General features: G+C 73.7%; 54 protein-coding genes (2 of these 54 running past the window's edge). 25 read left to right on the plus strand and 29 right to left on the minus strand.

Annotated features, from left to right (window positions below; genetic code table 11):
• On the minus strand, positions 1-828 hold the 5' portion of the coding sequence (groL, locus tag O7619_RS29390) for a chaperonin GroEL (protein ID WP_282284746.1). It extends 819 nt beyond the left edge of the window; only the first 828 of its 1,647 coding nucleotides appear in the window; its start codon is at positions 826-828; its stop codon lies off the left edge, out of view.
• A gap of 70 nt (positions 829-898) precedes the next feature.
• Positions 899-1,213, minus strand: a complete 315-nt coding sequence (gene groES, locus O7619_RS29395) for a co-chaperone GroES (protein ID WP_088998427.1) — start codon at positions 1,211-1,213, stop codon at positions 899-901.
• Positions 1,214-1,470: 257 nt separating this feature from the next.
• Between groES and O7619_RS29400 the strand changes: the two genes are divergently transcribed.
• The 7 genes from O7619_RS29400 to O7619_RS29430 all read left to right on the plus strand — a co-directional run bounded on the left by O7619_RS29400 (position 1,471) and on the right by O7619_RS29430 (position 8,757).
• A complete protein-coding gene (locus O7619_RS29400; protein ID WP_282284747.1) occupies positions 1,471-2,703 on the plus strand; it encodes a methyltransferase domain-containing protein in 1,233 nt (410 codons plus the stop codon).
• A gap of 62 nt (positions 2,704-2,765) precedes the next feature.
• The gene (gene ybaK, locus O7619_RS29405) at positions 2,766-3,245 is read left to right on the plus strand and encodes a Cys-tRNA(Pro) deacylase (protein ID WP_282284748.1); all 480 of its coding nucleotides are present in this window, start codon (positions 2,766-2,768) and stop codon (positions 3,243-3,245) included.
• A gap of 178 nt (positions 3,246-3,423) precedes the next feature.
• On the plus strand, positions 3,424-4,521 hold the full coding sequence (locus O7619_RS29410; protein WP_282284749.1) for a substrate-binding domain-containing protein: 1,098 nt from the start codon (positions 3,424-3,426) through the stop codon (positions 4,519-4,521).
• Between the two features lie 114 nt (positions 4,522-4,635).
• A complete protein-coding gene (locus O7619_RS29415) occupies positions 4,636-5,454 on the plus strand; it encodes an ATP-binding cassette domain-containing protein (RefSeq protein WP_282284750.1) in 819 nt (272 codons plus the stop codon).
• On the plus strand, positions 5,451-6,710 hold the full coding sequence (locus O7619_RS29420; protein WP_282284751.1) for an ABC transporter permease: 1,260 nt from the start codon (positions 5,451-5,453) through the stop codon (positions 6,708-6,710). Before O7619_RS29415 ends, O7619_RS29420 begins: the two co-directional genes overlap by 4 nt.
• 31 nt (positions 6,711-6,741) lie before the next feature.
• Entirely contained in the window at positions 6,742-7,917 is a 1,176-nt protein-coding gene (locus O7619_RS29425) for an ROK family protein (protein ID WP_282288990.1), read from the plus strand.
• Between the two features lie 102 nt (positions 7,918-8,019).
• The gene (locus O7619_RS29430) at positions 8,020-8,757 is read left to right on the plus strand and encodes a DUF4142 domain-containing protein (RefSeq protein WP_282284752.1); all 738 of its coding nucleotides are present in this window, start codon (positions 8,020-8,022) and stop codon (positions 8,755-8,757) included.
• 64 nt (positions 8,758-8,821) lie between these two features.
• Here O7619_RS29430 and O7619_RS29435 read toward each other — a convergent pair whose 3' ends face one another.
• The 7 genes from O7619_RS29435 to O7619_RS29465 form a co-directional block, all read right to left on the minus strand.
• A complete protein-coding gene (locus O7619_RS29435) occupies positions 8,822-9,076 on the minus strand; it encodes a hypothetical protein (RefSeq protein ID WP_282284753.1) in 255 nt (84 codons plus the stop codon).
• Complete coding sequence (tsaD, locus tag O7619_RS29440; protein WP_282284754.1) at positions 9,073-10,140, minus strand: tRNA (adenosine(37)-N6)-threonylcarbamoyltransferase complex transferase subunit TsaD; 1,068 nt, start codon at positions 10,138-10,140, stop codon at positions 9,073-9,075. Before tsaD ends, O7619_RS29435 begins: the two co-directional genes overlap by 4 nt.
• 5 nt (positions 10,141-10,145) lie before the next feature.
• Positions 10,146-10,592 (minus strand): ribosomal protein S18-alanine N-acetyltransferase, encoded by a 447-nt coding sequence (rimI, locus tag O7619_RS29445; RefSeq protein WP_282284755.1) that lies wholly within the window; start codon positions 10,590-10,592, stop codon positions 10,146-10,148.
• Complete coding sequence (gene tsaB, locus O7619_RS29450) at positions 10,589-11,284, minus strand: tRNA (adenosine(37)-N6)-threonylcarbamoyltransferase complex dimerization subunit type 1 TsaB (RefSeq protein ID WP_282284757.1); 696 nt, start codon at positions 11,282-11,284, stop codon at positions 10,589-10,591. The genes rimI and tsaB overlap by 4 nt, the downstream gene beginning before the upstream one ends.
• An 86-nt stretch (positions 11,285-11,370) precedes the next feature.
• Positions 11,371-11,856: a nitroreductase/quinone reductase family protein gene (locus O7619_RS29455; RefSeq protein WP_282284758.1), complete on the minus strand. Its 486-nt coding sequence runs from the start codon at positions 11,854-11,856 to the stop codon at positions 11,371-11,373.
• 28 nt (positions 11,857-11,884) lie between these two features.
• Positions 11,885-12,778 carry an AAA family ATPase gene (locus O7619_RS29460; RefSeq protein ID WP_348774342.1) on the minus strand — a complete coding sequence of 298 codons (894 nt, stop codon included), beginning with the start codon at positions 12,776-12,778 and terminating at the stop codon, positions 11,885-11,887.
• On the minus strand, positions 12,682-13,860 hold the full coding sequence (locus tag O7619_RS29465; RefSeq protein ID WP_282284760.1) for an AvrD family protein: 1,179 nt from the start codon (positions 13,858-13,860) through the stop codon (positions 12,682-12,684). The genes O7619_RS29460 and O7619_RS29465 overlap by 97 nt, the downstream gene beginning before the upstream one ends.
• Before the next feature lie 78 nt (positions 13,861-13,938).
• Here O7619_RS29465 and O7619_RS29470 point away from each other — a divergent pair, with 78 nt between their 5' ends.
• The 3 genes from O7619_RS29470 (at position 13,939) to O7619_RS29480 (ending at position 16,973) form a co-directional block, all read left to right on the plus strand.
• Positions 13,939-14,781, plus strand: a complete 843-nt coding sequence (locus O7619_RS29470; RefSeq protein ID WP_282284761.1) for an AfsR/SARP family transcriptional regulator — start codon at positions 13,939-13,941, stop codon at positions 14,779-14,781.
• Between the two features lie 117 nt (positions 14,782-14,898).
• The gene (locus tag O7619_RS29475) at positions 14,899-16,437 is read left to right on the plus strand and encodes an MFS transporter (RefSeq protein WP_282284762.1); all 1,539 of its coding nucleotides are present in this window, start codon (positions 14,899-14,901) and stop codon (positions 16,435-16,437) included.
• Between the two features lie 74 nt (positions 16,438-16,511).
• Complete coding sequence (locus O7619_RS29480; RefSeq protein WP_282284763.1) at positions 16,512-16,973, plus strand: MarR family transcriptional regulator; 462 nt, start codon at positions 16,512-16,514, stop codon at positions 16,971-16,973.
• 11 nt (positions 16,974-16,984) lie between these two features.
• Here O7619_RS29480 and ung read toward each other — a convergent pair whose 3' ends face one another.
• From ung to O7619_RS29505, 5 genes are all read right to left on the minus strand, one after another.
• Entirely contained in the window at positions 16,985-17,686 is a 702-nt protein-coding gene (gene ung / locus O7619_RS29485; protein ID WP_282284764.1) for a uracil-DNA glycosylase, read from the minus strand.
• Positions 17,687-17,739: 53 nt separating this feature from the next.
• On the minus strand, positions 17,740-18,225 hold the full coding sequence (gene tsaE, locus O7619_RS29490) for a tRNA (adenosine(37)-N6)-threonylcarbamoyltransferase complex ATPase subunit type 1 TsaE (RefSeq protein ID WP_282284766.1): 486 nt from the start codon (positions 18,223-18,225) through the stop codon (positions 17,740-17,742).
• Positions 18,222-19,316 (minus strand): alpha/beta hydrolase, encoded by a 1,095-nt coding sequence (locus O7619_RS29495; RefSeq protein ID WP_282284767.1) that lies wholly within the window; start codon positions 19,314-19,316, stop codon positions 18,222-18,224. The genes tsaE and O7619_RS29495 overlap by 4 nt, the downstream gene beginning before the upstream one ends.
• The gene (gene alr / locus O7619_RS29500; RefSeq protein ID WP_282284769.1) at positions 19,313-20,431 is read right to left on the minus strand and encodes an alanine racemase; all 1,119 of its coding nucleotides are present in this window, start codon (positions 20,429-20,431) and stop codon (positions 19,313-19,315) included. Before alr ends, O7619_RS29495 begins: the two co-directional genes overlap by 4 nt.
• Positions 20,432-20,515: 84 nt before the next feature.
• The gene (locus O7619_RS29505; RefSeq protein ID WP_282284770.1) at positions 20,516-21,985 is read right to left on the minus strand and encodes an NAD(P)H-hydrate dehydratase; all 1,470 of its coding nucleotides are present in this window, start codon (positions 21,983-21,985) and stop codon (positions 20,516-20,518) included.
• Between the two features lie 203 nt (positions 21,986-22,188).
• Between O7619_RS29505 and O7619_RS29510 the strand changes: the two genes are divergently transcribed.
• Both O7619_RS29510 and O7619_RS29515 read left to right on the plus strand, forming a co-directional pair.
• Positions 22,189-22,494, plus strand: coding sequence for a hypothetical protein (locus O7619_RS29510; RefSeq protein ID WP_282284771.1), 306 nt, complete (start codon positions 22,189-22,191; stop codon positions 22,492-22,494).
• Positions 22,491-24,254, plus strand: coding sequence for an alpha/beta hydrolase (locus tag O7619_RS29515; RefSeq protein WP_282284772.1), 1,764 nt, complete (start codon positions 22,491-22,493; stop codon positions 24,252-24,254). The genes O7619_RS29510 and O7619_RS29515 overlap by 4 nt, the downstream gene beginning before the upstream one ends.
• 54 nt (positions 24,255-24,308) lie before the next feature.
• On the opposite strand, the gene glmS is transcribed toward O7619_RS29515, so the two are convergent.
• Positions 24,309-26,222 (minus strand): glutamine--fructose-6-phosphate transaminase (isomerizing), encoded by a 1,914-nt coding sequence (glmS, locus tag O7619_RS29520; RefSeq protein WP_282284773.1) that lies wholly within the window; start codon positions 26,220-26,222, stop codon positions 24,309-24,311.
• A 785-nt stretch (positions 26,223-27,007) separates the two neighbouring features.
• Here glmS and O7619_RS29525 point away from each other — a divergent pair.
• The 3 genes from O7619_RS29525 to O7619_RS29535 all read left to right on the plus strand — a co-directional run bounded on the left by O7619_RS29525 (position 27,008) and on the right by O7619_RS29535 (position 29,857).
• Positions 27,008-27,502, plus strand: coding sequence for an MmpS family transport accessory protein (locus tag O7619_RS29525; protein WP_282284774.1), 495 nt, complete (start codon positions 27,008-27,010; stop codon positions 27,500-27,502).
• Positions 27,503-27,566: 64 nt separating this feature from the next.
• A complete protein-coding gene (locus O7619_RS29530; protein WP_282284775.1) occupies positions 27,567-28,754 on the plus strand; it encodes a pyridoxal phosphate-dependent aminotransferase in 1,188 nt (395 codons plus the stop codon).
• Positions 28,751-29,857: a beta-eliminating lyase-related protein gene (locus O7619_RS29535; RefSeq protein WP_282284776.1), complete on the plus strand. Its 1,107-nt coding sequence runs from the start codon at positions 28,751-28,753 to the stop codon at positions 29,855-29,857. Before O7619_RS29530 ends, O7619_RS29535 begins: the two co-directional genes overlap by 4 nt.
• A 62-nt stretch (positions 29,858-29,919) precedes the next feature.
• Here the strand turns inward: O7619_RS29535 and glmM are convergent, their stop codons facing one another.
• The 7 genes from glmM to O7619_RS29570 form a co-directional block, all read right to left on the minus strand.
• Positions 29,920-31,275, minus strand: coding sequence for a phosphoglucosamine mutase (gene glmM / locus O7619_RS29540; protein WP_282284777.1), 1,356 nt, complete (start codon positions 31,273-31,275; stop codon positions 29,920-29,922).
• 116 nt (positions 31,276-31,391) lie between these two features.
• Positions 31,392-31,856 carry a 30S ribosomal protein S9 gene (rpsI, locus tag O7619_RS29545; RefSeq protein WP_088998399.1) on the minus strand — a complete coding sequence of 155 codons (465 nt, stop codon included), beginning with the start codon at positions 31,854-31,856 and terminating at the stop codon, positions 31,392-31,394.
• A 20-nt stretch (positions 31,857-31,876) separates the two neighbouring features.
• Positions 31,877-32,320 (minus strand): 50S ribosomal protein L13, encoded by a 444-nt coding sequence (gene rplM, locus O7619_RS29550; protein ID WP_282284778.1) that lies wholly within the window; start codon positions 32,318-32,320, stop codon positions 31,877-31,879.
• 197 nt (positions 32,321-32,517) lie between these two features.
• Complete coding sequence (locus tag O7619_RS29555; RefSeq protein WP_282284779.1) at positions 32,518-33,900, minus strand: nitrate/nitrite transporter; 1,383 nt, start codon at positions 33,898-33,900, stop codon at positions 32,518-32,520.
• 122 nt (positions 33,901-34,022) lie between these two features.
• On the minus strand, positions 34,023-34,316 hold the full coding sequence (locus O7619_RS29560; protein ID WP_282284780.1) for a hypothetical protein: 294 nt from the start codon (positions 34,314-34,316) through the stop codon (positions 34,023-34,025).
• A complete protein-coding gene (locus tag O7619_RS29565; RefSeq protein WP_281590081.1) occupies positions 34,306-34,566 on the minus strand; it encodes a DUF6364 family protein in 261 nt (86 codons plus the stop codon). Before O7619_RS29565 ends, O7619_RS29560 begins: the two co-directional genes overlap by 11 nt.
• Positions 34,567-34,626: 60 nt before the next feature.
• Complete coding sequence (locus tag O7619_RS29570; RefSeq protein WP_282284783.1) at positions 34,627-35,328, minus strand: class I SAM-dependent methyltransferase; 702 nt, start codon at positions 35,326-35,328, stop codon at positions 34,627-34,629.
• A 146-nt stretch (positions 35,329-35,474) separates the two neighbouring features.
• Between O7619_RS29570 and O7619_RS29575 the strand changes: the two genes are divergently transcribed.
• From O7619_RS29575 to O7619_RS29595, 5 genes are read left to right on the plus strand one after another with little or no spacing between them, the layout of a single operon-like run.
• Positions 35,475-37,583, plus strand: a complete 2,109-nt coding sequence (locus O7619_RS29575; protein ID WP_282284784.1) for a molybdopterin oxidoreductase family protein — start codon at positions 35,475-35,477, stop codon at positions 37,581-37,583.
• Positions 37,580-39,088 carry an FAD-dependent oxidoreductase gene (locus O7619_RS29580; RefSeq protein ID WP_282284785.1) on the plus strand — a complete coding sequence of 503 codons (1,509 nt, stop codon included), beginning with the start codon at positions 37,580-37,582 and terminating at the stop codon, positions 39,086-39,088. Before O7619_RS29575 ends, O7619_RS29580 begins: the two co-directional genes overlap by 4 nt.
• Positions 39,085-41,616: a nitrite reductase large subunit NirB gene (nirB, locus tag O7619_RS29585; protein ID WP_282284786.1), complete on the plus strand. Its 2,532-nt coding sequence runs from the start codon at positions 39,085-39,087 to the stop codon at positions 41,614-41,616. The genes O7619_RS29580 and nirB overlap by 4 nt, the downstream gene beginning before the upstream one ends.
• Complete coding sequence (gene nirD / locus O7619_RS29590; RefSeq protein ID WP_282284787.1) at positions 41,613-41,960, plus strand: nitrite reductase small subunit NirD; 348 nt, start codon at positions 41,613-41,615, stop codon at positions 41,958-41,960. Before nirB ends, nirD begins: the two co-directional genes overlap by 4 nt.
• Positions 41,961-43,049 carry a uroporphyrinogen-III synthase gene (locus O7619_RS29595; protein WP_282284789.1) on the plus strand — a complete coding sequence of 363 codons (1,089 nt, stop codon included), beginning with the start codon at positions 41,961-41,963 and terminating at the stop codon, positions 43,047-43,049.
• Between the two features lie 9 nt (positions 43,050-43,058).
• Here the strand turns inward: O7619_RS29595 and O7619_RS29600 are convergent, their stop codons facing one another.
• From O7619_RS29600 to O7619_RS29615, 4 genes are all read right to left on the minus strand, one after another.
• Positions 43,059-43,676: an ATP/GTP-binding protein gene (locus O7619_RS29600; RefSeq protein WP_282284791.1), complete on the minus strand. Its 618-nt coding sequence runs from the start codon at positions 43,674-43,676 to the stop codon at positions 43,059-43,061.
• Positions 43,657-44,019 (minus strand): DUF742 domain-containing protein, encoded by a 363-nt coding sequence (locus O7619_RS29605; RefSeq protein WP_091065900.1) that lies wholly within the window; start codon positions 44,017-44,019, stop codon positions 43,657-43,659. Before O7619_RS29605 ends, O7619_RS29600 begins: the two co-directional genes overlap by 20 nt.
• 62 nt (positions 44,020-44,081) lie before the next feature.
• Positions 44,082-44,489, minus strand: a complete 408-nt coding sequence (locus O7619_RS29610; RefSeq protein WP_089155226.1) for a roadblock/LC7 domain-containing protein — start codon at positions 44,487-44,489, stop codon at positions 44,082-44,084.
• A complete protein-coding gene (locus tag O7619_RS29615; protein ID WP_282284792.1) occupies positions 44,486-47,542 on the minus strand; it encodes a sensor histidine kinase in 3,057 nt (1,018 codons plus the stop codon). Before O7619_RS29615 ends, O7619_RS29610 begins: the two co-directional genes overlap by 4 nt.
• Before the next feature lie 449 nt (positions 47,543-47,991).
• Between O7619_RS29615 and O7619_RS29620 the strand changes: the two genes are divergently transcribed.
• Entirely contained in the window at positions 47,992-49,173 is a 1,182-nt protein-coding gene (locus O7619_RS29620) for an ABC transporter substrate-binding protein (RefSeq protein ID WP_282284793.1), read from the plus strand.
• A 51-nt stretch (positions 49,174-49,224) separates the two neighbouring features.
• Here the strand turns inward: O7619_RS29620 and O7619_RS29625 are convergent, their stop codons facing one another.
• Together O7619_RS29625 and O7619_RS29630 are read right to left on the minus strand one after the other, a co-directional pair.
• Positions 49,225-50,013: an ABC transporter permease gene (locus O7619_RS29625; protein ID WP_282288991.1), complete on the minus strand. Its 789-nt coding sequence runs from the start codon at positions 50,011-50,013 to the stop codon at positions 49,225-49,227.
• Between the two features lie 153 nt (positions 50,014-50,166).
• On the minus strand, positions 50,167-51,195 hold the full coding sequence (locus O7619_RS29630; protein WP_282284794.1) for an ABC transporter substrate-binding protein: 1,029 nt from the start codon (positions 51,193-51,195) through the stop codon (positions 50,167-50,169).
• A gap of 287 nt (positions 51,196-51,482) precedes the next feature.
• Here O7619_RS29630 and O7619_RS29635 point away from each other — a divergent pair, with 287 nt between their 5' ends.
• From O7619_RS29635 to O7619_RS29650, 4 genes are all read left to right on the plus strand, one after another.
• Entirely contained in the window at positions 51,483-52,298 is an 816-nt protein-coding gene (locus O7619_RS29635) for an ABC transporter ATP-binding protein (protein WP_282284795.1), read from the plus strand.
• Between the two features lie 2 nt (positions 52,299-52,300).
• Positions 52,301-53,251, plus strand: a complete 951-nt coding sequence (locus O7619_RS29640; protein WP_282284797.1) for an LLM class F420-dependent oxidoreductase — start codon at positions 52,301-52,303, stop codon at positions 53,249-53,251.
• Positions 53,248-53,556 (plus strand): cupin, encoded by a 309-nt coding sequence (locus O7619_RS29645; protein WP_282284799.1) that lies wholly within the window; start codon positions 53,248-53,250, stop codon positions 53,554-53,556. The genes O7619_RS29640 and O7619_RS29645 overlap by 4 nt, the downstream gene beginning before the upstream one ends.
• 75 nt (positions 53,557-53,631) lie before the next feature.
• Entirely contained in the window at positions 53,632-56,229 is a 2,598-nt protein-coding gene (locus O7619_RS29650) for a hypothetical protein (RefSeq protein ID WP_282284801.1), read from the plus strand.
• Positions 56,230-56,355: 126 nt separating this feature from the next.
• Here O7619_RS29650 and thiC read toward each other — a convergent pair whose 3' ends face one another.
• A protein-coding gene (gene thiC / locus O7619_RS29655; RefSeq protein WP_282284802.1) for a phosphomethylpyrimidine synthase ThiC crosses the window boundary here: on the minus strand, positions 56,356-56,423 show its end. 1,516 nt of this gene lie beyond the right edge of the window; only the last 68 of its 1,584 coding nucleotides appear in the window; its start codon lies beyond the right edge, outside the window — the gene reads right to left on this strand; its stop codon occupies positions 56,356-56,358.

A 56,423-nucleotide genomic window follows, 5' to 3' on the forward strand; every position in this document is an offset into this window, starting at 1 on the left:
GGCCTTCACCGCGCAGACCTTGACGGTCTTGCGGATGGCGTTGACCACGAGCGTGGACAGGGCCTGGCCCTCGACGTCCTCGGCGATGATGAGCAGCGGCTTGCTGTTCTGGAGGACCTTCTCCAGCAGCGGCAGCAGCTCCTCGATCGCCGAGATCTTCTGCGTGGTGATCAGGATGTACGGGTCCTCCAGGACCGATTCCTGTCCCTCCGCGTCGGTGACGAAGTTCGGCGAGATGAAGCCCTTGTCGAACTGGAGACCTTCGGTGACCTCCAGCTCGGTGGTGAGCGCGGAGCCCTCCTCGACGGTGATCACACCGTCGCGGCCGACCCGCTCCATCGCCTCGGCGATCAGCTCGCCGATGGTGGCGTCCTGCGCGGAGACGGTCGCCACGTGGGCGATCGACTCCTTGCTGGCGACCTCGACGGCCTTGTCGAGCAGCGCCTCGGAGACCTTCGTGGCCGCCGCGTCGATGCCCCGCTTCAGGCCGGTCGGGTTGGTGCCGGCGGCCACGTTGCGCAGGCCCTCGCGGACCATGGCCTGGGCCAGCACGGTCGCGGTGGTGGTCCCGTCGCCGGCGACGTCGTTGGTCTTCGTCGCCACCTCCTTGACCAACTGCGCGCCGAGGTTCTCGTACGGGTTGGTGAGCTCGATCTCCTTGGCGATGGTCACGCCGTCGTTGGTGATCGTAGGCACACCGAACTTCTTGTCCAGGACGACGTTGCGCCCGCGGGGGCCGAGGGTGACCTTGACCGCGTCCGCGAGGGCGTTGACACCGTGTTCGAGCAGGTGCCGGGCGTCATCCGAGAAGCTCAGGATCTTTGCCATCAGTATCCCTTCGAAGCGACGTTGCCCCGGCCCGGCGAGCCGGACCGGGGCAACGACACTGATCGGTTGCTTACTTCTCGATGACCGCGAGGACGTCGCGGGCGGAGAGCACCAGGTACTCCTCGCCGGCGTACTTGACCTCGGTGCCGCCGTACTTGGAGTAGAGAACGGTGTCGCCGACCTTCACGTCGACCGGCACGCGGTTGCCCTTGTCGTCGATCCGGCCCGGGCCGACAGCGAGGACGGTGCCCTCCTGCGGCTTCTCCTTGGCGGTGTCGGGGATCACGATGCCCGAGGCGGTGGTGGTCTCGGCCTCGTTCGCCTGCACCACGATGCGGTCCTCGAGCGGCTTGATCGCAACCTTGGTCGCGGTAGTCACGGGCATACCCTCCTGGGGTACTTGGTGTCGTTACCGGTCGGCACGCCGACCAGCGTCAATCTGCCACATGCCACCGGGCGGGGCCGTCGTCGCGGGTGCCGGTCCGCCTGGCGTTCAACCCCCGGACACCAGGGCCCGGAGGTTGGCACCCTCAGGGTGAGAGTGCTAATCGCAGGTTATTCCTCGGCTAGCACTCCGTCAAGGAGAGTGCCAGCGCGTCGTCCGCCGTGTCGCCCCGCGAGGCGGGTCGGGACAATGGGCGGGTGGATCTCGACCAGCTCGCCGCCCTGCGTACCCCCGAGGGGTCGGCCGCGCTCGCCGCGGCGGCGGAGGTGGCCGGCGGCGACCCCCTGGTCGCGGCGGGCGCGCTGCGCTCGGCCGGAATCCCGGGTGGGCTCGCGGCGGCGGCGCTGACCCAGGCGGAGCTGCGCCGCCGGGCGGCCGGCAAGTTCGGCGCGGCGGCGGCCGGGATGTTCCTCACCCGGCCCGGGCTGGAACAGGCCACCCGCCGGGTGGTCGCCGACCGGCGGGCCGCCCGGTTGCGCGCCGCGGGCGTGACCACGCTCGCCGACCTCGGGTGCGGGCTGGGCGCCGACGCGCTCGCCGCGGCCCGCGCCGGCATCCGGGTGTACGCGGTGGAGGCCGACCCGGTGACCGCCGCGATGGCCGCCGCGAACGCCGAGGCGGCCGGGCTGGCCGAGCTGGTGACGGTCGAGTGCGGCGACGCCACGGCGTTCGACGTGCGCCGGGTCGACGGCGCGTTCTGCGACCCGGCGCGGCGGCGCACCGGCACCGGTCGGCGCGTCTTCGACCCGAACGCCTACTCGCCGCCGTGGGGCTTCGTCACCGACCTGGCCGCGCGGGTGCCGCACACCGTGGTCAAGGTGGCGCCCGGCCTGGACCACGCGCTGATCCCGACCGGCGCCGAGGCGGAGTGGGTGAGCGTCGACGGCGACCTGGTCGAGGCCACCCTCTGGTGCGGCGCCCTGGCCACCGTCCCCCGCCGCGCCACCCTCCTGCGGTGCAAGGAGGGGCCCCCGCTTAACGCCTCCGGTAGAGGAGGGGGCCCTTCTTATCACCTCACCGGCACCGGTGGACAGGAGGCGACGGTGGGGCCCGTGCGGCGTTTCCTGTACGACCCGGACCCGGCCGTGGTGCGGGCGCACCTGGTCGCGGAGCTGGCCGCCGACCTCGACGCCACCCTCGCCGACCCGTCGATCGCCTACCTCTACGCGGACGCGGCGCGTCCCACCCCGTTCGCCCGCTGCCTGGAGATCACCGACGTGCTGCCGTTCTCGCTGAAGCGGCTGCGCGCCCTGCTGCGGGAGCGCCGGGTCGGCCGGGTGGAGATCCGCAAGCGGGGATCGGCGCTGGAGCCGGAGAAGCTGCGCCGCGACCTGCGGCTGGCCGGCGACGAGGCGGCCAGCCTGGTGCTGACCCGCGTGGCCGACGCGCCCACCGTGCTGATCTGCCGCCCGGCGCCGGCCGCCGCCTGATCGCCGTCCCCGCCGCCGCTTCCCGCTCGCGGGGAAGCGGCGGCGGGGTTAGCTTGGCGGTCATGGCGGGACAGGGCACTCCGGCGACCGCGCTGCTGACCAGGCGCAGGATCGCGCACCGCACGCATGCGTACGACGTCTCGCCGGACGCGCCGAACTACGGCGCGCTCGTCGCCGCCGCGCTCGGGGTGCCGCCGGAGCGGGTGTTCAAGACGCTCGTCACGGACGTCGACGGCGGGCTGACCGTGGCGGTGGTGCCGGTGACCGGCGAACTGGACCTGAAGGCGCTGGCCGCGGCCGTCGGCGGCAAGCGGGCCACGCTGGCCGACCGGATCGCGGCCGAGCGGGCGACCGGGTACGTGCGGGGCGGGATCAGTCCGCTCGGGCCACGCCGGGCGCTGCCGACAGTGGTCGACGCCTCCGCGCTGGCGCACCCGACGGTGTACGTCTCGGCCGGCCGCCGGGGTCTGCAGGTGCAGCTCGCCCCGGCCGACCTGGTCGCGCTGACCGGGGCCGTGACCGCGCCCGTCGCCGGGCGCTGAGCGGGCGGTTCCTCCCGCCGGTGTCGACCGGGTGACAACCGCGTTGCTGAATTGTTACCGCCGCCAACAAACTTCTGACCTCGGCACTCTTGCGGAGGGCGGGAAGCGCGGAATACGTTGCCGGACACAACAAAACAACCGAATGCAATTTCCCCCACCCCCGAAAGGACCCGTGCACATGCGCAAGGGCTTCCTCACCTTCGCGGCCGTCGGCCTCCTCGCGACCGGCGGCCTGACCGCCTGCGGTGACGACGGCGGTTCCGACCAGGCCGGTTCGAACGACAAGAAGCCGAAGATCGGCGTGATCCTGCCGGACAGCAAGTCCTCCGCCCGCTGGGAGGGCGCGGACCGCAAGTACCTGAAGGAGGCGTTCGACGCCGCCGGGGTCGAGTCCGACATCCAGAACGCGCAGAACGACAAGACCGCGTTCCAGACCATCGCCGACCAGATGATCACCAACGGCGTCAACGTGCTGATGATCGTCAACCTGGACTCCGGCACCGGCAAGGCCGTGCTCGACAAGGCCAAGTCGCAGGGCGTGGCCACCATCGACTACGACCGGCTGACCCTGGGCGGATCCGCCCAGTACTACGTCAGCTTCGACAACGAGGCGGTCGGCAAGCTCCAGGGCGAGGGCCTGGTCAAGTGCCTGACCGACAAGAACGTCAAGAACCCGGCGATCTCCTACCTGAACGGCTCGCCGACCGACAACAACGCCACCCTGTTCAAGAACGGCTACGACTCGGTGCTCAAGCCGAAGTTCGACGCGAACGAATACACCAAGGTCGCCGACGACTCGGTGCCGGCGTGGGACAACGCGCAGGCCGCCACCATCTTCGAGCAGCAGCTCACCAAGGCCCGCGGCAAGATCGACGGCGTGCTCGCCGCGAACGACGGCCTCGGCAACGCGGCCATCTCGGTGCTGAAGAAGAACAAGCTCAACGGCAAGGTCCCGGTGACCGGCCAGGACGCCACCAAGGAGGGTCTGCAGAACATCCTCGCCGGTGACCAGTGCATGACCGTCTACAAGGCGGTCAAGAAGGAGGCGGACGCCGCCTCCGAGCTGGCCATCGCGCTCGCCAAGGGCGAGAAGAAGGACACCGGACAGACCGTCAAGGACCCGGAGGGCAACCGGGACGTCCCGTCCGTGCTGCTGGAGCCGAAGGCCATCTACAAGGACAACGTCAACGACGTCGTGGCCGACGGTTACGTCACCAAGGAAGAGCTCTGCACCGGCGACTTCGCCAAGCTCTGCACCGAAGCCGGCGTGAGCTGACCCACCCGCATCAGGCGGCGCCGCCCGGCCCGGGACCACTCCCGCGCCGGGCGGCGCTCCCCGCCCACGCCGGACGGGATCCGAGACCTCCCCTCCGTTCGAAGGAGACCCCCCGTGTCCGCAACCCCCCTGCTGGAGCTACGCGGGATCGACAAGAGCTTCGGTCCCGTCCAGGTGCTGCGTGACGTCGCGCTCACGGCACATCCCGGCGAGGTGACCGCGCTCGTCGGTGACAACGGCGCCGGCAAGTCGACCCTGGTCAAGTGCATCAGCGGCATCTACCCCATCGACGCCGGCCAGTTCCTCTTCGACGGCAGGCCGGTGAGCATCAACAGCCCCCGGGACGCCGCCGCGCTCGGGATCGAGGTCGTCTACCAGGACCTGGCGCTCTGCGACAACCTCGACATCGTGCAGAACATGTTCCTCGGCCGGGAGAAGCACAGCGGCATCGTGCTCGACGAGCCGACCATGGAACAGATGGCCGCCGAGACCCTGGACGGGCTCAGCGTCCGCACCGTGAAGTCGCTGCGCCAGCACGTGTCCAGCCTCTCCGGCGGGCAGCGGCAGACCGTGGCCATCGCCAAGGCCGTGCTCTGGAACAGCAAGCTGGTCATCCTGGACGAGCCCACCGCCGCGCTCGGCGTCGCGCAGACCGCCCAGGTGCTGGAGCTGGTCCGCCGGCTCGCCGACAACGGCCTGGCCGTGGTGCTCATCTCGCACAACATGAACGACGTCTTCGCGGTCTCCGACCGGATCGCCGCGCTCTACCTCGGCCAGATGGTCGCCCAGGTGAAGACCACCGACATCACCCACTCGCAGGTGGTCGAGCTGATCACCGCCGGCCGCTCCGGCGACCTCGGCCTCGCCGGCGAACCGGGCAGCAACGGCATCGGCGCCGCGCCCGTCGACACCACTCCAGGAGCCGTCCGATGACCGCCACCGCCGTGAAGAGGGAACGCCCGGCCGGCCCGGCGCCGGCACCGACCGTGGGCACCCACGTGAACAACTACTGGCGCCGGGTACGCGGGGGCGACATCGGCGCCCTGCCGGCCGTGGTGATGCTTCTCGCGCTCGCCGTGGGCTTCTCGATCGCCCGCCCGTCGTTCTTCACCGCCGGCAACCTCGCCAACCTGTTCACCCAGGGCGCGGCCGTCACGCTCATCGCGATGGGCCTGGTCTTCGTCCTGCTGCTCGGCGAGATCGACCTCTCCGCCGGTTTCGCCAGCGGCGTCTGCGCCGCCATCCTGGCCAACACCGTCACCGTGCTCGGCTACCCCTGGTACGTGGCCGTGCTCGCCGCCGTCGGCACCGGCGTGGTGATCGGCATCGGGCTCGGCCTGCTGGTCGCGAAGGTGGGCATCCCGTCCTTCGTGGTCACGCTCGCCGGCTTCCTCGCGTTCCAGGGCGTCGTGCTGACGCTGATGGACGAGGGCGCCAACATCTCGGTCCGGGACAGCGTGCTGGTGGCGATCGCCAACCGCAACCTCCCGCCCGTGCTGGGCTGGGCGCTGGCCGCGGCGGCCGTCGCCGGGTACGCGGCCGTCCAGTTGCTGCGCTACCGCAACCGGTCCACCCGTGGTCTGGTCACCGACCCGATCGCGGTGGTGGCCGCGCGGATCGGCGGCCTCGCCGTGATCCTCGGCGTCGCGGTCTACGTGCTCAACCTGGAGCGCAGCCGCAACGTCCTGGTGGTCTCGCTCAAGGGCGTGCCGATCGTGGTGCCGATCATCGCGCTGCTGCTCGTCGTCTGGACGTTCGTGCTCCAGCGGACCAGCTACGGCCGGCACATCTACGCGGTCGGCGGCAACGCCGAGGCGGCCCGCCGGGCCGGCATCAACGTGGACCGGATCCGCGTCTCCGTCTTCGTCATCTGCTCCGGGATGGCGGCCATCGGCGGCATCGTGGCGGCCAGCCGGGCCAACTCGGTCGACCCCAACACCGGCGGCAGCAACGTGCTGCTGTACGCCGTCGGCGCGGCGGTGATCGGCGGCACCAGCCTCTTCGGCGGCAAGGGCCGCGTCCTCGACGCCGTGCTCGGTGGCGCGGTGGTCGCGGTGATCGACAACGGCATGGGACTGATGGGGTACAGCTCGGGCGTCAAGTTCGTGGTCACCGGCGTGGTCCTGCTCGCCGCCGCGACCATCGACGCGCTGTCGAGGCGGCGAGCCGCCTCCACCGGCACGCGCTGACCTCGGGCGCGGACACACCATGGCAGTGGCAATGCGCGCGGGTCCCAGCCAGGACGAGATCCGCCGGCAGAACCTTGGCGCATTGCTCCGCTACGTGCACGTGCACGGCGCCACCACCCGCGCCGAGCTGACCACCGCGCTCGGGCTCAACCGCAGCACCATCGGCGCGCTGACCGCGGACCTGGCCGGCGCCGGTCTGGTCAGCGAGGGGACGCCGAAGGAGACCGGCCGGGCCGGACGACCGTCACTCGTCGTCCGGCCCGAGTCGGGCCGGGTCTACGCGTACGCGTACAGCGTCGAGGTGGACCGGCTGCGGGCCGCGCGGGTCGGGCTCGGCGGTGAGGTGCTCGATCGTCGCGAGCTGGACCGGCCCCGCAACCTGGTCGCCGGGGAGGCCGCCCCGCTGTTGGCCGGCGCGGTCAAGGAGATGCACCAGACGGTGCCGGCGGAGTCGTTCTGCGTCGGCGCCGGGGTCGCGGTCTGCGGCATGGTCCGCCGCGACGACGGGCTGGTGCGGCTCAGCCCCACCACCGGTTGGGTCGACGAGCCGATCGGCGCGGCGCTCGCCGCCGAGCTGGGCATCGACGTACCGATCACGGTGGGCAACGTGGCCGACGTGGCCGCCTACGCCGAACACGCCCGCGGCGCGGCCACCGGCTGCGACAACGTCATCTACCTGTACGGCGACGTGGGCGTCGGCGCCGGCATCATCGCCGGCGGGCGGCGGCTGACCGGGCACGGCGGCTACGGCGGCGAGGTCGGCCACATGGTGGTGGTCCGCGACGGCGCGCGCTGCGACTGCGGCCGGCGCGGCTGCTGGGAGACCGAGATCGGCGAGTACGGGCTGCTGCGCGCCGCCGGTCACGCCGAGGCACGCGGGCGGGAGGCCCTGCTCAGCGTCTTCGACGCGGCCGACCGGGGGGACGCCCGCGCGCAGAGCGCGCTCCGGCAGGCCGGCGACTGGCTCGGCTTCGGCGTGGCCAACCTGGTCAACATCTTCAACCCGGAGATGGTCATCTTCGGTGGCACCATGCGTGACCTCTACCTGGCCGCCGCCGCCCAGGTGCGCAGCCGGCTCAACCGCAACGGGCTGCCCGCCTGCCTGGAGCACGTGCGGCTGCGTACCCCGGAACTCGGCGACGACGCGGCGCTGATCGGCGCCGCCGAGTTGGCTTTCGAACGCCTCCTGGCCGACCCGCTGAACTGATCGGCCCGGCGATCCGTATCAGTGTGCGGACGGAGGGACGGCCGGCGGGTGCGGCCGTCCGCGACCCGCGTACCGGTCCGGACCGAGGAGGCACCGCAAACCATGGCATCGCTGGAATCCGCACGTCGCCGGCTGGCTCGCCGGGTGACCCTGCTGCTCGTCGCGATCGGCGCGGGGATCGGCGTTCTTCCCGGCGCGGCGCTGGCCGCGCCCAATCCCGGCGTGCAGATGAACGCCGCCGACATGACGCTGCTCAACGGCGTCCGGCTGGCCGGGCTCTGGGAGATGCCGGCCGGGATGATGGCCGCCGAGAGGGGCCAGTCCCCTCGGGTACGGGAGGTCGGCGCGGAGATCGCCCGCCAGCACGGCGTGCTTGACGAGTTGGTGGTCCAGGCGGCCAACAAGCTGGGCGCGGTCCTGCCGACGGACCCGACGACCCAGCAGAAGGGGTGGCTGACCGAGATGCAGAACGCCACCGGCGCCCAGTTCGACCAGATCTTCGTCACCCGGCTCCGGGTCGCCCACGGCAACATCTTCCCGGTGATCGGCGCGGTCCGGGCCAGCACCAAGGACCCGGTCGTGCGCAAGCTCGCCGAGGACGCGAACAAGTTCGTCAACGACCACATGACCATGCTGGAGAGCACCGGGCTGGTCCGCTGGCAGCAGTTGCCGCCGCCCGCGCTGCCTGCGGCGCAGCGGGACTCGCTTGTCGCCGCCGCCCAGGCCAACGCCGCCAGCGGCGGTGGGCTCCAGGTGGGCACCGGGATCGTGTGGGCGGTCTTCCTGATCGCGCTGGGCACCGGCGGATACACGACCTGGCGGTTGATGCGCCGCTCGTGAGCAGGTGTTAAGAGGGGGCCCCGCCTATACCGAAAACGTTAAGCGGGGCCCCCTCCTTACGCTCTCAGCGGTCGACGGAGGTGAAGTCCCAACTGTGCGGCGGGCGGGCGACCAGGCGCATGGGGGGCTCGGGCAGCTCGCGCGGGTTGCTCCGCCACTTCGAGATCACCACCAGCCGATGGTCGGTGGAGGAGAACACCTCGCTGGCGACGTGCATCGGGTCGTGCTCGAACTCGGGCAGCGCGGTCTCGCAGACCCAGGTGATCAGGTCGGCGAAGCCGTACGGCTCGGCCTTCGCCTCCCACATCCGGACGATCATTCGGTCCCCTCCTGCGGTCCGACGCTGACCACGGTCAGCGGCATCGCCGAGTCGGCCGGCAGGTCCAGCCGGCTCGGAGCGACACCCGCGGCGACCAGGTGCGAACCGAGCGCCGCCACCATCGCGCCGTTGTCCGTGCAGAGCTTCGGCCGGGGCGTACGCACCCGGACGCCGTGCTTCGCGGCCCGCTGCTCGGCCATCGCCCGCAGCCGCGAGTTGGCCGCCACCCCGCCGCCGATCACCAGCGTGTCGATCCCGCTGCCACGGCAGGCGTCGAGCGCCTTGCCGACAAGCACGTCGCAGACCGCCTCCTGGAAGGACGCCGCCACGTCGGCCACCGGCACCGGCTCACCGGCCCGTTGCCGCGCCTCCACCCAGCGGGCCACCGCCGTCTTCAGGCCGGAGAAGGAGAAGTCGAAGCGGTGCCCGGCCAGGTCCTTCGCGGCGGTCAGCCCACGCGGGAACGCGATCGAGGCCGGATCCCCGGCCCGCGCCTCCCGGTCGATGTACGGGCCGCCGGGGAACGGCAACCCGAGCAGCCGGGCCACCTTGTCGAACGCCTCCCCGGCCGCGTCGTCGATGGTGGCGCCGAGCGGGACGACGCCCCGGGCCAGGTCGTCGACGCGCAGCAGCGACGAGTGCCCGCCGGAGACCAGCAGCGCGATCGCCGGCTCGGGCAGCGGGCCGTGCTCCAGCGTGTCCACGGCCACGTGCGCGGCGAGGTGGTTCACCCCGTACACCGGCTTCTCCGCGGCCACCGCGTAGCCCTTCGCGGCGGCGACGCCGACGAGCAGCGCGCCGGCCAGGCCCGGCCCGGAGGTCACCGCGATCGCGTCCACGTCGGCGATGGTGACGCCGGCTTCCTTGAGCGCCCGGTCCATGGTCGGCACGATCGCCTCCAGGTGGGCCCGGCTGGCCACCTCCGGCACCACCCCGCCGAACCGGGCGTGCTCCTCGACGCTCGAGGCGAGCGCGTCGGCCAGCAGCGTGTGCCCGCGCACGATGCCCACGCCGGTCTCGTCGCAGGAGGTCTCGATGCCGAGGATCAGTGGTTCGTCAGCCATCCGCGTCAGTCCTCGTGGCGCTGCATGACCAGCGCGTCGGTGTTGCTCGGTTGGTAGTAGCCGCGCCGCACGCCGATCGGCTCGAAGCCGTACGTGGCGTACAGCCGCTGGGCCGGGGCGTTGTCGGCGGCGACCTCCAGCAGCGTGCTGCGGACGCCGCGCCGGGCCGCCTCGGCCAGCAGCGCCTCCAGCAGGGCCCGACCCACCCCGCGGCGCTGGGCGTCCCGCCGGACCGCGATGTTCTGCACCCACGCCTCGTCCGGCGGGGCCACGGCCAGCCCGGCGTAGCCGGCCACGCCGCCGTCGTCGTCGTCGACCGCGACCAGATAGAAGTGCCCGTTGGCGAGCTCGTTCCAGAACATCCCCGGCGACCACCGCTCGGCGCCGAACAGATCCGCCTCGATGGGCAGCACCTCGTCCACGTGCCACCAGCGGAACCGGCTCAGCCTCATCGCAGGACCGGCTTGTGGCCGGTGGCCGCCACCGCGTCCGGCCGGCGCAGGTAGAGCGGGGTGAGCGCCTCACCCGGGGCACCCGCGCGGATCCGCTCGGCGGCGAGTCGGGCCAGCGCCAGCGGGTCCGGGTAGCGCGGCTCGGCCCGCACCGGCAGGCCGAGCACGTCCGCGTACCGCTGGGCGCCGTCGCCGACCGCGACGGTGACCGCCAGGTCGCGCGCCCGCTCGGCGACGACCGCCGGGGCGGCCACGTCCGGGCCGGAGACGCGCTGCCCGGCGCCGTCGTAGACGGCCCAGTAGACCTCCCGCCGCCGCGCGTCGCTCGCCGCCAGCACCGGCCCACCGGCCGCCGCCGGTTCGCGGGCCGCCGCCGGGTGGCCGAGGCCGTCGAGCGAGCAGACGCCGTACGTCGGCACGCCGAGCACCTGGCCCATGGTGGCGGCGGTGACCAGGCCCACCCGCAGGCCGGTGAACGGCCCGGGGCCGAGCCCGGCGACGATCGCGGCCAGGTCGGCAGGGCGCGCGCCCGCGTCGGCGAGGATCGCGTCGACCTGCGGCGCGAGCAGCTCGCCGTGGGCCCGGGCGTCGACCGTGCACCGGGACGCGCGGAGCGCGACGCCGTCCGCCGAGACCTCGGCCAGCGCCGCGGTCACCGCGGGCGTCGAGGAGTCCACCACGAGTACGAGCACGGTTTGCCAGCCTATCCGGCCCGGTCCGGCCGGCGCGGGTCAGCCCGGCGCCGGCCGGATCGAGTACCCGGCGCGGGCCGGATCGTTCAGTCCGGCGCCGGCCGGATCGGGGTGAGCCGGACGACCGGCAGCGGTCGGCCGCCGGCCCGCTCGGCCAACTCGCCGTAGAGCGGCCAGCCCCGGACCAGCTCGGCCCAGACCGCCGTCCGCTCCCCCTCGTCCAGCAGGTGGGCGACCACCGGCCGGCGAGCGGCGTCGACCTCGATCGTCGCGGTCGGTTCCGCGAGCAGGTTCAGCAGCCAGGCCGGCCGCCCGCCGGCGCCCCAGTTGGAGCCGACCACCAGATAGCCGTCCTGCTTCCGGGTGTAGATCAGGGGGGTGGTGCGGGGCTCGCCGGAGCGCCGGCCGGTGGTGGTCAGCAGCAACGTCCGGCCGGCCCCCGGGCTCGACGTGAGCCGCCCCCCGGTCCACCTGTGCAGTCGTACGTCCAGCCGCGGCAGCACCCGGCGGGCCCACCGGACGAAACCCGGGCTGTCCATCGCCCGCCGCCGCAGCCCCTCGATCACGCTCATGGGATCACGTCCCTCCTCCTGTCGCGGATCAGTAGCGCAGGGCGTACCGGAGGCGGCGGCGCAGCGACCGGTCCCGGTCGGCCGCCATCTCCCGGGCGTGCCGCTCCAGCACGTCGGTCGCCTCCCGGACGCGCCGCCCCGCCAGCTCGATCGCCTCGTCCACCGGCACGACGACAGGCAACCGGTGCAGCTCCAGGATCTTCGCGACCCGCTCCGCGACGGTGCCCCCGACGATGTCGTAGGGGACGCCGATCTCCTCCAACGTCTCGATCAGCAGCCGGTCGGAGAGGAGGCGGAACGGTTCCGAGACCGGCCGGTGGCCGTCCCGCTCCATCTCGAACTCGACCGGCAGGTGCACGTAGGCGTCGTACAGCCGGGCCGCCCGGTTCTTCACGATGATCCCGTAGGCGTCCATGTAGCTCTGGTAGAAGCGGCGGTACGGCAGGCCGACCACCGCCTTGACGGTCCGCAGCGCCCACCTGGCACCCGGGTTGATGCCGACCCGCATCCGCGCCTCGCCGTAGACCCACTCGTGGATCACCGAGCCGTCGGAGACGAAGGAACCGGGGATTTCGGCCTCGTTGTGGATCCGCTCCTCCAACCGGCGCAGGCCGAGCAGCAGCAGCTCCGTCGCGGACAGTTCCTGAACGGTTTTCCCCGGCACCAGGTCACGCAGAATCTCGCGCGAGGTCAGGGCATGGGTACGGGGAATTCCGGCGGCAATTGCCACGGCCTCGGCGGTGGTGGTCTTACCCACGCCGAAAGTGCCGGAAATGGCGAGTCGTAGGGCTTTTTCCGTGGGTACCGACACGGGGTCGACCTCCGTCAGATCGAGGACAGGATTTCGGTCGGCTGTAGGTAGGCCAGCGAGGCGGTGGTCTCGATTCCCTGGCAGACTCCGCTCAGGTCGTAGAGACTCCACCGGGCGCCGGCCCGGTCGATGTGCCTACCGTTCACCACCATTCCGTTGGCGACGAACGCATTCGTGATCGGCTGGTACGGCGTACGCGCGGACATGGCGACCCGGCGCATCCAGAGATTGCCGGTCTCGGCGCGTTCGACGCCGTCGCAGTCGTACATGAGCACCTGGGCGAGCTGGGCCATCGCGATGAGGCAGTCCACCATCGACAGGGCCGGCTCGTAGTGGGCGGAGAAGCCGGTCCAGCCGCCGGGCGGCGGCGCCGCGTCGGTCATCAGCATGAGCCCGCGCACCGCCCCCGCCGGCACGTCCACCTCAAGATCGGTGATGAGCTGTTGCCGGCGGGTGAACCCCCGCCCGTAGACCCGGCTGGCCGAGTCACCGAGCAGCTCGCTGATCTCGGACCACTCCCCCGACGACGCGCCGTCCCCGCCGTCGTGACCGATGTCACAGGTGACCCGGATCGTGCCCACCTTGATGTCGAAGCGGGACACCAGCGCGCCCGGGCCGTCGAGCGCCGGCAGGACGCTCTCCCGGCGGCCGGTCGCCGGGATGCCGACCAGGTGCAGTTGCGGCGTCGCGCCCGCCTTCATGGCGAACGACCGCAACCACATCCGTCGCCGGCGTTCCTCGTCGAGACCGTGCACCCGCACCAGCAGGGCCTCGGCCAGTTGCACCGCCACGACCAGCGCGTCCACGGTGCTCAGGTGCGGTCGGGGCGCGTCGACGACCGGCTTGCTCGACCAGTCGTCCGGGTACTCGACGTCGACCACCGCGGAGACGAGGTCGCCCGGCCCACCGGCGACGACACGCAACTCGCGCACCCGGTGCCCGACCCGCCGGAACCCCTGGCCGAAATAGCGCGACCCGCTTCTTCCCAGGCAATGATCAATTGCCGCGTACCGGACCGTTCTCTGATCCACTTTGTTCCCCCCGTTGCCCGAAACTCGACATGTTGTTTGCCGAGCGCATGCTGGAATGGCGCGGGCGTAAGATTTGGTTCGGCCGATTTCGCGATCAACGACTACCGCCGACCCGCCCACCGCCACCAGTTCCAGCGTGCCAGGGCGCCGTGTACCGCTCATCTAACGAGGGTCTATCGAGAGAATCGGCAACAGGCAGCCGGCGACGACCCGGCCGCCGTACGGGGGAGGAATGTCCGCATGTCCATGCGATTCGGGCTGCTCGGACCCGTGGCGTTATGCCACGACCAGCGACAGTTCGTCATCACTTCGACCAAGCAACGCGCCCTCCTCGCCGCGCTGCTGTTGGAACCCAACCGGTTCATTTCCGCCGAACGTCTGGCCGAGGCCATCTGGGGCGAAGGACCACCGTCGAGCGCCGAGGGGTTGATCCGCACCTACGCCTGGCGTCTGCGTCGCCTGCTGGACGACGAGCGGGACCGGCTGGTCGGCCGGTCCGGCGGATACCGGCTCCGGGTCGAGCCGGGGGAACTCGACACGGACCGGTTCGCGCGACTCGCCGTGCGGGGGCAACTGCTGTTGCGCGCCGGCGAACCGAGCGCGGCCTCGGAGGTGCTGTCCGAGGCGCTGGCGCAGTGGCGGGGTCCGCTGCTCGCCGACACGGAACTGCACGGAAGCGTGCTCGCCGAACTGGGGCGGCTGGAGGAACTGCGGCTGACCACGGTGGAATACCGGATCGACGCCGAGCTCGCGGTCGGGCGGCACCGGCTCGCCGTACCGGAGTTGCTTGATCTGGTGGCGCGGCACCCGCTGCGCGAGCGGCTCACCGCGCAGCTCATGGTGGCCCTGTATCGCAGTGGCCGGCGCGCCGAGGCCCTGGCGGCGTACGCGCAGGCGGCCCGCGTCCTCCGGGCCGAGCTGGGGCTCGATCCCGGCGCGACGCTCGGCCGGTTGCAGGGTCAGGTGCTGCGGGACGACCCGGCGCTCCGGCTCGACGAACCACCGCCGGCGGACGACGACCACTCGCCGGCCGCGCACAGCCTCTTCATCACCTACGGGGTGGACAGCGGCGCCCGCGGCTGACGGGCTTCGGCGCTGACGGGCTTCGGACAGGAAAGGGGTCCCCTCGCGGGACGGGAGAAAGGTAGTCTGAGAAAACGATAGAGTTATCTGATCATCGGAAAACACTGTGGAGGATGTATGTCCGCACCGAACCCCGCGGTCAGCTCCGGGGACCCCCCGGCGACCGCGCCGGACGTGCCGGTCACCGGCCCGTCCCCCACCCGGTGGTGGACCCTGGCCATCGTCACCGCCGGGACGTTCATGCTGACCCTCGACCTGACCGTGGTGAACGTCGCGCTGCCCGAGCTGCGCAACACGCTCCACGCCGACTTCTCCGGGTTGCAGTGGGTCATCGACGCCTACGCGCTGACCCTGGCGGTGTTCCTGCTGACCGGCGGCTCGTTGGCCGACCGGCTCGGCGGCAAACGGGTCTTCCTGGCCGGCCTGACCATCTTCACCGCCGCGTCGGTGGCCTGCGGGGTGGCCACCGACATCCTGGCGCTGAACCTCGCCCGGGGTGTGCAGGGCATGGGCGCCGCCGTCCTCTACGCGGTCGGTCCGGCGCTCATCGGGCGGGAGTTCCAGGGGCGCAGCCGGGGAGCCGCCTTCGGCATCTTCGGCGCCGGCTCGGGCCTGGCGATCGCCCTCGGACCGTTGATCGGCGGCGCGCTGACCAGCGGCGTCAGTTGGCGATGGATCTTCCTGGTGAACCTTCCCGTGGGCGTGGTCGCGTTCGCCCTCGGGATGCTGCGGATGCCGAACACGCCGGGGCACGGGGCCCGACGTGTCGACTGGCCGGGCCTGGCCAGCTTCTCCGTGGCGCTCACCCTGCTGGTGCTCGGCCTGCTGCGCGGCGAGCAGGAGGGCTGGTCGAGCCCGTGGATCGTCGGGGCGTTCGTCGGGTCCGCGGTGCTGTTCGCAGGCTTCGTCCTGATCGAACGGCACCGCGGCGAGGCGGCCATGCTCGACCTCGGCTTCTTCCGGATCACCAGCTACCGCACCATCTCGCTCGCGGCGATCCTGGTGGCCTCCAGCGGCATGTCGGCGATCTTCCTGCTGATCTCCTACGTGCAGAACGTCCTCGGCTACTCCCCCTGGGAGTCCGGGCTGCGTTTCCTGCCGCTGACCGTGGCGCTGTTCGTCGCCGCGATCTTCGCGGGGTCGCTGACCGCCCGGCTGCCGCACCGGGTGCTCGTCGCGTTCGCCGCCGCCTGCGTCTGGCTGGGACTGCTGCTGTTCAAGCCGCTTGTGGACGCCACAAGCGACTGGACCGCGCTGCTGCCCACGATGGTGCTGATCGGCGTCGGTCTCGGCGCGTTCAACCCACCCCGCGCCGCGCTCTCGGTGGGCGTGGTCGAGCCCGCCAAGTCCGGTGCCGCGTCCGGCACGAACGTCACCTTCCAGCAGGTCGGCCTGGCCCTCGGCATCGCCGGCTTCGGCGCGCTGTTCCAGCACCGGGTGATCGACCACCTGGGCGCGCCCGACCTCGGTCGCGCGGTGGCGGCCGGAGCCGCGCCGCAGGCGGGCGAGGCCGGGCGGGCCGCCTTCGTCGCCGGGCTCGGGGACGTGCTGCTGGTGAGCTCGTTCCTCGCGCTGGCCGCGGCCGTCGTCGCGTTCGGCTGGATCCGCGACCGCGACCTGCACGCGACGGCCGTGGCCGAGCGGGCCGACGGCTGAGCGCCGGCGGGCGCTGGCCGTACGATGAGGCCGAACCGGCGTCCGCGCCGGACGGCGACGACCGGAGGTGGCGAGTGGCACGGCCGAGTTCCGCCGGTACGCCGCCGCCGAGCCTCCTGCGGGACCACACGGGCTACCTGCTCCACCGCGCCGGGCTGCTGATGATCCGGGCGGTGGAGCAGGCGCTCGTCACGCACGGGCTGACCGGTCGCAAGTTCTTCGCGCTGACCGCGGTGCACTCCCTGGCCCCGCTGTCCCAGCAGGAACTGAGCAACCTGTTCGCGCTCGACCCGACCACCGTCGTCGCCATGGTCGACGAGTTCGAGACGGCCGGCTTGGTGCGTCGCCAACGCAGCGAGACCGACCGGCGGCGCTACGACCTCATCCCCACCGAGGCCGGCCTGCGGTTGCTGGCCACCGCCACCGAGGCCGTCACCGACGTCGAGGAGACGTTCCTCGCCCCGCTCACCGATCGGCAACGGACCGCGCTGCACCGCAGCCTGACCGCCGTGCTGCACGACGACCCGCACGCCTGAGGCGGGGACGGTCAGCCCGCGGAGCGCGCCCAGTCGACGGTGGGCAGGCCCGCGTCGGCGAGCGCCTTGTCGGCCGCGCTGAACGGACGGCTGCCCAGGAAACCCTTCGGGTTCATCGGGCTGGGATGCCCGGCCTCCAGCACGACGTGCCGCGGGTTGGTGACCAGGGCCGCCTTCTTGCGCGCGTAGCCGCCCCAGAGCAGGAAGACCACCCGCCGGTCGAGATCGTCGAGCGCCCGGATGGTGGCGTCGGTGAACTCCTCCCAACCCCGGTTGGCGTGCGAGCCGGGGCTGGCCTGCCGGACCGTCAGCACCGAGTTGAGCAGCAGCACACCCTGCGCCGCCCAGCCGTCCAGGTTGCCGCCGCGCGGCTTCGGCACGCCCAGATCCGCCTCCAACTCCTTGAAGACGTTGCGCAGCGACGGCGGCACCGGCACGCCGTCGCGCACGCTGAAGCTCAGGCCGTGCGCCTGCCCCACCTTGTGGTAGGGGTCCTGACCGAGGATGAGCACCCGCGTCTGACCCGGCGCGCACAACCGGTAGGCGGAGAACAGGTCGGCCAGCGGCGGAAAGACCGTGGCGGTGGCGTATTCCCGGGCGACGAACTCGGCCAACGCCGCGGTGCGGGCCGGGTCGAGGTGCGGGGTGAGGGCCGCACGCCACGGCTCGGGCAGGAGCGCCAACAGGTCGAGGGCGGGGGCATCGTCGGGCATCGGCAACCTTTCGCAGTCGTCCCCGGGACTGTAGGCAGCGGGTACGACAGCGCTCAGTCGAGGGTGGCCAGCCGGGCCGCCCAGTCGCCGCCGGCCGGTTCCAGGGTGACCACCCGGCTGTCGTCGTCCCGCCGGTCGATGCGGACCCGCAGGTGCGCGTCGACCAACTGCTCGACCATCCCCTCGCCCCACTCCACCACGGTCACCGCCTCGTCGACCGAGGCGTCCAGGTCGAGGTCGTCGATCTCGGCCCGCGGATCCGCGGCCTCACCCAGGCGGTACGCGTCGGCGTGCACGAGCGTCACCCGGCCGCCCCGCGCCGGGTCCGGCCGGTGCACCCGGGCGATGACGAAGGTGGGCGAGGTGATGTCGCCGCGCACCCCGAGGCCGGCGCCGACGCCCTGGGTCAGCGCGGTCTTGCCGGCCCCCAGCGGACCGCTGAGCAGCAGCAGGTCCCCCGCGCGCAGCACGCCGGCCAGCCGCCGGCCGAACTCGCGGGTGTCGTCGACGGTCTTCAGCTCCACCACGACCACGCTCACGCCAGTGACTCCAGGAATCTCGCCAACGCCGCGTTGACCTCGTCGGCGTGCTCAAGCATCACCACGTGCCCGCTGTCGTGGATCTGCACGAACTCGGCCTCCGGCAGCCGCCGGACGATCTCCTCCGAGTGCGTCACCGGCGTGATCATGTCCTTGTCCCCCACGATCACCAGCACCGGCGTTCCGGCGAGCGCGGCCAGCGCCGGGAAGCGCGAGTGGGTGGCCAGGGTCCGCAGGTAGCGGGTGACCGTGTCGGCCGAGGTGCGGGAGTTCATCGTCTCCACGTACGACACCAGGGCCGGGCTCGGCTTCGGGGTGCCGAAGCCGTACCTGCGGGTCAGCAACCAGGCCACGTTCGAGGTGGACCGCCGGGCCCTGTCGATCACCGGGCCGCCGTACCGGGTGGCGTTGCTCATCACGTGCAGCACCGGTGAGCCGACCCGGCCGAGCAGCGCGGGGGCCACCAGCTTGGTCTCCGCCGCCAGGCCGCCGGAGGTGGCCATCAGCACCGTGCCGACCACCCGGTCGCCGAACAGCTCCGGATAGAGCTCGGCCAACGCCATGATGGTCATGCCGCCCATCGAGTGCCCGACCAGCACCAGCGGCCCGTCCGGGGCCACCTCGTCGAGGACCCGGCGCAACGTGCGGCCCAGCGCGGCCAGGTCGTACTCACCGGTCTCCAGTCTCCCGGAGCGGCCGTGCCCCGGCTGGTCGTACGCGACCACCCGGTAGTCGCCCCGGTCGGCGAGCATCTTGCGCTGGAAGTGGAACGTGCCCATGTCCAGACAGAAGCCGTGCACCAGCACGACCGTCGGGTGCCCGGCGACCGGCCGGGTCGGCTCGACCACCTCGACGTGGATGTCGGTGCCGTCCGGCATCTCCAGGAGGTACGCCTCGTCGTGACGCTGCCGGCCGAACACCTCGTGGGCGTACGGGTCGGCGGGGTCGTTCTTCAACCGGCGGACCAGGACCCGCTCGCTTGCCACACCCGCCGCGAGGCCGGCGGCGGCCACCCCGACGGCGGCGCCGACCAGCCCGGCCACCTTGCCGGCGGCGCCACGCGGCCGAGGCACCCGCAGGCGGGGGCTCATGTCTTCTCGCCGTCGTAGACGCGCGGGACCCGGACACCGCCGAACCGGGTGACGATCTCGTAGTTGATGGTGCCGACCGCCTCGGCCCAGTCGTCGGCGGTGGGCTCGCCGTCCGCGCCGCTGCCGAACAGCGTCGCCACGTCGCCGGCGGCCACCTCGTCGTCGCCGCAGTCGACCACGAACTGATCCATGCAGACCCGCCCGGAAATGGTCCGCCGCTCGCCGCCGAGCAGCACCGGACCGGTGTTCGAGGCGTGCCGGGGCACCCCGTCGGCGTAGCCGAGCGGCACCACGGCCAGGTTGCTCTCGTTCTCGGTGAGGTAGGTGTGCCCGTAGGAGACGCCGGTGCCGGCCGGGACCCGCTTGGTGAGCATCACCCGGGCCCGCGCGGTCATCGCCGGGCGCAGGCCGAACCGTTCGCCCGCGACCGGCGACAGGCCGTAGATGGCGATGCCCGGACGGACCAGGTCGAAGTGGGTGTCCGGTCGGGTCAGCGTGGCCGCCGAGTTGGCCAGGTGGCGGTAGCGGGGGCGCAGGCCGGCCCGCGCCACCATCTCCAGCCCCTCGTGGAAGACGGCGAGCTGGCGGTCCGTGGTGGGGTGGCCGGGCGAGTCGGCGTAGACGAAGTGGCTCCACACGCCGACCACCTCGACCAGGCCGTCGGCCTGGGCCTTCGCGGCGGCTTCCAGCAGCGCCGGCCAGTCGGCGACGGTCGCGCCGCCGCGGGACAATCCGGTATCGATCTTGAGGTGCAGCCGGGCCGGCCGGTCCGCCCGCCGGCTCGCCTCGGTCATCTCGTCGAGCTGGGCCAGGCTCGCGCAGCCGAGATCGACGCCGACCGCGATCCCGTCGTGCAACGGCAGGCCCGGGTCGAGCAGCCACGCCAGCACCGGCGCGGTGATCCCCTCCTGGCGCAGCCGGAGCGCCTCGTCGAGGGTGCAGACACCGAGCTGGTCCGCCCCGGCGTCGAGCGCCGCGCGGGCCGCCGGCACCATGCCGTGCCCGTACCCGTCGGCCTTGACCACGGCCATCAGCTCGGCGCTCGTTCCGGCCTTCAGGCGGGACACGTTCTCCCGGATCGCGTCGAGATCGACCCGCACCTCGGACTGCCACATGCCCCCAGCCTACTTCCGCCGGTGATCATCCTGGCCGTGAGCCGTGCGGCCGGCCCCGCCGAGCGGGTGCCGCCGGGCCCTGGATCAGCCCAGACGGGCCAGCACCGGACGCAACGCCGCGGCCACGTCGGGCGCGGTCACCGGGCCGCCGCCCGCCGCCTCCCGGCCGGCCAGCCCGTGCAGGTACGCCGCGGCGGTGGCCGCCCGCTCGGGAGCCAGCCCGGCGGCGAGCAGCGAACCGAGCAGCCCGGCCAGCACGTCGCCGGTGCCGCCGGTGGCCAGCGCCGGGGTGCCGGTCGGATTGACGTACGCCCGGCCGTCGGGGGTGCCGACGATCGTCCGGTCGCCCTTCAACAGCACCACCGCGTTCATCCAGGCGGCCAGTCGCAGCGCCGCGGCGACCCGGTCCTCCCCCGGCATCTCGCCGCAGAGCCGGGCGAACTCCCGGTCGTGCGGAGTCACCACGATCGGGGCGTCCCGCCCGCGCAGCCGGTCGGCGAGCTTGCCGTCGACAAGCAGCGTCAGCGCGTCGGCGTCGAGCACCACCGGCACCGGCGCGGCCAGCACCGCGCGCAGCTCGGCGGCGGAGTCCTCGCCGGTGCCGAGCCCCGAGCCGCAGACCCAGGCCTGCACCCGGCCGGCGTCGGCGACCCGGCCGGTGGCGATCACCGACGGGTGCTGGTGCACCACCTCGGCCCGGGCGCCGCCGGCATAGCGGACCAGGCCGGTGGGACCGGCAAGCGCACCGCCGACCGAGAGCACGGCCGCACCCGGATAGGTGGCCGAGCCGGTCGCCACCCCGACCACGCCTCGGGTGTATTTCTCCGACGAGTCGCCGAGCGCCGGCCACCAGTCGGCCACGTCGGACCACTCCGTCACCCGCAGCGCCGGCGAACCGCGCAGCCACGGCGTGAGCCCGATGTCGACCAGGTCGACCTGACCGGCGAGCGGGGCGGCCGGGCCGACCACCAGGGCCGGCTTGAGCGCGCCGAACGCCACGGTCACGTCGGCGCGGACCGCGCCGGGCCGGCCGGCGTCGGTGAGCGGGACGTGGCCGGTGTCCACCGCGACGCCACTCGGAACGTCCACCGCGACCACCGTGGCCCGGGCGCCGTCCCGGCCGACACGCTCGGCCAGGCTCCCGGCGAGCTGGTCGGCCGTCTCCCGCAGGCCGCCGGTGCCGCCGATGCCCACGATGCCGTCGAGGACCAGATCGACCACGGCGGACGGCCGGTCGACCACCCGCCCGCCGGCGGCGCGCAGCGCGGCCAGCCCGCCAACGTGCGCCCGCTCGGGGCTGAGGAGCAGGGCGTCGACCGCGGCACCCCGACCGGCCAGGCGCGCGCCGGCGTAGAGCGCGTCGCCGCCGTTGTCGCCGGAGCCCACGAGCAGCAACACCCGGGCGCCGTAGACCCCGCCCCGGTCCGCCAGCAGCAGCGCGCACCGGCGGGCCAGCCCGGCCGCGGCCCGTTGCATCAGCGCCCCGGACGGGAGGGTCGCCATCAGCCCCGCCTCCGCCGCGCGGACATCCGCGACCCGCCACACCGGTCTCATGCCATCCCGTCCCGTTCGTCCCCGCCGGCCGGATCGGCCTCGATCACGAATTCACCCTACCGGCGGGCCGGGTCCCCGGCGGGCCGGCGAACGCCCGCTGTGGAAAACCGGCGACGTTGTCCACAGGGCCGGCGCGAACGGTGCCGTCCCGCCTAGCGTCGCCGCTGTCCGGGTCCGGCTGGTGGGGCCGGCGAGGTGGGGAGGTGGTCGTGGTCGAGGAGCTGTTCGCCGTCGATCCGGAGTTGCTGCGCGCGGTGGCCCGGGGGCTGACCGACGACGCCTACCGGCTGGCGCACGGGCCGGGCGGGATGCCGACGCCGGTGGCGCCCCCGGCGGACGGCTGGCGGACCGGGGTGGCGCTCGACGATCTGGAGACCGCGGCGCGGCGCTGGTCCGGCACGGTCGCGGCCGGGGTGGCCGCCAGCGCCGAGGCGCTACGCGGCGGCGCGGACGGCTACGAGGCGGTGGACGAGCGGGCCGCCCGGCGCATCGCTGGGGCGTCGCGATGAGCGGCGACGGCGTCCGCGCCCGCCCGCGTCCGGCGGTCGCCACCGGCCCGGAGCCGATCGGCCACCCACAGCCACGGCGAGCCGGCGCGGGTGCCGTCGGCCGCCCACAGCCACGGCAAGCCGGCGCCCGTGCCGTCGGCCACCCACCACCACGGCGAGCCGGCGCGGGCCCCGTCGGCTACGCGCAGTTGTGGCGGGCGGATCCGGGTGCCTGGCTCGCCGCCGGAGCGGCCTGGCGCGGGCTCGCCGACCCGGTGCGCCGCCGGGCCGACGGGCTGACCGCCCGGGCCGGCGACCTCCGGCCGGGCTGGTCCGGTACCGCCTCGACGGCCGCCCAGCGGCGTCTCGCCGAGTTGCGCACCGCGCTCACCGACGGGCTGCCCGCCCTGTTCGAGATCGACCAGGCGCTCGCCGAGTTCGCCGCCCGGGTGGGCGCGGCGAAGGCCCGGCTCGGCGCCGAGGTGGCCCGCGCCGAGACCGGTGGCCTGTCCGTCGACCGCACCGGCGCCGTCCGGCCCCCGCCGGCCCAGCCCGTCGACCGGGCCGGGCCCGCGGTGGTTCAGGCGCAGGCCGGGATCCGTGGCGCGCTGGCCCTGGCGGGCGCGGCGGATCGGGAGGCGGTCGACCGGCTGACGGAGATCGCCACGGCGGCGGTGACCGGGTGGGTGAGCGTCCCACCCGGCTGGCGACCGGGGCCCGGAGCCGGGCCGGTCGAGGTGAGTCGCTGGTGGGCCGGTCTGAGCCCGGCCGAGCGGCGGTGGCTGGTCGGGCACGAGCCGGATCGGGTGGGCCGATGGGACGGAGTGCCCGCCGCCGCCCGCGACCAGGCCAACCGGCTGTTGCTCGCCGACCGGCGCCAGGAGTTGCTCGCACGCCGCCTCGCCCTGCTACGCCCGCTGCCGGCCGGGCCGATCGAGGTGACCCGCCGGGCCCGGCTGGCCGGGGTGGAGGCGGCGCTGCGCGGCCTGGACGGGCTGGGTGAGCGGCTGGCGACGCCGTCCGCGCCGCGGGCGTACCTGCTGGGGCTCGACCTCGCCGGGGACGGGCGGGCGGTGGTGGCGCTCGGCAACCCGGACCGGGCCGGCGCGGTGCTGACCTACGTCCCCGGCATGACTGCCGACCTCGCCGACGCCCCGGCCGAACTGGGCCGGGCCGCCCGGGTGCTGGACCGGTGCGCGGCGATCGGGCCGGGCGAGGAGACGGCGGCGGTGCTCTGGCTGGACTACGACGCGCCGGACTTCCTCACCGAGGCGGCCGGTGCCCGGCAGGCCGAGGACGCCGGGCCGGCCCTGCACCGGTTCCAGGAGGGGCTGCGGGCCACGCACGAGGGGCCACCGGCCCGGCAGACCGTGCTCGGGCACAGCTACGGCTCGCTCGTGGTCGGCGCCGCCGCTCGCGACCACGGGCTGGGCGCGGACGCGCTTGTCTTCGTCGGGTCGCCCGGCGTCGGCGTCGACCACGCCACCGAGCTACGGATGCCGGCCGGGCAGGTCTGGGCGTCGACCGCGCCGGACGACGTGATCCGGCTCGCCCGCCAGCCGGACGAGCTGGCCCGCCGTGCCGTGCTGGCCGGTACGCCGCTCGGGCCGGCGCTGGCCGTGCTCGACCCGCGCTCCGACCGGCTCTGGTTCGGGGCCGACCCGAGCGCGCCGGGCTTCGGTGGCCGGCGCTTCCCGAGCGCACGACACGGCCATACCGGCTACTGGGACGCCGACAACCCGGCCCTGGACGCGATGGCGCGGATCGTGCTGGGCCGGTGAGACGCCTCGGCCCCCTCCGTCGTGGGGCGGAGAGGGCCGGGGCGTCGATCCGAGCTACTCGACCGTGACCGACTTGGCGAGGTTCCGCGGCTGGTCGACGTCGTGTCCGCGGGCCGCGGCGATCTCGGCGGCGAGCACCTGGAGCGGCACGGTGGTCACCAGCGGCGCGAGCAGCGTCGGCGTACGCGGCACGTAGATCAGATGATCGGCGTAACGGACCACCGCCTGGTCGCCCTCCTCCGCGATCACGATGGTGCGGGCGCCCCGGGCGCGCACCTCCTGGATGTTGGAGACGACCTTGTCGTGCAGCATGCCCCGGCCGACCGGGGACGGCACGATGCAGATCACCGGCGTGCCCTTGTCGATCAAGGCGATCGGGCCGTGCTTCAGCTCGCCGGCGGCGAAGCCCTCGGCGTGCATGTACGCCAACTCCTTGAGCTTCAGCGCGCCCTCCAGCGCCACCGGGTAGCCCACGTGCCGGCCGATGAACAGCACGGTCGGCTCGGCCTTCAGCTCACGGGCCAGCTCGCGGACCGGCTCGATCCGGTCCAGCAGCTCGCGCAGCTTGCCCGGCATCTCCTGGAGCTGGGACACCACCGCGCCCACCTCGTCGGCGAACTTGATGCCCCGCACCTGGGCCAGGTGCAGCCCGATCAGATAGCAGGCGACGACCTGGGTGAGGAACGCCTTGGTGGAGGCCACCGCGATCTCCGGGCCACCGTGGGTGTAGAGCACCGCGTCGGACTCGCGCGGGATGGTCGAGCCGTTGGTGTTGCAGACGGCCAGCACCCGGGCCTTCTGCTCCTTGGCGTGACGCAGCGCCATCAGCGTGTCCATGGTCTCGCCGGACTGCGAGATCACCACGATCAGGGTGGAGCGGTCGAGCACCGGGTCGCGGTAACGGAACTCGCTCGCCAGCTCCACCTCGCAGGGGATCCGGGTCCAGTGCTCGATGGCGTACTTGGCGACCAGACCGGCGTGGTAGGCGGTGCCGCAGGCGACGATGAAGATCTTGTCGACGTCGCGCAGGTCCTGCTCGCTCAGGCGAACCTCGTCGAGTGCGATCTCGCCGCTCTCGGTGAGCCGGCCGAGCAGCGTGTCGGCGATGGCCTGCGGCTGCTCCTCGATCTCCTTGAGCATGAACCAGTCGTAGCCGCCCTTCTCGGCAGCCGACGAGTCCCAGTCGATGTGGAAGTCCTTGCCGGCCGCGGGCTGGCCGGCGAAGTCGGTGATCTCGATGCTGTCACCGGTGATCAGGACGATCTGGTCCTGCCCCAGCTCGACCGCCTCCCGGGTGTGCTCGATGAACGCGGCCACGTCGCTGGCGAGGTAGTTCTCGCCGTCACCCCGGCCCACCACCAGCGGCGAGTTGCGCCGGGCGCCGACCACCGCGCCGGGGATGGCCGCGTCCACGGCGAGCAGGGTGAACGCCCCTTCGAGTCGCCCGCAGACCACCCGCATGGCCGAGGCGAGCAACTGCGGGCTGTCGGCCTCGCCGGCTGACCGCAGATCGGCGAGCGCACGGGCGATCAGGTGCGCGGCGCACTCGGTGTCGGTGTCGCTGGCGAACTCGACACCCTCGTCCTCAAGCTCGCCGCGGAGCTTCGCGAAGTTTTCGATGATGCCGTTGTGGATGACCGCGACCCGGCCGTCCGGCGAGAGGTGCGGGTGGGCGTTGCGGTCGGTCGGCCCGCCGTGCGTGGCCCACCGGGTGTGGCCGATGCCGGTGGTGCCGTCGCCGATGCCGATCGGGCTGGCGGCGCAGTCCTCGGGGTTGTCGGCGGCCCGCTCGGAGAGAACCTTCTCCAGGTTGGCCAGCTTGCCGGCCTTCTTCTCGGTCAGCAGCTCGTCGTCGCAGACCACGGCGACGCCGGCCGAGTCGTAGCCGCGGTATTCCAGCCGCCGCAGTCCGTCGAGCACGATGCCGAGCGCCGGGCGCGCACCGGCGTAACCCACGATTCCACACATGGTCCGCAGCCTAACCCAGTTTCGCTCACCGCGCGTGCGCGGAAGGCGGGTGATCGATCACCAAGCATGAGCGAACCGATCAACATTGCTCCCCCAGCAGACAAATCACCCCGGCGCGACCTCCTTCATCCCATCCCGTCCGTGTCGCCGAGCCGCCTCGACGGATCTTGGAAGATTTCGGCCCCCGGAAGGGCCGTCACCTTCCAAGATCTCCGACGGGGCGAGGTGAAGCGGGCGGGGGGCGGGCGGGGGCGCGGGGATGGCTGGCACGTCCTACATTGAGGGCCCGGGCGGCATCCCCGGGGTCCATCCCTCCGCGGTCGCCCGCCGCCGTACCCCTGTGAGCTGAGCCGATGTCCGAGACGGCCCCCACCCCCGAGCCGACCCCCAGGCCGAGCGACCCGACGGCGCCGCCGCCCTCCGGCGAGCCCGCCACCTGGACGCCGCCGGACCCGCTGGCTGCGCCGCAGCCCTGGGCGCCGCCCGCGCCATGGACACCGACGCCCTGGGAGCCGACCCCCTGGACACCCGGGGCCGGCACGAGCGGCCAGGCAGGCGGCACCACCGACCAAGCCGGCGTCGAAGGACAGCCCCGCACCACCGGGCAGCCGACTCCGGACACGCCGGGATGGCCACCGGCCGCGCATCAGCCCGGGCCCTACCAGCCCGGACCGTATCCGCCCGGGCCCTACCCATCTGGGCCGTATCCGCCGGGACCGTATCCGCCGCCGTTCGCGTACCCCGGGGGGACGCCGCGCCGGTCGGGCGCGGGCTGGGTGCTCGGGGTGGTCATCGCCGCGGTCGTCGCGCTTGTGCTTGCCGTCTGCGGGTGCGTCGGCCTGGGCGTGCTCGGCAGCGTCGTCGAAGGGTCGACCACGTCCGGGGAGCCGTACGAGCCGCCGTTCGTCGACGGGTCCGGGGCGCCGGGCTGGCCGGACGGACCCGGCGGCCTCACCGACGAGCCGACCACGGCGCCGGTGGTCCCGGCCACCACCCCGTCCGCCGGGCGCGGCCGGTTCGCGGTGGTGTACGAGATCACCGGCACGGGAGCCGCCGGCGTCGAGTTCTATGACGCCAACGGCGAATTCCTCACCGTGAACGGGATGCAGCCACCGTGGCGGCTGGCGTTCACCGCGAACGACCGGAAACGGGTGCAGATCGTCGCCATTCCCGAGGACCAGCAGCGCGACGGGGTGAGCTGCCGGATCACCGTGGACGGGAAGGTCGTCTCCCGGGATTCGAGCGCGACGGGCGGGATGGCGTCCTGCTTCGGATGGTGACACCGCAGGCGGGGTGGGCGGTGGTGGTCTTGCGACGCCGGCGGCGGGCCGTAGGCTGGCCGCCGTGACGACGACGGATCCGCTGGTGGCCCGCATGCGGCCGTTCGGCACCACCATCTTCGCCGAGATGTCGGCGCTGGCCGTACGCACCGGCGCGGTCAACCTGGGGCAGGGCTTCCCGGACACCGACGGGCCGCCGGAGATGCTCGCCGCCGCCGCCGAGGCGCTGCGTACCGGCCACAACCAGTACCCGCCGGGCCCGGGCATCCCCGCGTTGCGCGCGGCCGTCGCCGCCCACCAGCGGCGGTTCTGGGATCTGGAGTACGACCCGGACGGCGAGATCGTGGTGACCGCCGGCGCGACGGAGGCGATCGCGGCGAGCATCCTCGCGCTCTGCGAGCCGGGTGACGAGGTGGTCTGCTTCGAGCCGTACTACGACTCGTACGCCGCCTCGATCGCGCTGGCCGGCGCGGTGCGCCGCCCGGTGACGCTGCGCCCGGGGGCGGACGGCCGGTACGCCTTCGACCCGGCCGAGCTGCGCGCCGCGTTCGGGCCGCGGACCCGGCTGGTGCTGCTGAACTCGCCGCACAACCCGACCGGGAAGGTGTTCACCGCCGACGAGTTGGCCCTGGTCGCCGAGCTGTGCCGGGAGCACGGCACGTACGCGGTCACCGACGAGGTCTACGAGCATCTGGTGTTCACCGACGCCGCCGCGCCGCACGTGCCGCTGGCCACGCTGCCGGGCATGCGGGAGCGGACGCTGCGGGTGTCCTCGGCGGGCAAGACGTTCTCCTGCACCGGCTGGAAGGTCGGCTGGGTGAGCGGCCCGGCGTCGCTCGTCGCCGCCGTGCTGCGGGTGAAGCAGTTCCTCACGTTCGTCAACGCGGGTCCGCTGCAACCGGCCGTGGCGGTGGCACTCGGCCTGCCGGACGCGTACTTCACCGGTTTCCGGGACGACCTGCAACGCCGGCGGGACCAACTGGTCGCCGGCCTCGCCGACGCCGGGTTCGGCGTGCTCGCGCCGGAGGGGACCTACTTCGTCACCGCCGACGTGTCCCCGCTCGGTGGCCGGGACGGGGTGGAGTTCTGCCGGGCCCTGCCGGAGCGGTGCGGGGTGGTGGCGGTGCCCACGCAGGTCTTCTACGACGACGTGGCGGCGGGTCGCCGGCTGGTCCGGTTCGCGTTCTGCAAGCGGCCGGAGGTGCTCGCCGAGGCGGTGACCCGGCTGGGCCGGCTCGGGGCGGACGGATGAGCGACGGGTACGCCGAGCGGCTGCGCCGGCTGGCCGCCCAGCGCGGCTGCGACACGATGCTCTCCGGCGTACGTCCGGAATCGGTGCGGGAGCAGGTGGCCGCGCTCGGCGCGGTGGCCGGTGACGACCTGCCCGACGTCTACGGCGAGGGCGGCCCGGTCGCGGAGCTGGAGGCGCGGGTGGCCGGGCTGCTCGGCACGGAGGCGGCCGTCCTGTTCCCGTCCGGCACGATGGCCCAGCAGGTCGTGATGCGGTACGGCGCGGAGGCGACCGGCCGGGCGGGGGTCGGCCTGCACCCGCTGAGCCACCCGCTGCTGCACGAGCGGGACGCGTACGCGCTGCTCACCGGCGTTCGGGCGGTGCGCACGACGACCGCGCCGCGCAATCCGACGGCCGCCGAGGTGGCCGCGCTCGACGAGCCGATCGGCACGCTCTGCCTGGAGTTGCCGCTGCGCGACGCCGGGTTCGTGCTGCCGACCTGGGACGACCTGGTCGCCGTCGTCGCGGCGGCCCGGGCGCGGGGCGCGCGGGTGCACTTCGACGGCGCCCGGCTCTGGGAGTCGACCGTGCATCTGGGCTACTCGACGGCCGAGATCGCGGCGTTGGCCGACAGCACGTACGTCTCGCTCTACAAGTCGCTCGGCGGCCACTCGGGCGCGGCGCTTGCCGGCGACGCCGACCTGGTCCGGTATGCCCGCGCCTGGCGGCACCGGTACGGCGGCACGCTGTTCCAGCAGTGGCCGGCGGCGCTCGCCGGGCTCGCCGGGTTGGAGCGGGAGCTGCCCCGGCTCGGCGGCTACGTGGGGCACGCGAAGGTGGTGGCCGAGGCGTTGGCCGCCCTGCCCGGCGCCCGGGTGTATCCGGCGCCGCCGCACACCCACCAGTTCCGGTTCTGGTTGCCGTATCCGGCGGCGGTGCTCGACGCGGCGAACCTGGCGCTCGCCGAACAGGAGCGGGCGTGGTTCGTCGGCGGCTGGCGGGACAGCGAGGTGCCGGGGCTGGCGCTGGCCGAGGTGACGGTCGCCGGGCCGGCGCTGGAGCTGGACGCCGACGCGGTCACCGACCTGGCCGTCCGCTTCCTGCGCCGCCTCCCGGCGACCTGACCGCCAGGTCGCCGGACCGGGCGACCACCGGGCGGCCGGGCCGGGGCAGGCCGCCGGAGCGGTCAGGCGACCGGGCTGGCGGAGCGGACCTGCTCGGCGATGCGTTCGGCGACCTCGCGCGCGGTGGCCTCGGTGGCCGCCTCGACCATGACCCGCACCAGCGGCTCGGTGCCGGACGGGCGGAGCAGCACCCGGCCGGTCTCGCCCAGTTCGGCCTCGGCCCGCTCGACCTCGGCGCGGACGGCCGGCGCGGCGGCGCCGACGGTACGGTCGCCCACCGGCACGTTGATCAGCACCTGGGGCAGCTTGGTGACCACGGCGGCCAGCTCGGCCAGGGACGTGCCGGTGGCCGCCATCCGGGCCATCAGGTGCAGGCCGGTGAGCACACCGTCGCCGGTGGTGGCGAACGCGGGCAGCACGATGTGGCCGCTCTGCTCGCCGCCCAGGGCCAGGCCGGAGGCGCGCAGCTCCTCCAGCACGTACCGGTCGCCGACCTTCGTCTCGACCAGCCGGATGCCGTGCGCGGACATGGCCAGCCGCAGGCCGAGGTTGCTCATCACGGTGGCGACCAGGGTGTCCTGGGTCAGCTCGCCGGCGTCGCGCATGGCCAGGGCGAGGATGGCCATCACCTGGTCGCCGTCGACCTCCGTGCCGTCGGCGCTGACCGCGACGCAGCGGTCGGCGTCGCCGTCGTGGGCGAGGCCGAGGTGCGCGCCGTGCTCGACCACCGCGGCGCGCAGCGCCTCGATGTGGTTGGAGCCGCACCCGTCGTTGATGTTCAGCCCGTCCGGCTCGGCGTGGATGGCGATCACCTCGGCGCCGGCCTCCCGGTAGGCGACCGGGGCGACGTCGGCCGCCGCGCCGTTGGCGCAGTCGACCACGACCCTGATCCCGTCGAGGCGGTGCGGCACGGTGCCGACGAGGTGCTGGACGTAGTGGTCGGCGCCGTCGAGCAGGTCGTTGACCCGGCCGACACCGGCGCCGGTCGGGCGTTTCCAGGCGGTGGTGGCGTTCGCTTCGACGGCCGCCTCGATCCGCATCTCGATATCGTCGGGCAGTTTGTGCCCGCCGGCGGCGAAGAGCTTGATGCCGTTGTCCGGCATCGGGTTGTGCGAGGCGGAGAGCATGACGCCGAGGTCGGCCTTGATCTCGGCGGTGAGGAACGCCACCGCCGGGGTGGGCAGCACGCCGACCCGGACCACGTTGGCGCCCGCGCTGGTCAGGCCGGCGACCACCGCCGCCTCCAACATCTCGCCGCTGGCCCGGGTGTCCCGGCCCACCACCGCGAGCGGCGGATGGCTCCGGTCGGTCTCGGCCAGGGTGTGTGCCGCGGCCACCGCGACCGCGAGCGCCACCTCCGGGGTGAGATCCGCGTTCGCCCGCCCGCGTACGCCGTCCGTGCCGAACAACCGGCCCATACCCGCCAACCTCCGTGGAACTGCCGTTGTGGAGAGAAACACGGAACGGCCGGGCCGCCTCCGCAGAAGGGAGGCGGACCCGGCCGTCCGTCAGAAGTACAAGACGCCGCTGGAGATCAGCGCTTCGAGTACTGGGGAGCCTTACGGGCCTTCTTGAGGCCGTACTTCTTGCTCTCCTTGACCCGGGCGTCACGGGTCAGGAAGCCGGCCTTCTTCAGGGCCGGACGGTCGTCGGGCTCGTTGACGATCAGCGCCCGGGCGATGGCGAGCCGCAGCGCGCCGGCCTGGCCGGTGGTGCCGCCGCCCCGCAGGTTGGCGATCACGTCGAACGCCTCGGGCTTCTCGGCGGTGACCAGCGGGTCCTTGATGAGCTGCTGGTGCACCTTGCTCGGGAAGTAGGCCTCGAGGTCGCGGCCGTTGCAGGTGATCTTGCCGCTGCCGGGGACGATCCGGACCCGGACGATGGCTTCCTTGCGACGGCCCACGGTCTGGATCGGGCGGTCACCGCGGGGCGCGCGCGCGACGGGCGCCGGCGCCTCGGTGGCCTCGGGGGCGACCTCGGTCTCGGTGATGTCGGTCATGCTGCTTCCTTCGCCCGCGCTCACTGCGCGATCTGCTTGATCTCGAACGGCGCCGGCTGCTGCGCGCTGTGCGGGTGCTCGGCACCGGCGTAGACCTTCAGCTTCTTGAGAATCTGACGGCCCAGCTTGTTGTGCGGGAGCATGCCCTTCACGGCCAGCTCGACGGCCCGCTCGGGCCGCTTGCTGAGCAGCTCGTCGTAGCCGACCCGCTTCAGGCCACCCGGGTAGCCGGAGTGGCGGTAAGCAACCTTGGTCTGACGCTTGTTGCCGGTCAGCGCGACCTTGCCCGCGTTCACGATGACGACGAAGTCGCCCGTGTCGACGTGCGGCGCGAAAGTCGGCTTGTGCTTGCCACGCAGCAGCGTGGCGGCGTGGGTCGCGAGGCGGCCCAGCACGACGTCAGAGGCGTCGATGACGTGCCACTGACGCTCGATCTCACCCGGCTTCGGGCTGTACGTACGCACAGGTCTACCTTGTCTCGTCGTCGGTCTGGGGTCGCGCGCCGAGGTAACCGGGGCTTCCCAGTCGAACCAGCGCGCACGAACGACCAAGCGTACCTGATGCGGCACGCCTAAGAATGTCGTACAACAGCAGGCAACGATACCCGGCCGGCCGGCGGCTGGTCAAAACGGGGTGGCCCGGCGTGCGCCCATGGCGCGGGTCACACGCCGACCAGCGTACGCGGCCCCGGCCGCAGGTAGACCGCCCAGGTCACCAGGAAGCAGAGCGCATACCAGCCGATGAAGGCCAGATAGGCGGCGTCGGCGGTGCCGGAGGTCAGGAACGACTGCCGGAACGCCACGTTCACCAGCACCCCGCCGGACGCGCCGACCGCGCCGGCGATGCCGATCAACGCGCCGGCGAGCCGCCGGGCCCGCCGCTGCGCCGCCTCCCGGTCCCCGGTCAGCTCGGCCTCGGCGGTGGCCCGGGCCCGGAAGATCGCCGGGATCATCTTGTACGTCGAGCCGTTGCCGATCCCGGAGAACACGAACAGCGCCAGGAAGCCGACCAGATAGAGCGGGAAGGAGTGCTCACGGGCGGCGTAGAGCACCAGCCCGGCCCCGCCGGCCATCGCGACGAAGTTCCAGAACGTGACCCGGGCTCCGCCGAGCCGGTCGGCGAGCTGACCCCCGAACGGCCGGACCAGCGAGCCGACGAGCGGACCGAGGAAGGTCAGCCAGGCGGCGTCGACCGGGGTGGGGAACCGGTCGTGGAACTGGAGCTGGAGCACCTGGCCGAAGGCGAAGCCGAAGCCGATGAACGAGCCGAACGTGCCGACGTAGAGCAGCGACATCACCCAGGTGTGCGGGTCGCGGGCGGCCTCGCGCAGCGCCCCCGGCTCGTTGCGCGCCCCCGGCACGTTGTCCAGCCAGCGCGCCGCGGCCAGCGCGGCGAGCACGATCAGCGGCAGGTAGACGGCCGGCACGAGCCGGGGGTACGCGGCCCCCGCGGTGGCCAGCACCGCCAGCCCGACGAGCTGCACCGCCGGCACGCCGAGGTTGCCGCCGCCGGCGTTGAGCCCCAGCGCCCGCCCCTTGAGCCGCTCCGGGAAGAACAGGTTGATGTTCGCCATCGAGGAGGCGAAGTTGCCGCCGCCCACGCCGGACAGGCAGGCCAGCACCATGAGCGTGGTGTACGACACCCCGGGCTCGATCAGCACCGTCATCGGCACCGCCGGCACCAGCAGCAGCAACACGCTGACGATGGTCCAGTTCCGGCCCCCGAAGCGGGCCACCGCGAGCGTGTAGGGCAGTCGCAGCACCGCGCCCAGCGCGGCCGGCACGGCGGTGAGCAGGAATTTCCCGGCCGGGTCGATGCCGTACGCCGGGCCGAGGAAGAGCACCGTCACCGACCAGAGGCTCCACACGGAGAAGCCGACGTGCTCGGCGAAGATCGACACGTACAGGTTGCGGCGGGCGATCCGGGCGCCGCCGGCGGCCCAGAACGCCGGGTCCTCCGGACGCCATTCGGTGATCCGTCCCGACCGGTCGGTGGCGACCGGGGCCGGGGTGGTGGCTGTGGTGGCTGAAGCGAGCGTGCTCACGGCGACTCCTCCTCGTCGGTGACGAGGGGGACGCTAGGAACCGGCGGTTTCCGTCCGGTGCCCCGTGCGCGTCGGCACGGATACGGAGATCGCACGTCCGCCGGACGGCGGCGGTGAGGCGGTCACAGCTCCTGGAGGATCCGCAGCGCGCGCCCGACCCGCTGCATGGTCTCGGTGTCCGCCACGTCCACGCACTCGGTGAACCACTTCTTCATCGGCGAGGAGAGCCGGTCGGGCATCACCACGAAGCCACCCATGCGTACGGCCAGCGGCGAGTCGCGCAGCAACGACTCGTCGACCACCTCCGCCACCATCACGATCGGCACCGCGGTGGAGTTGTAGACGTCGGAGCTGATGATCAGGCCGAACCGGTCCCGGGCGCCGGAGATGCGCCAGATCTCTCCCCTACGCAGCACGCGGGCGACCGCCACGGAACAGGGCGTCGTCGACCATGGCGGCCTCCTGGTCGTCGGCCAGGGCGTCGGCCTCCAGGTCCAGGCCGGCGCGGCCGACCGCGGCGGCGTGCGCGGTGAACACCTCGCGCAGCGCCTTCTCCCGGGCGGCCTGGTCCATCCAGGCGGAGAGGGAGAGCCCTTCCCGCTTGGCGAACCGGCGCGCTTCCTCGATCGTCTCGTCGGAGAACGACAGTGTCACCTTGGCGGTCATGCCGAGCAGACTACCCAGCGGTATGACCAGTAGTCATCCCTCCGGCGACGCGGCGAGAAATCAGACATCCGGCGCACGGCCGCCGAAGACGGCGAAACGCCACTCCTTGAAGAAGCAGTCCACGTCGGTCAGCCCGGCCTCACCCAGCCAGCGGCACTGGTCGGCGACCGTGGCGGGCCGGTCGTGCCGCATCCGCTCCCGGGAGGCGGCGATCTCCTCGGCGTCGGAGCCCAGCTCGGTGATCCGCGCCGTCCACACCTCGTCGTAGCGCCGGTCGAGCGCCGGTGTCGGCCCGGCCACCTGCTCGGCGTTGACGAACACACCGCCGGGCGCCAGCGCCGCGGCCGAGCGCCGGTAGAGCGCCCGCTTGCCGTCGTCGTCGAGGTGGTGGATGGCGAGCGCGGAGACCACCGCGTCGTAGCGGCCGGCGGGCAGCGGGTCGGCCAGGTCGGCGTGGACCGTGCGGTGCGGCACGCCGCGCGCGGACAGGTGGCCGGTGGCCACGGCCAGCATGCCGGGCGCGCCGTCCACGAGCGTCAGCCGCACGCCGGGGATGGCGGCGGTCAGCAGCAGGGAGAGCAGGCCGGTGCCCGCGCCCAGGTCCAGCACCTCGGGGGTACGCCCGGCCGCGAGCGCCGCCCGCAGCGGCGGTGCGGCCACCTCGACCGCGGTGCCGTAGAAGGCGTCGAAGCAGGGCACCAGTCGACGTCGGGCCTGGTCGTAACTGCCGGCCACGGCGTCGAACGCATCCGTCACACTCATCCGGCCTCCCGCAGTATGAGACGACTTTCTCACATTCTAAACCTCGCCGTCCGTTCCGTCACGCACGTGCGGTGTGAGGCGCTCTTGACAGGACCGAAACAGAAGGGACCCGGGCCGGAAACCGCCCGGCGGCACGCTTTTCCGACATGACAGACGGTGCGCACGTGGCGACACAATCCGGGGTACGCCCCCGGGAGGCGGCCACGCACTGCCCGTACTGCGCGTTGCAGTGCGGCATGCTGCTGCGCGCGACCGGCGACGGCGTCGAGGTCGCTCCCCGGGACTTCCCCACCAACCGGGGCGGGCTGTGCCAGAAGGGCTGGACCGCCGCCGAGCTGCTCGACCACCCGGACCGGCTCACCACGCCGCTGCTGCGCGACCGGGCCGGCGGCGAGCTGCGCCCGGCGAGCTGGGACGAGGCGCTGGACCGGATCGCCACCGGGCTGCGGACGGTCACCGACCAACACGGACCGGACGCGGTCGCGGTCTTCGGCGGCGGCGGGCTGACGAACGAGAAGGCGTACGCGCTGGGCCGGTTCGCCCGCGTGTCGCTGCGCACCCGGCACATCGACTACAACGGACGCTGGTGCATGTCGTCGGCCGCCGCGGCCGGCAACCGGGCCTTCGGCGTCGACCGGGGGCTGCCGTTCCCGCTCGCCGACCTGGGCCGGGCGGACACGCTGATGCTCGTCGGCGCGAACCCGGCCGAAACCATGCCGCCGCTGATGCGCCACGTCACCGACCAGCGGGAACGCGGCGGCCGGCTGATCGTGGTCGACCCCCGGGCCACCGCCACCGCCCGCCAGGCCGACCTGCACCTGCAACCGCTGCCCGGCACCGACCTGGCGGTGGCCAACGCGCTGCTGCACATCGCGCTCACCGAGGGCTGGCTGGACCGCGCGTACGTGGCGGCGCGGACCACCGGGTTCGACGAGGTCCGGCGCACCGTGGCCGGCTACTGGCCGGCGGAGGTGGAACGCCTCTCCGGGGTGCCGGTGGCCGATCTGGAGGACGCCGCCCGCGCGCTCGCCGGCGCGGACCGGGCGATCATCCTCACCGCCCGGGGCGCCGAGCAGCACGCCAAGGGCGTGGACACCGTCACCGCCTTCGTCAACCTGGCGCTCGCCCTGGGCCTGCCCGGCCGCCCCGGCTCCGGCTACGGCTGCCTGACCGGGCAGGGCAACGGGCAGGGCGGACGGGAGCACGGGCAGAAGGCCGACCAGCTCCCCGGCTACCGGCGGATCGACGACCCGGCGGCCCGGGAGCACGTGGCCCGGGTGTGGGGGGTCGACCCGGCGACGCTGCCCGGGCCCGGGGTGCCGGCCTACCAGTTGCTCGACTCGCTCGGCACCCCGTCCGGGCCGAAGGCGCTGCTGGTCTTCGGCTCGAACCCGGTCGTCTCCGCGCCCCGGGCCGCCCGGATCGAGTCCCGGTTGCGCGACCTGGACCTGCTCGTGGTCGCCGACTTCCTCCGCTCGGAGACCGCCGAGCTGGCCGACGTGGTGCTGCCGGTCACCCAGTGGGCCGAGGAGGACGGCACGATGACCAACCTGGAGGGTCGGGTGCTGCGCCGGCGCGCGGTCCGCGTACCGCCCGGTGGGGTCCGGACCGACCTGGAGATCCTCGCCGGGCTCGCCGCCCGGCTGACCGACGACGCGCCGTTGCCGACCGACCCGCGGGAGGTGTTCGAGGAGCTGCGGCGGGCCTCGGCCGGTGGCCCGGCCGACTACGCCGGGATCACCTGGGACCGGATCGACGCCGACACCGGCGTGTTCTGGCCCTGCCCGGACCCGGACGGCCCGGACCGTCCCCGCCTCTTCGCCGACCGGTTCCCCACCCCGGACGGCCGGGCCCGGTTCCACCCGGTGACCCACCGCCCGGCCGCCGAGCCGGTCTGCGCCGACTACCCGCTGCACTTCACCACCGGCCGGGTGCTGGCGCACTACCAGTCCGGCGCGCAGACCCGACGGGTCGCCGCGCTGCGCCGGGCCGCGCCGGAGGGCTTCGTCGAGGTGCACCCCGACCTGGCCGCCCGGCTCGGCGTGACCGAGGGGACGCCGGTGCGGGTGGTCTCCCGCCGGGGCGAGCTGCGCGCGCCGGCCCGGCTCAGCCCGGCGATCCGGCCGGACACCGTCTTCGCGCCGTTCCACTGGCCCGGCGCGGCGCGGGCCAACTCGGTCACCAACGACGCCCTCGACCCGGTCTCCGGGATGCCCGAGTTCAAGATCTGCGCGGTCCGGGTGGAGCGGGCATGACCGGGCGGACCGTCGTCGTCGGATACGGCATGGCCGGCGCCCGGCTCGTCGCCGAGCTGCACGCGCGCGGCGGCGACCGGCGGATCACCGTGCTCGGGGCGGAGCCGCACCGCGCGTACAACCGGATCATGCTCTCCACGCTGCTGGCCGGGAAGATCGACGAACCGGACGTGGAGCTGGTCGAGGCCGTCGGCCCGGCCGTCGACGTGCGGACCGGCACGCCGGTCACCGCCATCGACCGGGACGCCCGGGAGGTACGCACCGCCGACGGCGGTCGGCACGGCTACGACCACCTGGTGCTCGCCACCGGCAGCCGGGCCGTGGTGCCGCCGCTGCCCGGGCTCGACCCGTTGCCCGCCCGGGTGATCCCGTTCCGCACCCTGGCCGACTGCCGGCGGATCCTCGCCGCCGCCCGGGACGCGGGCCGCGCCCTGGTGCTCGGCGGCGGGCTGCTCGGGCTGGAGGCGGCCCGTGGCCTCGCCGCCCGGGGCCTCGACGTGACCGTGGTCCACCCGGTCGGGCACCTGATGGACCGGCAGCTCGACCCGGCCGCCGGCACGGTTCTCGCCGGCACTCTCGCCGGGCTGGGCGTCCGGGTCCGGCTCGGCGTGACCGCGACCGGGGTGACCGCCGACGCCGACGGCGTCCGGCTGCACCTGGACGCCGGTGCGCCGCTCGCGGCCGACCTGCTGGTCCTCTGCTGCGGCGTACGCCCCGACACCGCGCTGGCCCGGGCGGCCGGGCTCGCCGTGGACCGGGGCGTGGTGGTGGACGACCGGATGCGCACCAGCGACCGGCGGATCTCGGCGATCGGCGACTGCGCCCAGCACGGCGGGACGCTGACCGGGCTGGTCGCGCCGGCCTGGGCCCAGGCACGGGTGGTGGCGGACGTGCTGACCGGGGCCGGACCGCTGGTCCGCTACCGACCCCGGCCGGTGGTGACCCGGCTCAAGGCGGCCGGCATCGACCTGGCCGCGATGGGCGACATGGCCGGGAGCGGCCGGGACGCCCCCGGCCCGCCGGCCGGGGGCGGTGCGGTGGAGGAGTTGACGTTCACCGACCCGGCCCGGGGCACCTACGCCCGGCTGCGGATCCGCGACGAGCGACTGACCGGCGCGATCCTGCTCGGCGACAACCCGGCCGTCGGCACCGTCGTGCAACTGTTCGACCGGGGCGCGCCGGTGCCGGCGGACCGGCGTTCGCTGCTGCTCGGCCGGGCGGTCGGCGCGGTGGCCGAGCCGACCGCCTCCCCGGCGCTGATGCCCGACGCGGCCACCGTGTGCCGGTGCAACGACGTGACCAAGGGTGCGCTCGTGGCGTGCTGGCGGGCCGGCGCCCGGTCCGCGGCGGCGCTGTCCGCGGCGACCCGGGCCGCCACCGGCTGCGGCAGTTGCCGGGACGCGGTCGCCGGCATCGCCGGCTGGCTGGCCGAGGCGGACCCGCCCGCGGGCGCGGGCGAACGAGGCGCGAGGACGGAGCGCGAAGCGGTGGAGGTGGCGTCATGACCGAACCGGTCAGCAGGGTGGTCGTCGTCGGCAACGGCATGGTCGGGCAACGGTTCGTCGAGGCGCTGCGCGCCCGCGACCGGGACGGGCGATGGCGGGTCACGGTGCTCGCCGAGGAGCGACGCCCGGCGTACGACCGGGTGCGGCTCTCGGCCGTCTTCGACGGGGTGAGCGCCGAGGAGCTGAGCCTGCACACCCCCGACGACGGGGTGGAGCTGCGGCTGGGCGAGCCGGCCACCGGCATCGACCGGGTGCGGCGGGTGGTGACCACGGCGGCCGGGGAGCACCCGTACGACGCGCTGGTGCTGGCCACCGGGTCGTACCCGTTCGTCCCGCCGGTCGACGGCGCCGACCTGCCGGGCGTCTTCGTCTACCGGACCCTGGACGACCTGGCCGCGATCCGGGCGCACGCCCGGGACCGGCGGACCGGCGCGGTGATCGGCGGCGGGCTGCTCGGCCTGGAGGCGGCCAACGCGCTGCGCCTGCTCGGGCTCGCGACGAGTGTGGTGGAGTTCGCGCCCCGGCTGATGCCGGTGCAGGTGGACGACGCGGGCGGGGCGATGCTCCGCCGGTACGTGGAGGAGTTGGGCGTCACGCCGTACCTCGGGGTGGCCACCACGGCGTTGCGGCCCGGCCCGGACGGCACGGTGGCGGCGCTCGACCTCGCCGACGGTCGCACGGTCGACGCGGAGCTGGTCGTGGTGGCGGCCGGGATCCGGCCCCGGGACGAGTTGGCGCGGGCGGCCGGGTTGCCGCTGGGCCCGCGCGGCGGGGTGCTCGTGGACGCGGCCTGCCGCAGCGCCGACGAACGCATCTGGGCGGTCGGCGAGTGCGCGGCGGTGGACGGCACGTGTCACGGCCTGGTCGCGCCCGGGTACGCGACCGCCGAGGTGGTCGCCGACCGGCTGCTCGGTGGGACGGCCACCTTCCCGGGCGCGGACACCGCGACCAAGCTCAAGCTGCTCGGCGTGGACGTGGCCTCGTTCGGCGACGCCCACGGCGTCACCGCCGGCTGCCTCGACGTGACGTACACCGATCCGGCCACCCGCTCGTACGCGAAGCTGGTCCTCTCCGACGACGCGCGGACGCTGCTCGGTGGCGTGCTGGTCGGGGACGCGAGCGCGTACCCGACGTTGCGGGCGAGCGTCGGCGGGCCGTTGCCCGCTCCCCCGCTGGCGCTGCTCGCCCCGGCCGCCGGTCCGGGCGCCGGAGCGGGCGCGTTGCCGGCCGCCGCCCAGGTCTGCTCCTGCAACGCGGTGACCCGGGCGGACCTGGACGCGGCGATCGCCGGCGGGGCGACCGACGTGCCGGCGTTGAAGGCGTGCACCCGGGCCGGCACGAGTTGCGGCTCCTGCGTGCCGATGCTGAAGCAGTTGCTGGACGCCGCCGGGGTGCGGCAGTCCACCGCGCTGTGCGAGCATTTCGACCTCAGCCGGCAGGAGCTGTTCGACCTGATCCGGGTCCGGGGCATCCGCACCTTCTCCCGCCTGGTCGCCGAGCACGGGCGCGGGCGGGGTTGCGACATCTGCAAGCCGGTGGTGGCGTCGATCCTCGCCTCCCTCGGCAGCGGCCACGTGCTCGACGGCGAGCAGGCGTCGCTCCAGGACACCAACGACCACTTCCTGGCGAACCTGCAACGCGACGGCAGCTACTCGGTGGTGCCCCGGATACCCGGCGGGGAGATCACCCCGGAGAAGCTGATCGTGATCGGCGAGGTGGCCCGGGACTTCCGGCTCTACACCAAGATCACCGGCGGGCAGCGGATCGACCTGTTCGGCGCGCGGGTGGACCAGTTGCCGCAGATCTGGCGCCGGCTCGTCGACGCCGGCTTCGAGTCGGGTCACGCGTACGGCAAGGCGCTGCGCACGGTGAAGTCCTGCGTCGGCGACACCTGGTGCCGGTACGGGGTGCAGGACGCGGTCGGGCTGGCGGTCGCGCTGGAGCTGCGCTATCGCGGCCTGCGCGCGCCGCACAAGCTGAAGTCCGCGGTCTCCGGCTGCGCCCGGGAGTGCGCCGAGGCCCGCGGCAAGGACTTCGGCGTCATCGCCACCGAGACCGGATGGAACCTGTACGTCGGCGGCAACGGCGGTTTCCGGCCCCGGCACGCCGACCTGTTCGCCACGGACCTGTCGACCGAGGCGCTGATCACGGTGATCGACAGGTTCCTGATGTACTACGTCCGCACCGCCGACCGGTTGCAGCGCACGGCCGCCTGGATCGAGGCCATGGACGGCGGCCTCGACCACCTCCGGTCGGTGATCGTGGAGGACTCGCTCGGGCTCTGCGCCGACCTCGACGCGGCCATGGCCCGGCACGTCGCCGCCTACTCCGACGAGTGGCGGGACGTGCTTGAGGACCCGGAGCGGCTGCGCCGCTTCACCTCCTTCGTCAACGCCCCGGACGTGCCGGACCCGTCCATCACCTTCGCCGTGGAACGGGGCCAGCCGGTGCCGGCCCGCGGGGCGCCACCTGGCTCCGGGCACCGCCGGCAGCCGGTCGCGCTGGGCCTGCCGGAGGTACGGCGATGAGCCCGGCCGCGACGCTGCGCTGGACCCCGGTCTGCCCGCTGGACCGGCTCGACCTCGACCGGGGCGCCGCCGCCCTTGTGGACGGGGTGCAGGTCGCGCTCTTCCGGACGGCCGCCGGGCTGTTCGCGGTGGACAACCTCGACCCGGTCGGCGGCGCGTACGTGATGTCGCGGGGACTGGTGGGCAGCCGGGGCGGCGTGCCGACGCTCGCCTCCCCTCTGCACAAACAGGTCTACGACCTCACCACCGGCCGCTGCCTGGACCTTCCCGGGGTGACGCTGCGGCGGCACCGGGTGCGCTGCCGGGACGGCCTGGTCGAGGTGCGGCTGCGGCAGGAGGAGTGAATGCGGGACGAACTGGCGGGCTTCACCATCGGGGTCACCGCGGACCGGCGGCGCGACGAACTGGCCGCCCTGTTCCAGCGACGTGGCGCCCGGGTGGTGCTCGCCCCGGCGCTGCGGATCGTGCCGCTGGCCGACGACAGCGACCTGCGTGAGGCGACCCGGGCCTGCCTGGAGCACCCGCCGGACGTGCTGATGGCCAACACCGGCATCGGGATGCGGGGCTGGCTGGAGGCGGCGGAGGGCTGGGGGCTGGCCGAGCCGCTGCGCGCCACGATCGCCCGCGCGTACGTGGTGTCGCGGGGGCCGAAGGCGACCGGGGCGATCCGCGCCGCCGGCCTGCGTGAGCACTGGTCCCCCAGCTCGGAGAGCTGTGAGGAGGTGGTCGAGCACCTGGTCCGGCGTGGCATCGCCGGTCAGGTGGTGGCGCTCCAACTGCACGGCGACCGGCAGCCGGAGTGCACCGAGGCGCTTGTCGCGGCCGGGGCCACGGTGATCGAGGTGCCGGTCTACCGGTGGGCGCCGCCGGCCGACCCGGCGCCGCTGCACCGGCTCATCGACCTGGTCGCCGGGCGGCTCGTCGACGCGGTCACGTTCACCTCCGCCCCGGCGGCCGAGGCGCTGCTGCGGGCGGCCGGGGACCGCACCGAGACGGTGCTGGAGGCGCTGCGCGGCGACGTGCTGGCCGGGTGCGTCGGCACGGTCACCGCCGAGCCGCTGGTGCGGCGGGGGGTGCCGGTGAGCGCGCCGAGCCGGGCCCGGCTCGGCGCGTTGGTCCGGACGATCGTCGAGGAGCTGCCCCGCCGGACGATCTCGGTGAAGGCCGCCGGGCACGTGCTCACGCTGCGCGGTCACGCCGCGGTGGTGGACGGGGAGCTACGCCAGTTGGCGCCGGCGCCGATGGCCGTGCTGCGGGCCCTGGCGGCGTCTCCGGGGAAGGTGCTCTCCCGCACCGCGCTGCTGCGGACGCTGCCGCGCGGTGCGGACGAGCACGCGGTCGAGATGGCGGTCGCCCGGCTGCGGGTGGGGCTGAAGGCCCCCCGGGTGGTGCAGACCGTGGTGAAGCGCGGCTACCGCCTGCGGGTGGACTGAACGCCCGGCTCAGCCCACCGAGGTCGCGTAGCCGTGCTCCGCCTGGAGCCGGAGCATGGCGTGCTCCACCACGGTCACCAGCACCTGCTTGACCGAGTCCCGCCGCCGCGCGTCGCACATCACCAGCGGCACGTCCAGCGGGATCGCGAGCGCCTCCCGGATCTCCTCCAGCTCGTAGTGCGGCGCGTCGTCGAACCGGTTCAGCGCCACCACGTACGGCAGCTTGCGGTTCTCGAAGTAGTCCAGCGGCGCGAACGCGTCGGTGATTCGACGCGTGTCCACAAGCACCGCCGCGCCCACCGCGCCCCGGATGATCTCGTCCCACATGAACCAGAAACGGGTCTGTCCCGGCGTGCCGAAGAGGTAGAGGATCAGGTCCTCGGCCATGGTGATCCGGCCGAAGTCCATGGCGACCGTGGTGGTCTCCTTGCCCGGCACCTTCGACGGGTCGTCGATGCCCACGCCGGCAGCGGTCATCAACGCCTCGGTGGTCAGCGGCTGGATCTCGGAGATCGCCCCGACCAGGGTGGTCTTGCCCACCCCGAAGCCACCCGCGATCACGATCTTCGCGGAGATGATCTCCCGGCCGCGGTTCGCCCCGTCGGGGTCATAGTTCGCGAAGTCCACTTAGCACCCTTCCAAGCAGGTTCATCCGCGCCGCGAACCCTGTCGCGGGAGCGGCGCTGTGTAGCGTCAGCAGGCCCTCGGCCACCATGTCGGCGACCAGCACCCGGGTGACGCCCAGCGGCATCCGGGTGTAAGCGGCGATCTCCGCCAGCGACTGTGCCCGGCCTTCACAGACCGAGGAGATGCGGTACTTGTCGTGCCCGGCGAAGCGCGCCTCGGCGGACTGGGTGGCCGTGCTCGACAGCACCGCCTCGAGCGCGATGTTCTGCAACGGCTCGGTGCGGCCCCGGGTGACCGCGTACGGTCGCACCAGCGCGCCGCGCGGATCACGTCGCGGTTCCATCTCGCGATCACCTCCCCTCGTACGGAGCCGGACCGGCCCCGGATCCCCAGGTCAACGGCCGGTCAGGACCGGACGGCGTCCCTCGGCAGCGGCACCAGCGCCTGGCCGACCCGTTCCACGAGCAGCGCCATCTCGTAGCCCACCTGGCCGACGTCGCAGCTACGCGCCGCGAGCACGGCCATCGACGAGCCGTCGCTGATGGACATCAGGAAGAGGTATCCGCTGTCCATCTCGATCACGGTCTGCAACACCCCGCCGGCGCTGAACATCCGCGCCGCGCCCTCGGTGAGGCTGACCACGCCGGAGGTGATCGCGGCGAGCTGGTCGGCGCGGTCCTGGGGCAGGTCCCGGGAGGAGGCGAGGAGCAACCCGTCCGCGGAAACCGCCACCACGTGGGCGATTCCCGCCACGCTGTCGGCGAAGTTGGTGAGCAACCAACCCATGTCCTGCATGGCCGCCGGCCTGTTCATCGGTTCGTCTCCTTGGTCGAGGTGCTGTTCAGGTCGGTGCCGGCGGAGCGGCCCCGCTGGACGCCACGGTGGTAGGCGGAGAGCAGGCCCCGCACTTCGTCCGGGCTGCGCCGGCTGCGGTCGCGGCCACTCTTCGGTTCGATCCCGCCGGGCACGAGCTGCGCCTGCGGCACCCGCTTGGGCAGGCCCGAACGGGTGGTGCCGCCGGTGGTGGGCTCCGCGGCCCGGCTGGCCCGGTTCCAGCCCTCGTCCGCCGCGGTCCGCCAGGCGTCGGCGTCGACAGGCGCCCCGGCCGGCTCCGGGGCCGGCTCCGGGGTGGGCGTCGGCGCGGGCGGGGGCGACACCGGGTTCGCCGGCGCGGGCGGCGGCGCGGCGGGCGACGCGAACGGCACCGCGGGCGAGCTGTACGCCGCCGGTGTGGTCAGCCCGGACGCCTGGGCACCCGGGGTGCGGGTGGGCAGCGGTGGCCGTGCCGACGCGGCGGGTTGCGCCGGCGCGGGCGGCGGCTCGTCGAACCGGGGCCGGGTGAAGATGGTGGTCTCGTCCTCTCCGTGCGAGCGGAACCAGACCGCCTCCATCTCCCGGAATATCGGTGCCTCGGCCGGCCGGTCCGGCCGGGCCATCACCGGCGCCGCCGGGGTGGTCTCGACCGCCGGCGGCGCGGCGAGCGGCTGGTAGGCCGGCGGGGCCGAAAGGCCGGACGGCGTGCTCTCACTGCCCGGCGTCCGCTTGGGCAGCGGATCGACAGCCGGGTAGGCGACCGTCGGACCGCCCGCCGACCAACCGGCGCCCGAGACCGGCGCGGGCGCGGCGGTGCCCGGCGCGGCAGCGGTCACGGTGGGCAGCGTGCCGGCCGCCCCGCCGAGCTGGACACCGGGGGTGTTGTCCCGCACCTCGGCGGGCGCCTGCCAGCGGGCGGGCTGTGGGGTGTGCACGTCGCGCCACTGCTCGGCCAGCGTGGCGGTGCCGCCCCGGCCGGCTCCGGCCAGCGTGTCGGCGGCGCCGACCTGGCTGAGCGGCGACGGTTCGACGGCCAGCGGCTGACGCGGCCGGGTCAGCGGGGCCTGCCCCCGGTTGGCCGGCAGCACCACCGTCGAGTTGGGCAGGGTGACCTGGGCCACGGTGCCGCCCTCGACGTTGCGGCGCAGCTCGACCCGGATGCCGTAGCGGGAGGCGAGCCGGCTGACCACGGCCAGGCCCATCAGCCGGAACGCGGCCACGTCGACCGTCGGCGGCGCGGCCAGCCGCCGGTTGAGCGAGTCGAGCTGGTCGTCGGTGAGTCCGAGCCCGCGGTCCTCGACCTGGATCAGCACGTAGTCGCGGATCCGCCGGCCGTCGGCCACCACCACCGTGTTCGGCGGCGAGAACCGGCTGGCGTTGTCGAGCAGCTCCGCGACCAGCCGGACCACGTCGTTGACGGCGTGCGCGGCGACCGAGATGTCGGTGTCGACGGTGCCGAACTCGATCCGGTTGTAGAGCTCCACCTCGGACTGGGCGGCGCGCAGCACGTCGACCAGGAGCGCGTCGTCGCGACGCGGCACGGCCGAGTCCGCACCGGCCAGGACCAGCAGGTTCTCGTCGTTGCGGCGCATCCGGGTGGCCAGGTGGTCCAGCTCGAAGAGCTGGGCCAGCCGCTTCGGGTCCTCCTCGCCGCGCTCGATCGCGTCCAGCTCACCGATCATCCGGTCGACCAGGTTCTGCGAGCGGCGGGCCAGGTTGAGGAACATCGCCGAGACGCTGGTACGCAGCGCGGCCTGCTCGGCCGCCACCCGGACCGCCTCCCGGTGGACCACGTTGAAGGCCACCGCCACCTGACCGACCTCGTCGCGGTTGGTCAGCTTGATCGGGTCCCGCACCTGCTGGACGATCTCGTCCACGCCGCCGTCGCCGATGGCGTTGACGTTCTGCAGCCGGCTCACCGCGTCCGGCAGGTCGTGGTTGGCCACGGCGAGCGCGCCCTCACGCAGCCGGCGCAGCGAGTCGTTGAGCGAGCGGGCCAGCACCACCGCGAGCGTCACGGCGACCGCCAGGGTGAGCAGCACGAGCAGGCTCTCCACGACGGCCTGCCGGATCACGTCGCTGCGCGCCGCGTCGGCGTCGGCGAGCAGCTCGTCCAGGAGCTGGATCTCGGCCCACCGCATCAGGTCGTCGACCGCGCCGATGGCGACGGACACCTCGTCCCGGTCGACGAGCGCGGCCTTCCCGACCGACCGGGTCAGGTCGCCAGCCATCCGGTCGGCGAGCTGGACCGCGTCGCCGGAGACCGTGCGGTCGACCAGGGCCCGCTGGTCCGGGGCGGCGGCCCGGGAGAAGGAGAGCAACGCCTCCTGCTGGCCGGTGAGCGTGGCCACGAAGGAGGAGAACTGCTCCTCGTCGATCCGCTTGCTGGCGGCGAGCGCGGTGAAGGCGACCGCCTGCTCCTCCGCCACCTCGGCCTTGGCGTGGGCGAACGCGGCCACCGCGCGGCGGGCGTCGGCGAGGCCCTCCGCACCGGGTAGCTGGGCCAGCGTGTCGCCGTACGCCACCAGGTCGTCGAGGACGATGCCGTAGCGCAGGCTCGCCTCGGCCACCGGCATCTGCGCCCGGTCGAGCACCTCCTGGCGGGTGCCGTTGAGCGTCTCCAGGTGGTCGTCGATCACCTTGAGCCGGTCCCGGACCGCGGCCGGCAGGTCGCCGAGCGTGCCGCGCTCCTCCCGGTACGCCGCGATCCGCTCGTCGGTCTGTCGCACCCGCAGGTTGTAGGCGTCCGGCTTCTGGTTCGGGTCGACGAGGAAGGCGGACGCCGCCATGCGTTCCTTGTGCAGGTCCTGGGCGAGCGCCGAGACATCGACCGACACCGCGGTCAGCGCGCGGACCTGGTCCGCGTCGTACGCGCCCTGACCCACCGCGATGAGTCGGATTGTTGCCAGTGCGATGACAGCGGCGACCGGGACGACGAGGATGAGGGCGAGTTTGGAGCGGATCCGCGCGTCACGCAGCCTGGGCAGGCGCCGTCGCCGGTTCGGCTGTTCGGCGTTTGGGCTCCCGGGCAGGGTCGTCGGTCGGGTGCTCACGACATCGCCTCCGTCGTTTCTTCCACGTGCGACCCGCTGACCCGTGCCTGATGCAGCGGCCACCGCCACGCGCGGCACGGCCGCGATTTCATCAGACGAGATCCTTTTTGGGAAGCCGCGGTGAGGCAGGAATCGGTCGAGGGCGGCTCAACCCGTGATCCGGTCACCTAATACCTTCTTTTCTTCAACCCTCTGAACTGGGGATGTCACTCCAGAGTGGCCACGTGTATCTGGGCAGTAATTGTCAGTTAACGTTTCGTGTCCCCACCATGTGGGATGAGCGTCCCGAAACGGCATCCCGCATCCTCGGCTTGACCGCAGGGCCCGGCATTGGCAAGGTTTTGCAGGCTTCGCGCACACCGTACGGCACACCAATCCCGTTCCTCCACTGAGGACGGACAAGCGGCGGTGATCGGGCGCCGGCCCGTGTCGCACCCTGGAGGACTGAGTTGAGCCCCATCCGCTCCGCGAGCATCGCGGTGCTCGCATCGGCCGTGCTGGCCACCACGCTCACCGGCTGCGGGATCGGCGAGGAACCGCAGGACACCAGCCCGATCGTCATCGCCGCCGACCTCGAACTCTCCGGCGCCTCCGCGCCGATCGGCAAGGTGTACCAAAGGGCTCTGGAACTGAAGAAGGACGAGCTGAACGCCTCCGGCGCGCTGGGCGGCCGGAAGATCGAGCTGAGGATCAAGGACAACCGCTCGGACGCGGCCGAGTCCCTGCGGAACATCAACGATTTCAGCGGCGACTCACAGGTGAGCGCCGTCATCATGGGTGGCTGCAACGAATGCGCGGTCGGCGCGGCCCGCACGATCAACGACAAGCGCATTCCGACCATCGCGCTCGCCGCCGCCGGCGCCGTCACCGAACCGGTGGACCAGCGGCGGTACGTCTTCAAGCTGGCCCCGAACGCGGTCGACAGCGCAGCCGCCCTCACCACCGAACTGACCCGGCGCGGCATCCGGAAGGTGGCGGTGCTGCACAGCGCCGACGGGTACGGCCAGGAGGGGCTCACCGCGCTGCGTCGCGAGTTCGACAAGACCACGGTGCGGCTGGTGGCCGCCGAGTCGGTGCGGCCCACCGACACCGAGGTGAGCACGCAGATCGACGAGCTGACCGACCGCAAGCCACAGGCCCTGATCCTCTGGACGCCCCCGGAGCAGGCGACGCTCGCCGCCACGACCGCCCGGCAGGACAAGTTCGACGGGTCGCTGTTCTTCGACGCCTCGGCCGCCGGTGACCTGTTCCTCGGCCCGTCGGCCCGCTCCACCGAGCAGGCCACGTTGATCTTCACGCAGACGATGGTGATCGACGACGTCATCGCCACCACCCCGGCCAAGGCGGCCCGGCGGCAGTGGTTCCAGGACTACACCGCCAGGTGGGGCGGCTACAACGGCTTCTCCTCGTTCGCCGCGGACGCGATCCAGTTGATCGCCGACGCCGAGCAGCGCGCCGGCGGGAAGGCCGGCGAGATCAACCGGGACGCGCTGCGTGACCTGCTGGAGACGGCGCAGCTCGACGGCCTCTCCGGGCCGATCCGGATGACGCCGGACAACCACTCGGGGCTGATGCCGCAGGCGTTGACGACGTTGGTCGCGCGGGGCGGTCGTTGGCGGTTGGCCGGGTAGTCACGGCGGCGGGTGTGGCCCCGGGGCACGCCGGGGCCACACCGGCCGGGCTCAGCGCGCGGAGGTGGTGGCCCGCACCCAGGGCAGAGCGAGCCGCTCGATCGCGCTCAGGGCCGCGTAGAGCACGATGCTCATCAGTGCCACGAGCATGATGGCCGCCCAGGCGGTCGCGGTGTCGCCGACACCGTTGTACTGGAGGATCTGGTAGCCCAGGCCGGGCCGGTCCGAATAGAACTCCCCGATCACCGCGCCGATCGCGGCCAGCGGCATGGACACCTTGAGGCCGACGAAGATCTGCGGCAGCGCGGCCGGCAGGCGCACCTTGCGGAACGACTGCCACCAGGAGGCGTTGAGCGACCGGCCCAGCTCCGCCAGGTCGGCCGGGGTGGTGGTCAGCCCGGTGGCGGTGGAGAGCACGATCGGGAAGAAGCAGAGCAGGAACACCATGGTCAGGATGGGCTTCTGGCCGAAGCCCACAGCCACCACGAGCAGCGGGCCGAAAGCGATCTTCGGAACCGCGTTCACCGCCACCAGCAGCGGCGCGAACATCCGCTCCACCCGGCGGGACGCGGCCAGCGCCATCCCGATCAGCACGCCGACGATCGACGAGAGCAGGAAGCCGGACAGGGTCATCCAGGTGGTGAACCCCAGGGCGGGCAGCAGCACGTCGGTGGTGTCCGCAAGCGAACGGGCCACCGCCTGCGGCGGCGGCAACGCGGCCGGGTGCACCAGGTGCAGCACGGACGTGACAAGCCACCAGACGGCCACCGCGATGACCAGCCCGAGCGCCGGCAACCCGACCACGGCCGGACGGACGACCCGGCCGCGCCGGACGCCCACCGCCGGGGCCGGCTCCTCCGGCGCGCCGGGCCGGGCCTCGGTCAACTGCGTCAACGTGTCCTCCTTCTCCGGCCGGTCGGACGACCGGCACGCGAAGGGGGTGCGACCCGCCGGAGGTCCGGCCGGTCGCACCCCCGTGCCCGAGCCGACCGGTCAGGCCTTCGGCGCGAGGTCGAAGTTGATGATCTGGTCGGGGGTGAGGTTCTGCTTGAGTGCGCCCGCGCCCTGGAGCAGCGCGATGCTCTTGGCCACCCGGCCGCTGTCGAGCGTGCCGATCGCGGTGCCCGAGTTGCTCGACCGGACGTACGCGGCCATCAGCTTCAGCTCGGCGGAGGCGGCGGCCGGGATGGCGGCCGGCACGTTCTTCTTCAGGATCTCGCCCGCCTCGTCCGGGTGCTCCAGCGCGTACTCCAGGCCCTTGAGCAGCGCGGCGGTGAACTTCTTCACCATCTCCGGCTTCTCCTTGGCGATCTTGCTGGAGGTGATCAGCGCGTTGCCGTAGAGGTCCTGCATCACGTTGCTGTAGGGCAGGACGACCGGCTTCTTCTTCGCCACCGTCTCGACCGTGGGCTGGCCGACGACGAACTGGCCGATACCGTCCACCGAACCGGCGGCGAGCAGGCCGATCAGGCCCTGCGCGTCACCGTTGACCCAGGTCACCTTGCTGCCGTCGATGCCGGCCAGCCGGGCGTACGTGGGGAAGAGGTTGCGCACGACGGAGGTCGGGGTGTCGGCGAGCTTCTTGCCCTCGAGGTCCTTCGGGGTGGCGATGTTCTTGCCCTCGACCGAGACGATGGCGGCCATGGTGCGCTGCTGGATCGCCGCCACCGCGACGAAGTCCTTGGCGTCGCCGTTGCCGAGCTGGAGGATGCCACCGGTCAGGTCGATCGGACCGAAGTCGGCCTGGCCGCCGGTGATTGTCTGGATGACGGAACCGGTGCCCTGGCCCGGCTTGATGTCGACGTCGAAGCCGGCCTCCTTGAAGAAGCCCTTGTCCTTCGCCACCCAGGCGTAGGAGTCACGGCCGAAGTTACCGAACGAGGTGAGGTAGGTCACCTTCTCCAGCGCCCCGCCGTTGCCGCTGCCGCCGTCGGAGGAGTCCGAGTCGCTGCTGCAGCCGCCCACGAGGGCGAGGGCGGTCGCCAGCGCCGCGGCGGCGACCGTACGGGTCAACCTTCTCATCAGTACACCATGTCCTTTCCGACCAGGACATCTACGCCGGTCGGGTCGTGGGTCCGACGGGGTCGGCAGGGGGATCGACCGACTGGACCGTCGCGAGGGGACTCTTCGCGCGCAACAGCGTACGAGAAGGCTGATGACGCGCCACAACCGTCCGGGTTGCGGAAAGGAAACGAAGTGGAGTGACGGGAAGCGGAGTGACGTCCACCCCGGACGGTGCTATAAGCACGGTTCCCGCTAGGCTGGCCGGGCTCGTGATCGCGACGACGGTGGAAGGGAGCCGGCGGGAGATGATCCGACTGTCCGGGGTGTCCCGCACCTTCGACGGCCGATCCGGCCGGGTGGAGGCGCTGCGCGGCATCGACCTCGACGTCGCCGACGGCGAGTTCGTCGCCGTCCTCGGCCGCTCCGGCTGCGGGAAGTCCACCCTGCTGCGCATGATCGCCGGCCTGCTGCCGGCCACCGCCGGTCAGATCACCGTCGCCGGCACGCCGATCACGAAGCCGCGCCAGGACGTCGCCATGCTGTTCCAACGCCCGGCGCTGCTGCCCTGGCGCTCGGTGCTCGACAACGTCCTGCTGCCGGTGGAGATCTTCGGCTGGAGCCGGGCGAAGCACCGCGACCGCGCCCGCGAGCTGCTGGAGATGGCCGGGCTGGGCGGCTTCGAGAAGCGCCTGCCGCACGAGCTCTCCGGCGGCATGCAGCAGCGCGTCTCGCTCTGCCGCTCGCTGATCGGCTCCCCCCGGGTGATGCTGATGGACGAGCCGTTCTCCGCGCTCGACGCGCTCACGCGGGAGGAACTCTCCGGCGAGCTCCAGCGGGTGCACATGGACACGAAGGCGACAATCGTCTTCGTCACCCACTCGATCGACGAGGCGGTGCTGCTCGCCGACCGCGTCGTCGTGCTCAGCCCGCGTCCCGGCCGGATCCGCCAGGTGGTCGAGGTGGCCGTGCCCCGGCCCCGCACCCTGGGCCGGCACGCGCACCTGGCCGACGTGGCGCGGATCAGCGCCGAGCTGCACGAACTCCTGATGGAGCGGGACGCCCCCGGCGTACCCGCGTCGACCGACACGCCGTCGCGGGCCGCGGCGGCGGGAGGACGGTGAGCATGCGGGTCTCGGTCTTCACCGAACCCCACCGCGGAGCGGACTACGACGACCAGCTCCGGTTCGCTCGGCTGGTCGAGGAGACCGGCTTCGAGGGCTTCTTCCGCGCCGACCACTACCGGGCCATGGGGGACGAGCCGGCGCTGCCCGGCCCCACCGACGCCTGGTTGACGCTCGCCGCGCTGGCCCGGGAGACCACCCGGATCCGCCTCGGCACGCTCGTCAGCTCCGCCACCTTCCGCCTCCCCGGGCCACTGGCCGTCATGGTCGCCCAGGTCGACCGGATGAGCGGCGGCCGGGTCGAGCTGGGCATCGGCGCCGGCTGGTTCGAGCGGGAGCACACCGCGTACGGCATCCCGTTCCCGCCCGTCGGCGAGCGGTTCGACCGGCTGGCCGAGCAACTGGAGATCGTCACCGGGTTGTGGCGCACCCCGCCCGGCGAGACGTACGACTTCAGCGGCGACCACTACCGGCTGACCGACGCGCCCGCGCTGCCCAAGCCGGTGCAGCAACCCGGCCCGCCGGTGATCGTCGGTGGCCGGGGCCCGAAGCGCACCCCCGAGCTGGCCGCCCGGTACGCCGACGAGTTCAACATGCCGTTCAAGAGCGTCGGGGAGACGGCCGCCGCGTACGAGCGGGTTCGCGAGGCGTGCGACCGCTTCGGGCGCGGCGCGTCCGGACGCGCGCCGCTGACGCTCTCCGCCGGCATCGTCGTGGCCATCGGGCGCACCGACGCCGAGGCACGACGGCGGGCCGCGCCGCTGCACGTCACGAGCGCCCTCCCGCCGGAGGACCCGGTGGTCGGCTCCCCCGCCCAACTCGTCGACCGGCTCGGCGAGTTCGCCGCGGTCGGGACGACCCGGGCGCACCTGCGGCTGATCGACTTCGACGACCTCGACCACGTGGAGCTGATCGCCGCCGAGGTGCTCCCCCAACTGGACGGAACGCGATGAGCGAACTCTCCACCGACCTCGAACTCGGCCCGGTGGGCCAGGAGATCGTCTACGAGAACGACCGGGTCCGCGTCTGGCACATCCGGCTGGAGCCGGGCGAACGCCAGCCGCTGCACCGCCACGACCACCCCTACCTGGTGGTGGCGATCGAGGGCGCGAAGAACGTGGTGCAGACGGTCGACGGCACCACGATCGACGCCGACGAGCCCACCGGCGGGGTGGTCTACCGCGACCCGGGGGCCGTGCACATGTTGACGAACGTCGGCGACACCACCTACCTCGCCCGACTGGTCGAATTGAAGTAGCCACGCCGACGCGGTTCAGCGCGCCGCGCGGTGGCAAGGTGGCGAACCACCCCACCGGGCCGTAACGTGCCCGACATGGCCTTTCGGACGTGGGGCAGGCTGCTGCTCACGGCGCTCGGCGTGAGTGTGTTGGCCGGCGCCGGCCAACTGGGCGTGGCGTACGGCTTCGGCATCGTCCGCCTCGACGGCGCGTTCGTCGACGGCTCGGTCAACAGGTGGCCCGCCCAGCTCGCCTGGGTCGCCTGGTTCGCCGCGGTCGCCACCGTCGCCGGTGCCGTCCTCACCGAACGTCTCGGCGGCCGGGACGACCGTCCCGGCGGCACCACCGAGCTGCTCGCCGTCGCCGGCGTCAGCGCGTTGGGCGCGATCGTGGTCGCCCCGCTCTGCATGCAACCGGCCCGCGCGGCCGAGCTGGGCGGCTCCGTCGACCCGGCCTGGGCCGCCGGCATCTGCGCCGTCCTCGGCGCGGTGGTGGGCGCGGGCGCGGCGATCGCCGTACGACTCAAGCCGCCGTTCGGCTGGGGCGTCGCGTGCACGGCCGGGGTCGTCTGGTTGCTGGCCCTGCTCTCCGTCGCCCCGACGGTCGTCGCCAACCGGTCGCTGGCCACCGTACGCCTCGGCGTCCTTGAGCCGTCCTGGCTGGATGCCGCCGCGGCGCAACGCCTGTCGATGCTGCTGCTGCCCACGCTGGCCCTGCTCGCGGGCGCCGCGATCGGCGTGCTGGCCCGTCGGGCCGGGCACCCGCCGCTTGTCGGCGGGGCGGCCGGGGCGGCCGGGCCGGTGCTCGTGGCGTTCGCCTACCTGACCGCGGGTCCGGGCACGTCGGCCGACCGTTACCAGCTCGCGCCCTACTACGGCGCGCTGATCGCGATCGTCGCCGGCGCCCTCGGTTCGACCGCCACCTCGGTGCTGCGCCGGCCGGTCCCCGAGGGCACCGGCGCCGTCGAGCCCACCGACATCCTCGCGCCACTGCCGGCCGGGGCTACCACCCCGGCCACCCCGCCCACCGCGGCCTCCGCCGTGGCGACCCCGACCCCGACCTCGGCCGGCGCGCCGGCACCCGCGCACTGGGACTGGCCGGAGGCCGGCGGGTCGGACGACCAGAGCGCCACCCGCGGCCTGCCGATGCCCGGCCTGTTGCCGCCGGGCCGGCGGACCTCGGCCATCGACGTCCTGGCCGCCGGCCGCCCCGGTCGGCAGCCCTCGGCCGGGCCGGATCCGCTCGGGAGCGGGGCGCCGGCGGGCGACCCGGCCGGAGCCGAGCCACCGGCGACGGCCGGTCCGGACCGGACCGGACCCGACGCCCGGACGGCCCCGCCGACAACCGACGTCGAACCACGCACGGCGACGATCGATGCCGAACCACGCACGGCGACGATCGGTGCCGAACCACGCACGGCGACGGCCGACGCCGCGCCCGTCGACGCGGCCACGCCGGCCGCGACGCCGCGGGCCACCCGGCCGCGGCGGGGCCGCACCGCCGCCCGGTCCACGCCGACGCCGGACGGGCCGACGCCGACGGACCGTCCCGCGGAGCCGGCGGGGGGCGGGGCCACGCCGGCCGGCGGCCCTGCTCCGGCGCCCATCGGGAACGACGCCGCGCCGACCACCGCCCGGCGGCCCGCCGCCCGCCGCCCCGTGGCCCCGCCGGCCGCCGCTCCGTCACCCGTGACCCCGCCACCTGCCGCCCCGCAGCCCGTGACCCCGCCGCCCACCGCCCCGCAGCCCGTGACCCCGCCGCCCACCGCCCCGCAGCCGGTGGCCCCGCCGGCAGCCGCCCCGCAGCCCGTGACCCCGCCGGCAGCCACCCGGCCGGCACCCGGAGCCGCCACGGCCGGTACGTCCGTCCCGACGCCGGACGGCCCCGTCGCTCAGGCCGACCCCGTCGCTCAGGCCGACCCCGTCGCGACGGGCGAGCCGCCGGCCGCGGCGCCGAAGCCGGCCCGCCGCCCGCGCAGCTTCTTCTTCGCCGCCGAGCCGGCCGACAGCCCCGCCCCGCCCACGTCGCCCCGGCCACGGTTCCCCATCTTCGACGACGTGACCGAACGACCGGGCGACGTGCGGCCGGCCTGGCCGATCCCCCCGGCGGCGAGCCGCCCGGCCGACGCCACCGCCCCGGGCGGACCGTCGACCGGCCCCGGGAAGCCGCCGACCGCACCCGGTCAGCCGACCGCACCCGGTCAGATGGCCGCACCTGGTGAGCCGGCCGGCGCACCGGGCCGCGCCGTGGCCCGGCGGGACGGCGACGGCGCGACGGCCCGGGCCGAGTCGGCGCCCCGTCCACGCCACCAGGGTTTGCCCGAGCCGGGCCGGAGCCCGGGATGGGACGCCCTCGCCACAAATGCCCGCCCCGCCGGCCGGACCGGACCCCGCGCGACCGAGCCGACCCAGGGCGGCGACGCGGAACCGGACACGACCGGTCCCGACCGGGAAGCGACGCCGGGCCGGCACGCCGGGGCGGACGACGCCGAGGCCACCGGCGGGAAGTCGAAGGGCCGGCGCGGCCTGTTCCGGCGCAACCGGGACCGGAGCGGTCCGGAACCGGCCGACGACGCGGCCGGGCCGAGCGCCACCCCGGACGAGGAGTACGTCGACTGGGTCGCCGGTCTCGCCGCCGACGACAACGCCGACGACGCCCGTTCCCTGCGCACCGGCCGACACCACCGCGACTGAGTCCGGGGCCCAGGTCTCGGTCATGGTCGACGCCACTACGGCGAAGTGGTGGCATCCGCGCCGGCCGGACACCGCCACTTCGCCGAGCTGGCGTCCGGCCACCACGAGGTCGGACGGACGGGGTGCTCAGGCCAGCGGCAGGTAGACCCGGGAGCCGCCGGCGACGAACTCCTCGGACTTGCCGCGCATGCCCC

The sequence above is a fragment of the Micromonospora sp. WMMD998 genome, from assembly GCF_029581235.1.
GTDB lineage: Bacteria > Actinomycetota > Actinomycetes > Mycobacteriales > Micromonosporaceae > Micromonospora.

What these genes read in the sequence shown, in the direction of transcription:
- O7619_RS29425 (WP_282288990.1), top strand. Translation starts at nt 6,742, where the DNA reads ATGCGCGCGGGTCCCAGCCAGGACGAGATCCGCCGGCAGAACCTTGGC.
- O7619_RS29470 (WP_282284761.1), top strand. Translation starts at nt 13,939, where the DNA reads ATGTCCATGCGATTCGGGCTGCTCGGACCCGTGGCGTTATGCCACGAC.
- O7619_RS29495 (WP_282284767.1), bottom strand. Translation starts at nt 19,316, where the DNA reads ATGAGCCCCCGCCTGCGGGTGCCTCGGCCGCGTGGCGCCGCCGGCAAG.
- O7619_RS29565 (WP_281590081.1), bottom strand. Translation starts at nt 34,566, where the DNA reads ATGACCGCCAAGGTGACACTGTCGTTCTCCGACGAGACGATCGAGGAA.
- glmM (WP_282284777.1), bottom strand. Translation starts at nt 31,275, where the DNA reads ATGGGCCGGTTGTTCGGCACGGACGGCGTACGCGGGCGGGCGAACGCG.
- O7619_RS29640 (WP_282284797.1), top strand. Translation starts at nt 52,301, where the DNA reads ATGCGGGTCTCGGTCTTCACCGAACCCCACCGCGGAGCGGACTACGAC.
- O7619_RS29475 (WP_282284762.1), top strand. Translation starts at nt 14,899, where the DNA reads ATGTCCGCACCGAACCCCGCGGTCAGCTCCGGGGACCCCCCGGCGACC.
- groES (WP_088998427.1), bottom strand. Translation starts at nt 1,213, where the DNA reads ATGCCCGTGACTACCGCGACCAAGGTTGCGATCAAGCCGCTCGAGGAC.
- O7619_RS29605 (WP_091065900.1), bottom strand. Translation starts at nt 44,019, where the DNA reads ATGGAACCGCGACGTGATCCGCGCGGCGCGCTGGTGCGACCGTACGCG.
- glmS (WP_282284773.1), bottom strand. Translation starts at nt 26,222, where the DNA reads ATGTGTGGAATCGTGGGTTACGCCGGTGCGCGCCCGGCGCTCGGCATC.
- tsaD (WP_282284754.1), bottom strand. Translation starts at nt 10,140, where the DNA reads ATGGCTGACGAACCACTGATCCTCGGCATCGAGACCTCCTGCGACGAG.
- O7619_RS29610 (WP_089155226.1), bottom strand. Translation starts at nt 44,489, where the DNA reads ATGAACAGGCCGGCGGCCATGCAGGACATGGGTTGGTTGCTCACCAAC.
- rpsI (WP_088998399.1), bottom strand. Translation starts at nt 31,856, where the DNA reads ATGACCGACATCACCGAGACCGAGGTCGCCCCCGAGGCCACCGAGGCG.
- O7619_RS29430 (WP_282284752.1), top strand. Translation starts at nt 8,020, where the DNA reads ATGGCATCGCTGGAATCCGCACGTCGCCGGCTGGCTCGCCGGGTGACC.
- ybaK (WP_282284748.1), top strand. Translation starts at nt 2,766, where the DNA reads ATGGCGGGACAGGGCACTCCGGCGACCGCGCTGCTGACCAGGCGCAGG.
- O7619_RS29630 (WP_282284794.1), bottom strand. Translation starts at nt 51,195, where the DNA reads ATGAGAAGGTTGACCCGTACGGTCGCCGCCGCGGCGCTGGCGACCGCC.
- O7619_RS29595 (WP_282284789.1), top strand. Translation starts at nt 41,961, where the DNA reads ATGCGGGACGAACTGGCGGGCTTCACCATCGGGGTCACCGCGGACCGG.
- O7619_RS29580 (WP_282284785.1), top strand. Translation starts at nt 37,580, where the DNA reads ATGACCGGGCGGACCGTCGTCGTCGGATACGGCATGGCCGGCGCCCGG.
- nirB (WP_282284786.1), top strand. Translation starts at nt 39,085, where the DNA reads ATGACCGAACCGGTCAGCAGGGTGGTCGTCGTCGGCAACGGCATGGTC.
- O7619_RS29645 (WP_282284799.1), top strand. Translation starts at nt 53,248, where the DNA reads ATGAGCGAACTCTCCACCGACCTCGAACTCGGCCCGGTGGGCCAGGAG.
- O7619_RS29465 (WP_282284760.1), bottom strand. Translation starts at nt 13,860, where the DNA reads ATGAGCGGTACACGGCGCCCTGGCACGCTGGAACTGGTGGCGGTGGGC.
- O7619_RS29505 (WP_282284770.1), bottom strand. Translation starts at nt 21,985, where the DNA reads ATGAGACCGGTGTGGCGGGTCGCGGATGTCCGCGCGGCGGAGGCGGGG.
- O7619_RS29410 (WP_282284749.1), top strand. Translation starts at nt 3,424, where the DNA reads ATGCGCAAGGGCTTCCTCACCTTCGCGGCCGTCGGCCTCCTCGCGACC.
- O7619_RS29635 (WP_282284795.1), top strand. Translation starts at nt 51,483, where the DNA reads ATGATCCGACTGTCCGGGGTGTCCCGCACCTTCGACGGCCGATCCGGC.
- O7619_RS29575 (WP_282284784.1), top strand. Translation starts at nt 35,475, where the DNA reads ATGACAGACGGTGCGCACGTGGCGACACAATCCGGGGTACGCCCCCGG.
- O7619_RS29435 (WP_282284753.1), bottom strand. Translation starts at nt 9,076, where the DNA reads ATGATCGTCCGGATGTGGGAGGCGAAGGCCGAGCCGTACGGCTTCGCC.
- alr (WP_282284769.1), bottom strand. Translation starts at nt 20,431, where the DNA reads ATGTGGCAGTCCGAGGTGCGGGTCGATCTCGACGCGATCCGGGAGAAC.
- O7619_RS29570 (WP_282284783.1), bottom strand. Translation starts at nt 35,328, where the DNA reads ATGAGTGTGACGGATGCGTTCGACGCCGTGGCCGGCAGTTACGACCAG.
- O7619_RS29420 (WP_282284751.1), top strand. Translation starts at nt 5,451, where the DNA reads ATGACCGCCACCGCCGTGAAGAGGGAACGCCCGGCCGGCCCGGCGCCG.
- O7619_RS29535 (WP_282284776.1), top strand. Translation starts at nt 28,751, where the DNA reads ATGAGCGACGGGTACGCCGAGCGGCTGCGCCGGCTGGCCGCCCAGCGC.
- O7619_RS29455 (WP_282284758.1), bottom strand. Translation starts at nt 11,856, where the DNA reads ATGAGCGTGATCGAGGGGCTGCGGCGGCGGGCGATGGACAGCCCGGGT.
- O7619_RS29650 (WP_282284801.1), top strand. Translation starts at nt 53,632, where the DNA reads ATGGCCTTTCGGACGTGGGGCAGGCTGCTGCTCACGGCGCTCGGCGTG.
- O7619_RS29515 (WP_282284772.1), top strand. Translation starts at nt 22,491, where the DNA reads ATGAGCGGCGACGGCGTCCGCGCCCGCCCGCGTCCGGCGGTCGCCACC.
- nirD (WP_282284787.1), top strand. Translation starts at nt 41,613, where the DNA reads ATGAGCCCGGCCGCGACGCTGCGCTGGACCCCGGTCTGCCCGCTGGAC.
- ung (WP_282284764.1), bottom strand. Translation starts at nt 17,686, where the DNA reads ATGCCCGACGATGCCCCCGCCCTCGACCTGTTGGCGCTCCTGCCCGAG.
- rimI (WP_282284755.1), bottom strand. Translation starts at nt 10,592, where the DNA reads ATGAGGCTGAGCCGGTTCCGCTGGTGGCACGTGGACGAGGTGCTGCCC.